Raw genomic sequence first — 57,671 nt, 5'->3', positions numbered from 1 at the left:
TCATCATCAAGATTGCACGTTCCATATGCAGCCTTCTTTATGTCTAGATTTTATCATCCAACAGTATGTCCGGTTTCTCATGGATTGCTAATGTGCACAGTTCTGGCCTGACTGAATACTAATTTAATTTAACGAAGGATGGTAAATTAAACAATAATGCCCGTTAGTTTAATCAAAGGACGTCTACCACCGTCGATGATATTCTTTTCGGAATGTAACCATGTTCTTGTCATCAGTCGGGAATGTTATCAAGTTCTTGTCATTGTGTTTTGACAAGAACTTGATAACATCAATTCAAACAAGCCGCATAATTAGCGGCTTCTAATAGATGTTAAAAATACGTTTCTCTGTTTGGTTAATATGATGCAGTTGCACGTTGATTGTTTGTTGTTATATCAGGTGAGGTGGAAAAGGAAAATACCCATCAACTACTGCGATAGCAATGTTTTCTCCTGTAAGATGCGATGGGACATCGAGGAAATCGCTTATGGATGGCCATTCCATGTTCTTAGCTTCCTTCTAAAAATACAATCGATCAGCAAGTTGTACCTTATTTAATTTGTCCCGTCCTTTTCAGTTCATATAAATCTTTTATTATGATTTTAATATTTCAACACTGCTTGACATGTGAATTAAATACCGTTATAGTGTGAATCAATTCACGCCTCACATAAAGGAGTAATCTATGCCAAAAAGTACTTTCTTTCGTTTAGATGAAGCAAGGCGCGAGGAAATATCTAAAAGCGCTATGCATCTTTTTGTTGATCATCTTTACGAGGATATAACTATGAAGATGGTTTTGGATAGTTTGTCCATGCACCCCGGAACATTTTATCGGTATTTTGAAGACAAAGATGACTTATATTGTCTCTTAATACGTAATGTGACCCAGAAAAGAGCTGCGTATTTTAATAACAGTAATGAAGATTCCCTCCTCCAGTTTTTCCTTACTGGCTTATTTGGTAGCGTTAATGGCATTGTGACCGAGCCGCTGAATGAGTTGGAAATCAAACTCACTGAAACACTTTTAAACATTCCTGAGAACATTTTGCTTAAAATATATCTGAATGTGCTGAAGGGCGAGTCATTCCCCTTAATCAAGGACATTTTACGCCGAATGAGAGTTGATGGATATCTCCGACCTGATATTGACGACGACCTTATTTCTTTTATGTTTGAGTCGATGCAGTTTAATTTAGTCATGTTTTTTAGGGAATTCAATATTAAGGACTCTACGCTGCAACATAAGATTAGCAAGTATTTTACTGACTTTATGAGTCATGGGCTGCTTGAAGATCATAAATATGCTGAAATGGTTCGCGATCTCAAGAAAGCCAAGGAGTAGATATGATTCACCGAGGATTGGATGTAATCGTTTCACAGTTTTGAAAAGCGCTTATAGCGCAATGTATGTATTTCACATTCGCCACTTTTAGTATTAGGGGGGAACAAGAAAATGAAAACTTTTGACGCATTTCCAGAACCAATCGGCAGCTATGCTGTCGGTCGAACCCAGATGGATTTTGAGTATACGGCATCAGATCATTCAATAAGAGAACTGACTGCGTTTGTGTACTATCCGTCCGACAGTAGCGAAGGTAAGACTACATCAACGTACATGTTTCCTGAAGTCTACGAAATGCTTGATGAGCAGCCACTTCTCGCTCCGTTGAAGGATGCTTACTCTATAGATATCAAGACCCAGTGTTACGACGATCTTGCTCTCTCCTGGAAGGAAAAGCGCTATCCGGTATTATTCTATGTCTGCGGCGGGGGCGGTTCTCCAGAATGGGGTACCGTGATCTGTACTGACTTGGCAAGCATGGGATATGTTGTGGTAAGCATCGGGCATCAGAATAGCACGATGTATAAGCGTAAAGATGGGCGCCTGTTTAATGTATCAAAGGATTTTTCGGATGTCATTATGGCGTTTTCTGAAGATCCGGAGATGGTGGCGTTGGCTGGTAAGATGGAGATGCGGCCTGACGATGAAACAGCCATTGAGATGTGCCAAAACGTGCTTACACTGCCGATACTTGCCAAGTTAACAGAGTATAGCGAATTACAGGCAGAAGATGTAAGGTATGTAGCCGATTATCTTTATAAACTGGACTCTGGAGAGCTGAATTCCATCTTTAAGGGAAGATTGTTGCTTGACTTCGGCATGGGCATAGTCGGACATTCTTATGGAGGGCCTACGACGGCGATGGTTTGCCGGGACGACGACCGGTTCGCCTGCGGGATTGGCTTGGATAGCGGCGCGTTCGGCCTTCAGGGCAGCGACCTAAAGAAACCCTTCTTGCTACTGTTTTGCGAACCTAACTATAACATGAATGCGATAATTGGCGCTAACAATAGCATGGAAACCTATTATTTCTCTGTTGATCGTGTTGCGCATTTAGATTACTGCGACATCGTGTTTACCAGTGTTAATGAGGAACTCAGAGGCGAACGGGATGCTGTGGAGATGCGAAATCTTGTTACAGACTATACCAAGAACTTTTTTGATCATTACATACTGCAGAAGGCCGCAAGTGTGGAAAGTCTGGCATACGATGGCGTGGACTTGATCAAGAAGACCAGCAACAAGTGACATAACCAAGCGGTTGCTGATAAACGCATGTCAAAGAGCTAGTTGTACAGACAGAGAGCCGATAACCCTATTACGCGGTTATCGGCTCTCTCATATTTCAGGGATTGTTTTCAACTTGAGATGGTAAGCGGTGTTTTCAGCGTTGAAGAACACACTTGAAGATGTTAGTAATAGGCTGAACTCTAACAGACATTGAGATTACAAGCCAAAGCTTCTCCTTTGCATTATATTTATTTTTGTGTATCCATGACAACTAAAACATTTACCTTTCTTCCGGTGGACTGGATTGGTTCAGGTTCACACCGGTGACAGGAATCGATTGATTAAAAGCCATAATAGTGAACTCCACATAAGGACTTGCTTTATGTGTATCCGTTTCGCGGTATCCAACCCAGTACGTTCCGGGCGGCAGATTGGCAAGTGTATCACCTTCTACATTTAATCAGGCGACCCTATGATCTGAAGACCATTCCACGGAATCATTCACCCCGGTGATGCGTCCATCATTGGCGCCAGCCGCTGTTTCATCGACTTTCCCAAGACCCTCTGGCGCAGCCTATGGTCCTCCTATGACCATAGCTTTGAAATCATCAAAATCGATGGAGGCATTGGCGTATCCGTCAATCCCAAACAGTTGTCCGATCAGCTTGTCACCGCCTGTATGGCGGAAATTGTAATCCGTAGCTACCGGAACATCGTCGAGGTAGACGGTGTAGGTCTTGTTATCCCAGTTGGACACCATTTTGATTTTGTACCATGTATTGTAGGACACGTTTTGGACTGCTTTCTTGGATCCGCCGTTCTGTACAATAAACTTACCGGTATCAAAAGCAGTGACCATCGAATAATTGCCGGTACCGCTGTCGTTTCTCATCATGGCGCCATTCGCGTATGGGAAGCTGCTGTTTAATCTGGCGCGGTATTCGATGACGATGCGCTGATCCGCCCCAGCCTTTACCTCGCCTGTATATGGCAGGAACAGGTTTGCCTTGCCCGAGGTAGCGGTCGTGGTCAGTCGAAGAAATTTATTCCCGTCCTCTTCCTTTACCGTTGCGGTAGCTCCATTGGTCAGATCTTCGGTGGTGATACCGTAAGGGTATTTGCCTACCGTATCGCCGGAGAAATCCCGGTAAGCTTTATAGACAACGCCATCCTGTACGAGGTTAAGTGAAGCTAACAGAGCCTCTTCCGCTTGAGCGAGATTATCCAGCTGCCCGTCAAACTGCTCTTTGCTCAGATCCGGGTTGGAGGCCATCTCTTCTGCTTTATCCACCTCGGCCACAAAAGCGTCATACTTGGATTGGCTATAGTTGCCTAACCCCGTGCCCAACGGATAAGAGAAATTCGCCAGTCTATTGCGGAGCTGATTCACAATGTCATCAAGGCCCCATCCTGCAACAACTTCTACGGGTACAGTGGAAGGAATATCTCGGCCATCCACCTTCAGAATGACTGGCACCTGAACCGTACCAAGAGAGCTGAAGTCCATCCCCTCTGGCTTCCAGCTGACAACTTCCACCGTCATCGACTCGCTATTGTATACAACATCCACAACGCTTGGCGGATCAGGAGTCACTCCGGAAGGAGTCTTCACTTCGGAAACCACCTGAACTGCATCAGAAGCCTCGATTACCGTCAATTGGATTGCCGTTTTGCTGCCGTTGTATTCGGCTGTAATAAGAGCTGTACCCGGTTTATCTGCGTATACCGATGGGGTGACCGAGACAGTATCAATCCGGGCCACCCCAGGATCGCTGCTGGTATACTGAGTATCCGCTGTCACATTCTTCATTTCATAGTTGTTATAGAGAGCAGTTACCTGCAATGGACGGCTTCGCTGTCCGCTGGTCAGGACGCTGTCCAATCCGCTCATGTCAAGAGACTGCACCGATCTGGGCTCTGCGACTACGGTTACCGCGGCCGTTGTTGTTTTCCCATGATATGTCGCGGTAATTGTCGTACTGCCCGCCCCGACAGCTTTAATCTGATTCCCTTCATCAATAATGGCTACCTTTGTGTCGGAAGAACTGAAGATAGCTCCTGTATCGATTGCGGTATAGGTAGCGCCCGTAACCGTATACAGGGGCAAACTGCGGGTTTCGTTCAACCCCAGGGTGAATCCCGGGAATTCAAATAAAATTTCCGATGTATCCAGCTTAAATAGATCCATACTGTCGATTTCGGCCAGATTGCTCCCTTTCGAGAAGCGGATGATGTTGTCGCCTCCCTTAAGGAAGACTTTCGCCGTGGAGGCTCCCCAACGATTCGGGCCAGAATAGACGATGTTCAATTTGGCACCGGAGCTGCCGTTGACCGACAATATATGGGAGGCATCCGCCGCATTGGGGGAGCCGTTGGCATTGCGCACGGACAGGTTATAGAATCCCGCCTCCGGCACATTTACTGTAAACTGTGCATAATCATTGGCGTTCTTGATACCCGCGATTTTCATCCCGTCTGATGCGGTGCTTTCCCGCAGGACAGCCGGAAAAGTTTCTCCATTCGGATCCTTCACCAGCAACGCATGTTCCGCTTCATAGCGCTTCCGCATCGGCTCACCGGAAGGTATGGCAATCGGTATGTTCGGATCTACCGGCGCTCCCAGGTTCGGCGTATTGTCGTCATTCCAAGTGAATTTCTGTGCGTAGACTTTGCGGGTCCAGCCTGACCCCGGCCAGCGGGCAGCATGGTAAATGATCCAGTTCTCCGCACCATCAGGAGATGAGACGATACTATGGTGGCCAGGGCCATAAACACCATTGGCGCTAGAAAAGATCGGCTTATCCCGCTTTACCCAGGAGCCAGGGTTCATTAAATTGTCGCTAATCTTGGCCGTGATCAACCCGAGGGAGTAACTGTCTGTCCAGCTTCCGTTGGCCGAATAGATCAGATTGATGGTGTCGCCCTTTATAGTGACCTCGGGGCCTTCATTGATCCTCCCCGGGGAAGTTTCCCAGTCATATTCAGGCGTTGAAATCAGGACCCGTTCTGAACTGATGGTCCGCGGATCGCTCATTTTTGCAATATATAAATTTTGAAAGCTTCCGTCAGTTTCCTCCCAGCCGGACCAAATAAAATAGCGATCCTCATTTACAGTCAGCACAGTGCCGTCAATTGCCCAACGATCGGTGGAATCGGTAATCTTCCCTTTGAACTTCCAGGTTCCCGTCATCGGATTATCACTGGTGTTCTCCAGCACGTACATACGGTGGTTTGCGTTGGTTCCGTTGTCGGCTGCGAAGTAAATATACCATTTGAATTGGCCGTCGTTATCTTTGAGATAGTGCATTTCAGGCGCCCAAACATTGGAACTGTACATGGTACCCTTAACCGGTGTCCAGGCAAGGCTTCTCTCGCCCGCCTCAATGCCGGTAATGGTCTTCGTTCTGCGGATCATGATTCCGCTGGCATTGACAAAGACATTGTAGTAGTAGCCGTCCGTATGCTTGTAAACCCAAGGATCGGCCCCTGTTTGCATGATAACATTGTAGAAATCAGACACATCCTTTCCCTCCTGCCGGGATGCTAAATTCGCCCTATCTGGCGGTTGCTCTGCCGCCATAGCCGCTCCGTTCCATTGTGGCAGTATCAGCAGCACTGCGAGACAAAACAGCAAATACCTGAATCTTTTCCGATCCCATAAAACCGCTTTCAACCTCATCCATCCCCCTGTCATTGATTTTTTCAGCCATGTCTTCATTCTACTTTCAGAGAAAATTTAAAAAATGTACTATCTTAAATGGTTTTGGTAACCGTTTTAGAAAAAGTGTCTTGACCTTCGGATTATACTTAACCATCTCAACGTCTGATTATTATCGCCGGGAATTCGAAGAAAAAAAGGACACAATCCCCAATGGAAGGGATGTGTCCTGAAGAAAAACAATACATTGTTGGGAGTGTGTCCGGCTATCGACATAACCTTACTCTTCCGAAGGTTTGCGGTTGTTTAGCAGCTTTGGAATCCTCACGGTCACGGTCGTCCCATGGCCGAGTTGGCTTTGTATGGCGATCCCGTAATCCTCTCCAAACAATAGCCGGAGCCTGTTATGGATATTGGAAAGTCCGATGCTTGTAGCAGGTTGGCCATCTGGTGCAGGTTCAGGGGATGCCATGCCCAGCTTAGCCTGAAGGGAAGCCAATTGCTCCGGCTCCATTCCCTTCCCGGTATCCGTGATTTGGAAGCACAAGTCCCCATGCGCATCTATGCTCCCGGTAACTTGAAGCCGGCCCCCTAGATCCATCCGCTCCAGCCCATGATAGACCGCATTCTCCACAATGGGTTGGAGAATCATCTTGGGGGTTTGCATCTCCAGGAGTCCCTCGTCCACATCGATCTCGATGATAAATTTATTCTCGTACCGGATGGCGATAATGTTCATATAAGCCTGAATACAGTCCAGTTCATCCTCTACCCGTACAAGATTATCTTTTTTTATACTGTACCGGAATATTTTGGACATGCAAGACGCGATTTGCGCGATCTCCCTGCTTCCGTATTCCAATCCGATGCTGCTGATGCAATTGAGCGTATTATAGAGAAAGTGGGGGTTGATCTGGCTTTGCAGGGCAGCAAACTCCGCCTGTTTCTGACTCAGCTCAGATTCATATAATCTGGCTTGGGTATTGATCATATCGCTTGCCATCTCTTCCCTTTCATTGATGACCCGGTTAATGTCGCATGCCAGCATGCCTACTTCATTGGTAGACCGGACTTTAATGCGGAAGCCCATGTCCCGGCTCCCCACTCTCTTCATATCCAGCACAAGTCCCATCACCGGACGCATCAGATTGTTCATAAAGAAACTGCCCATGATAAGCATGCTTAGAATCATCCCCATCCCCACGATAATGCTGACTTTCCGTATAGGGTTCATGTCTGCAGTAAGCTCTTGCACTGGAATCATACTCACAACCCGCCACCCGTTTGCCTGCTCCAAATCCTTAACCTGGACAAGAATATCTTCCCCATCGATCGTTGTTTTGACCCCGTTAAGCAGGATGCCCTTATCCATAGACAGAACTTCCCTGAATAACGCACCTCGGGCATTGGAATTGGTGGAGGCAATCACCTCATCCCGGCTATTCAGAATGTACAAGGTAGAGTTGGGCGTTAATTCCGTATTTTCTACAAGCCCCTGCATTTTGTCCATATTGACCAAAACGGTACAGTAACCCGTAATTTGGGAGAAATAGATTCCCCCGATGGCCTCCACAATCGGCGCTATATAAAAAAACTGTTCCGTTCCTGTTCTGTCGTCTTTTAGAATCGAGGTGAACATCCCCTTGTCCCGCAGCGAAGGATCTTCCTTATACTTCTGGATAAAGGTATCGTAACGATTAAGAAAAAAAATATCTCCGCTTGCTGATGCCGAACTGTAAAGCCGTCTTCCCCGAATATCATTAATTACGATTCCGTCTACATACGAATTAAAGGATCTCATATATTCCATGAGATCCAATGCATTTGGACCGCTGTTAAACGCCCTTTGGTAATCATCATCCACTACAGAAAATTCCTGAACCCGTCTGCTATTGACCGCAATGTTGGTGCTAACCCTGATATCACTAAATGCAGAATCAATTTTGCGGCGTGTTTGTTCTATCATCTGGTTACTGTAATGGGCGGCTCTCTTTTGGGTCAAATTAGAGAAACTATAATAATAATAAAATTCCATGACAGTAAAAATGATGATGGAGAAAAAAAAGATAAGCCATATCTGATGCTTCAATTTCAGTTTACTGATCTTCATGGCCCGCCGCTCCGTTCATATCAACTTTTTCTGAATTTGGCGGGGGTCATCCCGCAATGCTTCTTGAACACTTTATTGAAATAATAATAATCGACATACCCGGCCTGAATGGCCACTTCTTCAATGGATAGATCCGTCCGCTTCAGGAGCTCACGGGCTTTCTTGATTCTCAGCTCCGACACATATTCTGAGAAGGTTTTGCCCAGATTTTTTCTGAATAATTGACAGCAATACACCTGGTTAATAAAGAATTGGGCTGATAAATCCTTCAAATACAATTTCTGCTCAAAATGATGGTTGATATAATGGATCATCCTGTTGAAGCAGGACTGGATGTCCCCTTCCTGCATAGAGCGGCTGTTTCCTATCCTGATCGAGTCGAGAACCTCATGTAAAAAGCTGCATAGCGACTCAAAGTGTTCAAATCGTTCCTTGATCTCGGAATAATTCAGGAATTCCAGTTCCATATCCTTCAATTCCTCAGAATATGCTTTGATAAGGATCCCGACGGCTTGATTCCAAAGGTAGACAACCTCAGACATGCCAAGACGATGATCCCTGAAATATGCCTGCAGCCCTTTAATGTACGCTTCCACATCGTCAAATTGATTTCCCTGAAGGATGTGGTGGATTTCATCGATACATGGCTTCACCAGATGAAGCTTCGGCTCGTAGTGAACGACGCCCCCAGCTTCTTCAAGAAAAACCTGGGAAGCGGACAGGTCAGCTTCTTTAATGAGCTTGCTCATGTGCTTTAGTTGATTCGAGATGCTGCTGACGCCCATAACATGGATGCCCGTCTTATTCAAAACCCGCTTATCCGAATGTCCTTCCAGACAAGCCCTATGCTCCGTCATCAGGACAACTAGCATTTTTCGGGCTCCGGCTTCAACTTCCACAACATGAACAGGCTTTCCCTCCAAAGAAAGCAGGTTCCTCATATTTTTATTTTCTCCCTCGAAATAGATGGTCAACACCTGATAATAGTACACAGCTGCATCATCGGGAAGCGGTAGGAAGCTCTTGATCGCGTCCTCATTCGCCGAGGTCAGCGCATCCAGAAGAAGTTGGTTGCGCACTGTGCTTCTTCGGGAGAAGTGCACGGCCAGCTTCGCAATGAAGGGGTCAGCCTTATCGATATCCAAAGGTTTCAGGAAATAATCCAGCGCGCCATAGCGCAGCGCTTCCTGGGCATATTCAAATTCCGCATATCCGCTTACGATGACAAACTCAATGTCCAGCCCTTCTACTTTGGCCCTCTTCATCAGATCCAGTCCGGATATCTCGGGCATACGGATATCCGTAAATACCAAATCGGGTTCATTCGCTTTTATGGCATCCCATGCGGTGTAAGCGCTTTTAAATTGTCCGATAATTTCAAATCCATATTTATCCCAATCGAAGGCGTTGCGGATTCCTTTAATTGCCCACGGCTCATCATCTACAATCATGACCTTGTACATGGGTATCCTCCTGAACATATGGATTCCCCCGAATAATTGCAAAATTATTCGGGAACAGCAACGAAATAAGGATAAACCACAGACTGGTTTATCCTTATGCCATGGATTACTTGCTCTGTGCTTTGATATCTCTATAATTCTTTATATTCTCATCCTGAACAGCCTGACCGCCGGCGTCCATATATTCTTTCACCAGCTTGTCGTACAAGGCGTCGAACTCTGCCGGCTTGGCAACGACCAGCCTGTCACTCATCTGTTTGTTCATGTCACCCAACGTTTTGCCGTACTTGATACTAGCTTCGTTCGAGACGCCGTAATAAAAGCCTGTATAACCATCCGTCGTATTGATCTTGTATGAATCGACAGCCAGTTTTTCATAGCTCTGATCTCCGGCTGCTAATGCTGCTGCGTACGTTCGGACATTCTTTTCGGTATCGCCCAGCTCTGCACCGTTTACAATTAGAGTATAATCCATATTCAGATTGCTCGTTTGCATATTTTCGCCGGTTTGCGCAATCCCTTGCGGGATCCCGTTTACAAGCTTATGGTTGACGCCTTCTTCGCCAAACTGAAGGAAGAACATCACCTCCGGATCAGCCATCCAGTTCAGATACTTTATGGCCAGCTCCGCATTCTTGCTGCTTTTCGGGATGAAGGAGAAAATCCCGTTTTCGTTGTACATCTCTTTCAGGTATTTCCCCTCATCGTTTTTGAAGGTATCTACAGCAACATAGTTGGCATCAGGTGCATTTTGCTTCAGTGGTTCACGAATTTTTTGTGATAGTGGATAATCCCAGTTGGCAGCGTAGAAGCCTACCTTCCCATTGGTCACATCGGCATCCGCTTGTTTGGTTGTTTTATCCAGCGCAAAGTCGGGGCTGATCAGCTTTTCATTGTACAGTTTGTTCAGCCATTTATACGCATCCTTGGTGCCGGGCTTCAGCCAATTGGTGGTGGTAACGAATTCCTCCTCCGACATCGGACCCCAGAACGAAGGAATCAGGTTGCCAAAGGTGTAGTTCATGCCGGAAGCCGCAGTTGCCCACGGAATGACACCATCCACATTACCCGGGTTCTTGTCACGGAAAGCAACGAGGGTATTATATAATTCATCCCGATTCGTAGGAACAGGCATTCCCAGCTTATCCAGCCAATCCTTGCGGATAAACATGCCGTTCCAAGCGATCAGAGTCCGCTTGCCTGGTATCGAGATTTGTTTGCCCTCATATTTCCCGTAGGAAAGAACGTTCTCGCCCAGATAAGACTTTAATTGCTGGCCATGCTTCTCCAACAATTCATCCAGTGTATAGAGGCCACCGCTTTTTGCGAAACGGGTTACGGTATTCCCGTCGTAGGTGAAGGAAATATCAGGAGCCTCGTTGGCAGCCATCAAAACATTCAGCTTGTCGACTTCTTGGGAACGGGGGACAGGAACAAATTTTACAATGGCGTTATTAGGCTTCCCGAATTTTTCATTGACATATTTGGTCCACGTGTTGTTGTTCAAGTCCGGTTGTCCCTGAATACCTCTGTCAAACACTTCCACTGTCAAGGTTACTGGGGAACCGGAGCCCGTTTCCGATGCGTTGGCCCCTTTTGATACCGTCTCCCCATTGTTATTGCCTGCACCACCACAGCCTGCCACTCCTACGGCTAGAAGCACTGTGCTAAATAGAATTGTTGCTTTCTTCTTTATGCCCTTATACACTTTAACCACCCTTTCGTTCTGGTAATTGATTCTCTTAAATCATCCGCGAGGCCGGGATCCTCCCTTCATCATAATCTGTTTCCCCATCACCCCTTGATAGCCCCAGTCATCACACCATCCACGAAATACTTCTGCAGTTTAGGATAGATCAGCAAAATCGGAATCGTTGTAAACATGACACTTGCCGCTTTCAATGACTCAGGGACAATATAGGAGCCGACACTTCCTTCCCCTCCTTGTTGGCTATCCAACTGCTGATTGGCCGAAATGATCTGGTATAGCTTCATCTGCATAGGGTAGAGCTCTTTTTTCGTGATGTAGAACAGCGCATCCTGGAATCCATTCCATCTGTCCACCGCATAGAAAAGGCTTAATGTGGCGATCGATGGCAACGAAAGGGGAAGCACAATCTTGATGAGAATGCCCAGATCCGAACACCCGTCAATGGCTGCCGATTCCTCCAAGCTCTCCGGAAGGTTGCTGAAGAAGGTTTTCAGGATGATCATATTAAACACGCTCATGGCCCCCGGCAATACCAGGCTCCAAACCGAATTCATCATGCCTAGGTTTTTAACCAGAATATAGGAGGGAATTAAACCGCCGCTGAAATACATGGTGAAGACCAACGCCGTCAAAATAAAGTTTCTTCCCTTCAGCCGCTTCTTCGTTAACGGATACGCTGCACATATGGTCAGTAACATGCATACCAAAGTGTAGAATATCGTAAGCACAATACTGTATCCAAGCGTATACAGCATATCCATATCGCTCAATATGGTTTTGTACGTTTCTGCTGTGAAGTCTACTGGCCACAGTCCTACCTTTTGAGAAATAATCGCTTCGTTGGAACTGAAAGAAAGCGCAATCATGTACAGGAACGGTACGATACATGTGAAGGACAATGCCACGATAAATACAATGATGGCCATATCCGCTACAGTCATTTTTTTCATCTTGCGCTTATTGCTCGCCACCCTCACCATATCCCATCCTCGCCTAATTTTTTCGCAACAAAGTTTGCAGATAACAGCAGGATCAGGCCGACCACGGATTGGAACAATCCTACCGCCGTTGCCTGGGAGAAATCACCCGAACTAATACCAACTCTATACACGAAAGTACTGATAACATCAGAGTAATCGCTAACCAGTGAATTCCCCATCACAAAGGGACGGTCAAATCCGATAGAAACCATTCTTCCTATTTGGAGAATCAACAAAATATTGATGGTTGACTTAATGCCAGGCAGTGTAATATGCCACATTTTGCGAAGCCTGCTGCAGCCATCAATATCGGAGGCCTCATACAACTCCCTATTGATTCCGGTTATGGCCGCCAAATAAATGATGGTGCCCCATCCGATATTTTGCCATACGCCAACGGCAATATAAGTAATCAACCAAGGTGTTTTCTGCGACAGAAACTCGATCTTCTCCAAACCAAAGCTCGACAGGAAATTGTTGATCATGCCGCCGTTAGAAAACATCAGATAGACCATACCGCCAATAATAACCCAGGACAAAAAATGGGGCAGATACAACACGGTCTGGGTCATTTTCTTGAATTTTGCTTGTCTTACTTCATTGAGCAAAATCGCCAGAAGAATGGGCGCTGGAAAACCTGCGATCAAGTCCAGAACATTCAGGACCAGCGTATTCTTTAATGCACGGTAGAAGCTGTCCTGCTCAAAAATAAAACGGAACACATCCAGTCCTACCCATTCGCTCCCTCCAATTCCTTCAAAAATGTTGTAATCTTGGAATGCCATCACAAGGCCATAGATGGGAGCATACTTGAAAATCAGGATATAGGCCATAGGCAGCAGCAAAAGAAAATATAACAGACCGTCTCTTTTGATGTAGTACAGAAAGTTTTTTTTCCTTTTTGTTGCGCCATACTTTCGGGAGCTGTCTAAAACCGCTTTCATTTTTCCCATCCCTCCGACTGTAATAAAGAGCTCTCATGTTTATCATTCTACCTTCAGGATGAAATAAAAAAATGTACTCCCTTAAATCAATTTGGTAATAACTTAAAAAGGTAGTTGTATGTAAACTGTAGAGTGAGGAATTAGTCAGGTAAACAAAATAAAGAACCAGAGACCACTTGGTCCTGATTCATTTAAATAGGTATCATGCCTCCAAAAATACATTAGGTTAAACCTCGACATTGTAAAAAGAAGAGCCCTGAAGGAACGCCTCTAATTGGTCGGTCTACCGTTATTTGTGCGCATAGTGGCAGGCAGCTCGAATCGGTTGTAGCCCTCCATCCGGAACAGCCCGGTCGGCGTCGCCCAAGGAAGCGGATATTCACTGTACAGTTGCCGCTTCGCTGCCGCGTCTCTCATCTTCTCGGACAAGCTGGGCAGCAGGCGCACCGTGGAATCTCCATCCTCCCGCTCGGTCACGAATCGGCTGGGAATGGCACGAACGGCGCGAGCCGACTCATAGGCGCCGTTGGATACCAGCACGAAGCTTCGGCTTGCCTTGAGCGGCGAGAAGAGCGGTTTCCCTGGGGTTTCGATCGCTTCCATCAGGTTCAGATACATGCTGCACATCAAATCGGTCGGACCAAACGCCAAATCCTCTTCGGCGTCCTGTGCGCGAATGGTCAGCTTGTTCTGGTAATTCCAATGCGCTTCCCCTCGCGTTCCGTACACGGCAATCGAAGGCACTTCACTTACTTCGTGACAAAGCATGGCGTAAAAATGAACGCTCACACCGTTAGCCATAACGGCGCGAATACAGGAGACATCGTCCCCCTCGATGTCATTGACGTGGTAAAGCTCGGCCTGCACCGATTCCGGGTACAAGTCTGCTGCGCCTCCTCCGGCCGCCAGCAAGCTATGGTGCAGCAAATGAGCAAACGGATTGTTGAACGTCCCGTCCAGCATATACTGGCCGTCGCTGACCAGTCTGCCGGCCCAGCGGGTTCGATCGTAGTAAGAGCGAAGCCGTTTCCACATGCCAATGCCGACCACCTGCTCCACCTGCCCGAGCACACCGGAGCCGATCCTTTCCAGCAGCGTTCGGAACGCCTGGCCCGACGTATTCTGGAAGTTCACCTGGCACAAGCGCCCGGTCTCCATCTGCACCGCGATCATCTCGTCCAAGTCCTGAATCGTTACCGCCGGGGGCTTCTCCACCAGCACGTGAAAGCCCATCCGCATCACCTGGATGCACATCGGCTTGTGGGAGGAGATCGGCGTGACGATGACGACGAAATCGATATCCGAATGCAGCGTGAGCATCTGCACGTAGTCTATATAATGGACGGCCCCAAGCGCGGTCAGCTTGCCGTAAGACTCCTGATGAGCGCCGACATTCGGCTCCGCAAAAGCAGCAACCTGCAGGCTACCCTCTTCGACCAGCTTCTGCATGACTTTCACATGTTCAGCGCCGAATCCCCCGATCCCGATCAGCGCGGTGCGACAAATCTTCACATTCCTTCCCTCCAAAGCTATGCCTTGACGAGCCGGGAACGATTCTCCCGGCCCGCCAAAGCTGCAAATTTATAATTCATACATGCTGCAAATAACGTTCCTTGATGAGCGTGAGCGCCTCGTCTCCCGGCATATCCCATACCTGCCGGTTGAAGATTTCCACCTCGATCGCCCCCGCGTAACCGGCCGCTTCAACGGCATGACGCATCCGGCGCAACTCGATAACGCCGTCCCCCATCATCCCTCTGCCCATCAGCAGGTCGGGTACCGGCACGATCCAATCGGAGACGTGGAAGCCGAGTATACGCCCCCTGGCCCGCTCAATTTGCGCGTACAGCTCCGGGTCCCACCAGACGTGGAACGCATCGACGACGACGCCGACGTCTTGCGGGTCGTGCTGCTCCGCGAGCGTGTTGGCTTGCGCCAGCGTATTGATGACGGAGCGTTCAGCGGCGTACATCGGGTGCAAAGGCTCGATGCCGAGCTTGACTCCGTGCGAGCGGGCGAACGGCACTAGTTCCGCGATCGCTTCTTCGACCGTCTTGCGGGCGAAATCGATATCCCGGTCTGGCGCCGGACCGCAAACGAGCACGAGCACATCGGTGCCGAGCTCGGCCGCCTCCTCGACAGCGCGGCGATTGTCGTCCATCCGCTCTTTGCGCGCAGGCGCGGTGGCCGCCGGAAAATAACCCCCACGGCACAGGCTGGAGATGCGCAGGCCCGCGTCCCGCACAAGCCGCTTGCTCTCGGCCAGGCCGGTTTCGGCCACTTTATGCCGCCACAGCGCGATCCAAGGCACTTCGGCTCGAACGCATGCTTCCACGGCCTCACGCATATTCAGCCGATCGGTCGTAATCTGGTTCAAGCTGAGTCTGTCTATGGAACGAAGCGGTTCCATGCTGATCCCTCCTTGCTTTCAAACATTTCTATAAATGATTACGGCCGAATACCCGCCAGCGCCAAGACAGGCTTCATCCGTTCGGCGGCAAGCTCCGGATCGGCCAATAGCCCGGCCCTGTCGGCAAGCACGAACAACTGGGCCAAATGGACGATCGAGCGCGATCCCTCCGCTCCCCCGATCATGCGGAAATGCTGTTGGTGGCCGTTTAAGTAGGCCATGAACACAATTCCCGTCTTGTAGGCGTACGTCGGCTTCTGGAAAATATGACGCGACAAGGCAACTGTAGGCTCCATAATCGCCTCATAACTGACCAGATCGCCTGCGTCAAGCGCATGAAGCGCTTGGGCGGCGGCCGGCGCGATCGCGTCGAATATGCCGAGCAGCGCATGGCTGTAGCCCTGCCCATCACCCTTGATCAGTTCCGGGTAGCTGAAGTCGTCGCCGGTGTACATCTTGACGCCTTCCGGCAGCAGCCGGCGCATCTTGATTTCTTTACCGGCATCGAGCAGCGAGATTTTAATCCCGTCGACCTTGTCCGCGTTTGCCCGAATGACGCGCAAACAAACGTCCATCGCCTCGTCCAGATCGTCCTTGCATCCCCAATAGCCGGCCAGAGCGGGATCAAACATATCACCAAGCCAATGCAGGATGACCGGCTGTTTCACCTGTCCCAAAATGCGCCCATACACCCTCTCGTAGTCTTCGGGCGCTTTCGCGCAGGCGGCAAGCGCTCGGCTCGCCATCAGAATGACTTGACCGCCCTCGCCTTCGATGAAGCCGACTTGCTCTTCATAGGCGGCTTCCACGTCGGCGATCGTGACCGACGGTCCCGGAAACAGATGGTCGGTTCCCGCGCCGCAGGCGATTTTGCCACCGACTGAGCGCGCTTCCGCGATCGAAGCGCGGATAAGCTCCTTCGAGCGGTTCCAGTCGAGGCCCATGCCGCGCTGCGCGGTATCCATCGCTTCCGCCACGGCCAGACCGAGCGACCATAAATGGTGCCGGTAGGCGAGCGTCGAGTTCCAATCAATCTGCGAATGATGCAGCGGATCTGCGTCCGCAAACGGATCGCAGACGACATGGGCGGCCGAGAAGGCGATGCGGCCCGTAAACGGCTTGGCCGGCACGGAGAACGAGCCTGCTTTGCCCGGAGTATATTCATACAACGCTCCCCCTGCGCGGGGGAGGAGCAACGACTTGGCCATCTGTATTCCCCTCCTTAAGAGGTAATTAAAAAATCGGCCGGTGCTGAAAAGCCGATTTTTTTAGTATTTATTTTTCCAGGCTCAGCTTCGGCACGTCGATCCAGCGGCGTTCCAGCCACGACTGCAAGCTGAGATCGGCAAGCTGGGTGCCCTTCGCGCCTTCGAGCAAATCCCACGGAAACGGCGTGCCGATGACGACATGCTTCAAGAAGAGTTCCCATTGCACCTTGAACGCGTTGTCGTATGACGCGTTATCCGGCACCTCCACCCATTGGTCACGGAACTGGAACGGGTTCGGAATGTCCGGATTCCATACCGGCTTCGGCGTGTTGACCCGATGCTGCGTCTTGCAGTTCCGCAAACCCGCCACGGCGCTGCCTTCGGTGCCGTCGACCGTAACCGTGAGCAGATCGTCGCGGTCTACCCGCACCGCCCAGGACGAGTTGGCCTGCACGATAATGCCGCCTTCCAGCTCAAATATGGCGTACGCCGCATCGTCCGCCGTGCATTCGTACGGAACGCCCTGCTCATCCAGACGTTTCGGAATATGCGTAGCGGCAAGACAGGAGACAGCCTTCACTTCCCCGAACAAATTCTCGAGAACATATCGCCAGTGTGCAAACATGTCGACGATAATACCGCCGCCGTCTTCCTTGCGGTAGTTCCACGATGGCCGCTGACCCTGCTGCCAGTCGCCCTCGAATACCCAATAGCCGAACTCCAATCGCACGGACAGGATACGCCCGAAGAAGCCAGAGTCGTTTAAGCGTTTCAGCTTGAGCAATCCTGGCAAAAATAGCTTGTCTTGCACGACACCGTTTCTCACTCCGGCCTCAGCGGCGATGCGAGCCAGTTCAAGCGCCCCTTCCAAATCGACGGCCGTCGGCTTCTCGCAATAAATATGCTTTCCCGCGGCGATCGCCTGCTTGATGCTTTCGGCGCGGCGCACCGTCGTCTGGCTGTCGAAATAAATTTCGTAGTACGGATCGGCGAGGCAAACTTCAAGATCGGTACTCCAACGTTCGACGCTGTGGGCGGCGGCCAGCGCCTGCAGCTTGCTCTCCTGCCGGCCGATCAGAATCGGGTCGGGCATGATGACGTCTCCGCTCGGTAGCGCAACGCCCCCTTGCTTGCGAATCGCAAGAATCGAACGGATCAAATGCTGGTTGGTTCCCATCCGTCCGGTAACGCCGTTCATAATAATGCCGATGTTGCGAACTGCCACATTCATCGCTCCCTTCGCTTCGTATAACCGTATTGTAGTCGATGAGAAACCGCTTTTCTTACGATTACGGGAACACGATTCTCAATTTTGGAAGCGAATTATTCGAGCGAAAAACAAAATCCCCGCCGGCGCTTATCCGATGGGGGATGAAGGGGAAAATATGTTTCAATCAATCGGCCGGACATCCCTTGATCGTTATCTTGTTCCTTTGATCGCACATTGTGCACTCGCTGTCCATTTGACGGAAGGATCCCTGCCTACTCAGCATGCGCGGGCGCGTTCAGCTCCCGGTACGCCTTTGGCGACAGCTTGGCGACAGCTTTGAACGACCGGTAAAACGTAGACACGGAATCGTAGCCGACCTCGAAGCAGATCGAAATAATGTCCTTACCCGTTTCCACCAGCAACTTCTGGGCGACGCGGATGCGTACCTCGGTCAAATATTGCATCGGTGTCATGTTGTACCGTTCCTTGAAGATGTTGTTCACGTGCCGCGTGCTGATGTCCAGCTTGGAAGCGATGTCCCCCGCGGTCAGCGGATCAAAATACTTCGAATCGATATAGCTGCGAATTTTCTCGGCACGCAGCTTGTTGGAGCTGGAGCCCGCTCCGGCTGCCTCCGTTCCGGCCGATCGAACCAGCAAAAGCAGCAACTGGGATAGCTGGACTTTGAGCGAAAGCCGGACGAGCGGCGACAGCTCCCTGGACTGCTCGAACAGCATTTTCCTCAGCAGCTGACGCAGTTCGCTCGCAGCAAACAATCCCGGCTTCAGCAGGCAGGAGGCCGGAAAGTAGGCGTGGAGCAGCTGCGCCCTCATATCCGGATCGAGCACTGCCTCGTCAAACGCCAACACTAACAAGGTCAGCCTGAAGTCGGACATGACGGAGTGGACGGAATACGGAACGATCAGCGCCGTATCGTCGACCGTAAGCTTCCGAACTTCATCCCCTAGCCGGATCGTGCCTTCCCCTTCCAGCACAAATAGCAGCTGGTGCGTCTGGTGATAGTGCTCGGACACGAGATGCCCGCCCCTATGTTTCTGCTCGTATAAGTCTATCGCATTCCTGGACAAGTCGATCCATTTCATCGTCACGGCGAAGCCCCCGTTTTTTTGAGCGTTAATTTAAAGCCATTTTAGCGCGATCTGCGGCTTCTATACAACATTTGACAGAATCAGCGTAGCATATCCAATGATGCGTCTGATTGTAAACGGGCGCATCCGCTCAAAATTAGAAATTATCATCCGTAACGTAAACGGCTAGGCCCTAACTCCAGTAATAGTAAGTGGCGATAAGGTTACACTTTTTCAGATTAAAGGAATAAATAACGACAATACCGTCATGTTTAAAAACTTAACGTATGTTTTCGTAAAAATGTTGGAGGGCCCCTATTTGAAAGTTTATCTTGCATGGCGCTTTATAGTTGGAAACGGTGAATCGCTCCATACACTCATGTCTTGGTCAATCGAATATGAACAACGGTGCCCTCCGCCTCCGGATCAAGCCAAATTTGCCCGGCATGCCGCTCAACTGAACTTCGTGCGATGGCTAAGCCGAGCCCGCTGCCGCCGTCACTTCTCCTAGCTTGATCACCGCGCACGAAAGGTTCGAACACCGTCTCTCTCACAGGGTCCGATATTCCCGGACCGTCATCTCCAACGGTAAGCAGGATATCTTTCTCGCATGCCTCCAGCTCCAGCCATACATGAGCACCCTCCTTATTGTATTTCAGGGCATTCGTCAATAAATTCGAAAGAGCTCTATGCATGAGACCTTCGTGATAAGACAACATGACTGGCGATTCCGGAATGCGGATGTCCAGCGTAATTCCCTTCCGTTCAAACGAATCGTACAGATCGGCTGCCGCAGTGCGGCACAGCTCAGCTAAATCGCCTATCTTCCGCTCGTATGACAGTTCCGTGCTCTCCAGTTTGGTTAACTCAAACAGGTCATCAACAAGCGAAGCGATAAACCTCGCCTTGGTATGTATGCGGTTCGCATATTTCTGACGCTGCTCTTCGCTCTGTTCCATACCGAGCCGCAGCACCTCTGCATAACCCTGCATCGTTGTGATCCGTGTAGGTTGTAACAAACTATTAAAACTGTTCTGTCTTTAGGTTATTGCAATTTCCTAATTTCAGCTGATTTGGAGGATGTTCAAGTCAAGATGAATCATTGTATTTATTGTGCGGATATAGTAGTAAATCCGAAAATATGTGTTCTGACATAATCAATGTGTAATTTGATAAGTATTTTTCTTTTAAAACAGTTGTATGCTTATCTAATCGGTAATCGTACTATCTTCTTGTCCTTTTCGGCAATCGATACAAGTTCTTGTCCACAAATCGGGACAAGAACTTGTATCGATAAAACAAAAAAGCCGCTATAATAGCGACTTTCAATGGGACCATGTTCTTGTCCCTCGACAGATGTCTAATGACCTTATCACCTTTCAGCCATTATTTATTATGGATTGTTAAAGTTACTCTCATTATTGACACGATTTTGCCCTCTTCTACTCGTTTCTAACACATAAACTTTTTGTTTTGGAGCGCAAACAGTGAACAATTCCATTGCACCATATAAAGGGAATCTTTATGTCGTAACCTCCAACCAAAGGGATGACTTTGTGTCATTAACTCCGAGCAAAATGGTAACGTTGTGTCATTTTTATCCATATTATTAACAGAATTTTACATTTCTTCGTGCGCGCCCGGACGGTGGTGATCGTTGTGGAGCACCGTGTAGTGACAGGTCCCCCTCCCGTCATCTTTAGCGTCAGCCTGTGAACAACTAATAGATATAGTACGATAAACATTCCCCTGCCAGTATAACACTACATCATCTCAGCAGTTCCCGAAGGAGTTAATGTACAATGAGGACTGGGCAACTTGATAACTGAGAAACCTTGTGGCTGACACTTCCAAGCATCATTCCTTTTACTCCCCTTAGGCCACGGCTTCCGATAATAATAAGTCGCTGCTCGGTATCCCATGCATAATTTAATATTTCATGTGCAGGATCTCCCTTAAGATGAATGGTTTCCGGGTTAATTCCCGCAGATTTTAATTTAGATTTGGCTTCTTGCAGCTGTTCCAGACTCGCTTTCTCCATTTCGTTCAATACTTCTTCCAAGAAATTCACTGGTACATATGTCATTCCGTTCGACACATAATCCTGGCTGACATGAACCAAGGTAACTTGGGTTTGTTTGTTTCGGGCTATTTCAATGGTTGCATCGAGGATTTTGTTCGTTATTTCAGCTTTATCAATGGCCACCATAATTTTGTCAAACATATTTATCATCCTTTCCGTGGCAACTCGTAACGATTCCGGCTACCTACAAAACGATTACTTGCTGCTCCTATACCGACTAAAAAGAGTACGACCGAAGCCCCAAGCAGAATGAAAAGTGGCAGGTTCCAACTATTTGTCGCATCATGCAGATATCCTATAAGGGCAGGGCCGATTGCGGCAAGAAGATATCCGACCGATTGGGCCATGCCAGACAGTTCCGCTGCTTGATGCGCATTTTGAGTGCGCAACCCGAAAAACATCATGGACAAACTAAAAGCGAAGCCTCCACCAATTCCGAGCATGATGATCCACAGCAGAATGATATTGGAGCTTCCGTAAAGAAGTCCGATCGTTCCCGTCATAAGCAAAATGGTTGTGATGACCACTAATAAACGTTGGCTAGACATGCGCCCGGCAATAACGGGGACAATAAAGGTAAATGGGAGCATCGCTAACTGCATGATCGAGAGGTACCATCCTGATTGGTTGGAGTCAATTCCTTGCTGCTTTAAAATTTCAGGCAACCATGCGATCAACACATAGAATACCATGGACTGTATACCCATAAATAACGTTACTTGCCAGGCAAGCGGGGATCGCCAAACATTCACATCGTAGCTGACCATCCTTTGACTCGTCGTGGCAGTTTGTTTTGTTTGATTTCTTAATTGGGGTAGCCAACAGAGGATCGATACAAAGCTTAGAATCCCCCATATTCCCAGTGCTCCCTGCCATTTTAGACCTGCGTTCACGGCTAGCGGTACACTGATCCCCGATGCGATTGCTCCACATAAATTCATTGAAATGGAGTAAACACCTGTCATGGAGCCAATTTTATCCGGGAAATCCCTTTTGATTATACTTGGCAATAATACATTACATACGGCAATGGCGAATCCAAGAACTGCTGTCCCAATAAACAGATTAACTGCGCCAGATAATGAACGTATGACAATACCAGCAGTCAGAAAGATAAGGGCAATCCAAATGACACGCTCAACCCCATATCTTCGTCCTAATTTTGGTACTAAAGACGATAATAAAGCAAAGGCGAGCAAGGGTACCGTTGTGATCAGGCCTGCTAATGTATTTGAAATATGAACGTCATCCCTTATAAGACTCACTAAAGGACCGACTGAGGTTAAGGGAGTACGTAAATTAGCTGCGATAACAATAATGCCGAGAATAATCAGCAATATAGAGGACGGTACGTTTTTTGGTTTGTTCGGCATTCTTCACTTCTCCTTCCTGAATTCTTACGTATGATTTGCTACCTGTTGATTGAAAAAAACTTTGCTATAACATCCGCGCGAACAACAAAAGTATATTATAATATATTAAAATTAACAATAAATATTTTAAGATATACCAAAACTCATCTGACAATAAAAAAACAACTCTGAATTCCCGCCATGAATTCGGAGTTGTTTTTAATAAGTAGAATTTATCGACTTTTAGAAACCATATTTTAAGGATATATGGAGCACTGTTTCGCTATTCGTATGATTGGTATAAGAGTGAGGACAATCTGCACGAAAACTGATCGTATCATATTGATTCAATGTATAAATCTCTTCATTGACTTGAATTTCAATGGAGCCAGTCATTACTGTCGCGATTTCAGTTGTATTCACATGATGACCTTCAGGGTAATACGAGCTATTTGGCTGTAGGTATGCCCGACACATTTCCATATCGCTGCTTTTAAAGACTGGTTCAATGATCCAATTTTTTTCATCATTAGAAAACCGTAATCCTTCGCCTGCTCGATACAAACTAACAGGGTTCTCTGATTTGAACAAAGCAAATAGCGGTAAAGATATGCCTTTTGAAATTTTCCATATAATCGCTAAAGTTGGATTTGTTTCGCCACGTTCGATATTCCCCAGAGTAAGTTTGCTTACGCCCGTTAATTCCGCTAAATCGTCTAAGCTCATATTTTTTTCTTTTCTGTACTTTTTCAAGGCACCGCCCATTTGTAATACAATTTGTTTTGATTCGTTGACTTCATCCATTTAATATTCTCCTCAACAATAAACTGTTATAGCTAGTATATTGTTAATCTAGATTCTTTTCCATACGATACCACTTGTAAGTCCAGTGGATTTCCATACCTCCCTTACGTACTTAAATTGTTCACAAGTTCAATATCAGATAAAATCTCGATGAAAGTTGAAGGTTGACCCCGGTTCGAGCTTGAGCTTTACCAAAACTAACTTTAACTCCATACAAATTACAGCTGCAGGGGCCACAGCCGACACCGGCGACAGGCGAGATCTGTATCACCTCACGCTATCGGATAAGTTATTAAAACCATAACATGCTCAAGCGGCACCCAAAGGGTGCCATTTTCTTTTTAATGTCCTTTTGTATCGCCTATTACATAATTACGTACGTATATTTTGTTCTCGTAAAGACCTTACCTTGGAAATGGACTGCATCTCTTATCCTTTGTACAGTGAAATATGACAGGAGATGGTAGTTCGTCTATGGGGAAAAACTAATTTCATCAACTTCTCCTTCTTCATTAAAAATTGTAAAACTTGTACCGATAAAACAAAAAAGCCGCTATTATAGCGACTTTCTATGGGACCCTGTTCTTGTCCCTCGACACCGTTAGCTTAATTATTTGGGAGTGTTATGAGCTATGGCATATGCGGTAAAGTTTTCCCCGATCAGCAAGCCGTTTTAATGCCCTTCGACTTAAACGTCAGACAATTAGATAAACACCAGCTGCTTATTTCATGTCCTGCCAGCTTTTAAAATCGTGAACGGCAAAGCCGGCATAGCTTGCGTAGCGAGCCAATTGATTATGGGCAGATTGAAGCTCCTTTTCCATCACTTCATTGCTCATGGAAAAGAATGAGACCCGCGGACCCTCTGTGCTTTTGACCGTTTCTACAGCAACAACAACTTTCTTCTTCAGAGTGGATGCTTCTCTCAGCATGGCCTGCGCATTTTCCACAATTCCATTGCTGCCTAATGCATGATTCCGATAATTCATTATGACGAGGCAATCGAACTTCTCGAGCAGCCATGCGCTCATACTGTAATCCTTCCCCGGAACATTAATCGTATTCAGCCAATACGGAACATCGATAGCAATTTTCAAGCCGCTTCCTCTGGTTTCTTTCTCGATCAGTCTCAAATTGTCCATCCAGCTTTCAATAATCGCCTTGTTGTCCTTTTTCCATTCGCTTAGCGCATAAGGTTCAATATCGAAATGCAGTCCTGTAAAGCTTGCCTCCGGGCCAACAAAGGAATTGTAGGTTTTAACCCACGTGATGAATTTTCGAATATCCTCCTGCTTAGACTTATAGACCCATTCGGGGCGCCCCTCAAGGGCTTCCACTTGAATTCCTTCGCTTTTGGCTTTTCGTATAAAACCTTCATATATCGCTGGATCGATATCTCTATTCACCTGAAGGTAAACAGATGTCACACCCTTCATTTTTGCAAAGCTTATAATTTTCTCTTGATCCTGTTTGATGATCTGACTGTCCCATATCCATGTTCCTTTCGGAACATTGGCCACGGAGGTCATAATGCTCACCAGATTGCGCGTGGGCTGCCACTCCACATTAGCATGCAGGGCTTCACTTATAAAACGCAACGGAACCATCGTGCGGCCGTTTTTGAGCACTGCCGACCCTTCAAAGTCTACTCTTTTACCGTTCACCAGTGCATGATGATCGCCAATCACCAAAATAACAGTGTCACGGTTAAGCGAGATCGTGATTTGTTTTAATTTTGAGTCCCATTTCGTAGCAGCTCCAAGCTTGTCGGATATAAAAGCAAGTGGAACCATCGTAAGGTTGGATCTCTGATCGACATATGGGTGCTCATCCGGGAATTGTACATCACGCCCATCCACGGATACTTGGACTTCAGAAGCGTAAATAGCGGGGGTAAACGCAGCTAAACTTAGCATGATAGCTAACGTGCATACTAGCAATTTTCTCATGGTTGATTTCCTATCTTTTTGAATTTGTTCTTTTTCTTACTGTGCACGCATTTGCACATAATGAGATTATAAGGTATGTAATAATTGGTAACAAGATCAACAGGCTCGATCGATTGCAGAATTTGAAATAAAGGATGGCTTATACATAAATCTCGTTTATCGTAATTGATAATATCAATTTTCCCGGACCCAAAAGCGTAAGCCCGCGCCCATTACCAACGAAATACTTGTGATTGGCGACACGGTTACTGGGTAGACGGATCAGCTTGGGACACATCGGCACATGTTCTTGTCCTTTTCTTTTTTAGTCATGAAAAAATCCCCTTCATTCGTTAGGCAAGATTAAGTCCATCTTAACAGATGTCTTTTTTCTCTTGTCTACTGAAAGGGGATTTTTCCCAATAAAGTGATCAAAGTCCGGCAAATTGTATATATTGGGCTACACTGCTTAATCATATCCGGTTTCGATAATTTTTTTTGAAAATGTCTGAGACAGCTCAAAAAACAAAAAGCTTCGTCAAAAGCCGAAGCCTTTTGACGGAAACTCACCGTGTCTAAGGCAAATACGTTCCTTGAGCAGCTACGCAGGTCATTTGCCCATGCGGAAAAAGTATCGGCGTAAGTTCGGAAACATCATCGGGATATACTCGATATAGACAGACAACCATACCTCGACATTAGTAAGCCTGACTCTACTGTATCCGAAAAAGAAGAATCTATGTCAAGCCTATCTGTGCCAAAACCGTCTTATCGTTGATCAGGCAGACGTAATGCATTTGCTGAAGTTTGCGCTTGATCTAAAAATTCCTCAGCTTGGGTCAATTGCTGCCGGGCCCTCTCTAAAGCTTGTGAATTTGTTGCCGCATTAGATTCACTTATCGAGCTTATCGCCTGATTTAATGCAGTTTGTGCCTCAGAAGCAGCGTTAGATGCATGCTGCTCCAGCGTATTACCGCTGGAATTAAGTGTACCTTCTGCCGGTTCTCTTGTAGTTTCGGTGCCTAGATCAATTTTGTTTTTATTGGGCACAGTGAGTACTCCTCCCTTTTGAGCAAGATCATTCAGTTAAGTTAAACAGAATTAAGTATGAGGTTAAGAATTTGTTTATATTCCTGTGAACGGTATGGGAATATACGGATCTTACATCTCCGGCAATCCATTTTAGTATAAGATCCGATGCGTTGGAAAATCTAACGTTGATGAAAAGGGAGGTGATCATTTCTGAATGAAAAATCCAACGCTAGCACCGCACGAATCGATGGAACTGCATGAAGCGTTAAACTTTAAAACGCTCTGCCTCGCTAAGTCAAAACTTATGCAAGGCCTGGTCTTTGATCAAGAGCTAAAGGCCTTAATGCAGAAAGACGTAATCCAATCCATACAACAGCTCGCCGAGCTGCAAGCAATCTACGCAAGAGCTCCTTTCCAAGCGCCTGTTCCGAATAGTCCGACACCTATAACACATTAAGGGGAATTCAAATGAATACCGATTATCTAGACCCGATTAATTCATTAAATATGCCGGAAATGGCAGATATGACTTTTGCCATGGACTTCCTTCTTCGTGCCAAGGAGGGTGTGCGTAATTTGTCCATCGCCCTGACGGAAACGGCTTCACCGGATGTAAGAGCCCTGCTGCACAATCATCTTAAGCAGGGTATTGCAATGCACCAAGAAATCACGGAGCTCATGATTCGCAAAAAATGGTTCCATCCCTACGAGCTGAACGAACAGTACCAACTCGACCAGCTTTCGGCAAACAATACGGTGATGATCGGGCAGATGAATTTGTTCCCGGATGATACGTCGCGTAAAGGGATGTTTGATCGGACCCCAGATGAACATATTGGAGGACACAAAGCATGAAGGCGGTAACGTATCAAGGGATTAAAAATGTCGTGGTCAAAGAGGTGCCGGATCCGAAGATTGAAAAACCGGACGATATGATCGTAAGAGTCACAAGTTCCGCCATTTGCGGTTCGGACCTTCACCTGATTCACGGAATGATCCCTAACCTTCAGGAAAACTATGTCATCGGGCATGAACCGATGGGGATTGTAGAAGAAGTAGGTCCTGGAGTGACCAAGGTAAAGAAAGGCGACCGGGTGATCATCCCTTTCAACATCGCATGCGGAGAATGCTTTTATTGTAAGAATCAGTTGGAAAGCCAATGCGACAATTCAAACGAACACGGGGATATGGGCGCCTATTTCGGTTACTCCGGAACGACCGGTGGTTACCCTGGTGGGCAAGCTGAGTATTTACGAGTTCCGTTTGCTAATTTCACCCACTTCAAGATTCCTGAAAACTGCGAGCAACCGGACGAAAAGCTAAGCTTGATCGCCGATGCCATGACGACGGCATTCTGGAGCGTAGATAACGCCGGCGTCAAGAATGGAGATACTGTCATTGTGCTCGGCTGCGGTCCGGTCGGACTTCTGGCCCAGAAATTCTGTTGGCTAAAGGGAGCAAAGAGGGTTATCGCCGTTGACTATGTCGATTACCGCTTACAGCATGCGAAGCGAACGAACCATGTGGAAATCGTGAACTTCGAACAAGATAAGAATATCGGCAACAATCTCAAGGAAATGACCAAAGGCGGCGCCGATGTCGTCATTGATGCGGTAGGCATGGACGGCAAGATGAGCGATCTTGAGTTTCTAGCCAGTGGTTTGAAACTGCAAGGCGGCACCATGAGCGCATTTATCATTGCGTCACAGGCTGTCCGCAAAGGCGGGACTATCCAAGTCACTGGGGTATACGGCGGACGCTATAACGGATTCCCGCTCGGCGACATCATGCAGCGAAACGTGAATATCCGCTCCGGGCAAGCTCCGGTCATTCACTACATGCCGTATATGTACGAGTTGGTTACGTCTGGCAAAGTGGACCCTGGAGACATTGTTACGCATGTCATTCCGCTCAGCGAAGCAAAACGGGGCTATGAAGTGTTCGATACCAAAACGGACGATTGCATTAAAGTCATCTTAAAGCCTTAAATTATGGATAGATACACGGGAGGACAATCCGAATGAATTCCAATCACGCTTTGCATGAGATGCTGGAGGTTCATGAAATGGCTGCGTTCAAGACGGTTTGCATGACCAAATCCAAGACCATGCAAGCTCTGGTAACCGACCCTGAGCTCATGCAGATTTTGCAACAAGACGTACAATTATCACAACAGCAGCTTCAGGAACTCGGTGGAGTGCTGTCTAAAGCGACCCTATAGGAGATAAAACATGAACCCAATATTAGAACACATGACAGGGCTTCATATGCTGACCGATGAAGTGATCGCAATGGATTTTTTGATGAACGCCAAGAGCGGAGTCAGGAACTACGCCATGGCCGTGACGGAATGTGCCACCCCCGAAATCAAGCAAATTATGATGAAACAGCTCGAAGAAGCCATAGAGTCCCATGAAAAGATAACAAACTACATGATGCAGAGGGGCTTATACCATCCCTACCATATTCCAGAGCAAATTCAGCTTGATCTGAAAAACATTCAGACCGCTATGAACATTCTGTCCTGACACCGTATTTCGTCCAGGCAAAATGCATAAAACCACAATGGTTCACGGCCCTTTCCGCAAAACTGTGGAGGGGCTTTTGCTTCTAGGAAGCAACATTTTCCCGCCAAGTACACCATTGTCATCCGACCTCAAAAAGCCCTTAAATATTTGCTGCGCAAACGTTTTTCAGGGTCAGGTGCCATTTGCGGGAATATATCATAATTTCAACTGACAAAAAAGGCAGCTCCCTGATGAGGGATAGCTACCTTCGTTTAAGATTATTATGAAAAGGTAGGAGCAGGGAATTCATCAATTCTCATACGAAGTAAACTATATGGTTTTTCCCGCAGGTCTCTTCCATAATGAAATCTCGCCTGCCGATGTAATTGATTCACAATGACATATAAGTATTGATCGGGGCCAATCGAAAAAGTATCCGGCCATAAAATTCTCGGGTCATGCGCGATGGTTTCCATTGCGCCATTCGGCAATATTTTCCGGATACTGTTGTTTTCATAGTCTCCCGCATAAATCGTTCCTTTTGCGCCGGTGATCATTCCATCAGACGCACCTTTTTCTCCCCAATACTGCACATATTGGGATAAATTCATGTCCTGTATTCTTCTGTCTCTAAGGGCTTCTGTTGAGATGGAGAACAGTTGACGGCTGGTTAGCGGAGCATAAAATAAAACCTTTCCATCAGGAGAAATCGCTAAACTATCGGAAGCCAATCTAAATGGGAAAGTCGAGCCGTCCGGGTTTCGATTCATCAAAATTTCACCTTCTACTTTCGGTAAAAAATAGGGATCAGGTGAAGTTGATTCTGCCCCATTTAATCGTCTAAACGCGTTCCCATTGTCTAAATCTACGACGATAACAGCCCCTGGCCCTCTGGAAGAAGAATCCGTTATATATGCATATCCCGCGCTTCCAACCCGAAAATCCAAACGGACATCATTCAGATAAGTGGTTGGCAAGACAACATCTTCTGTAAAGGTATATACTCTCCTTATTGTATTCGTGCTTAAATCAACAGCAACTAATTTTGCTCCCCCTTGAATAGGTTCAGAAAAATTTGGTGCCCCTGTATCTAGTACCCAAAGCGTTCCTCTTCCATCGGCAACGATACTTTGGACACTGACGAAAGACATTGTGATATTACCAGTACTAACCATATTGTTTTCTAAACTGGGATAAGGCTGCAATTCACCCTCAACAATTTCCGCCACAGTAAATGGAACGTCGTCTCCCCATTTCGGAAAGCAAACAAAAATACGACCGGTTTCGGAAACGCTGACACCTGTAGGCATTGCCCCATAAAAAGCATGGACCAGTTCAAACCGTCCAAAATATTTTTCCATAGGTAACATAGGTTGCATAATATCCTCCTCATCAAATCCGAACGGATATCAATTATATATGATGAAATTTTTTTGTAGTGCCTGGTTCTTGATAAATTTTCTATCTTATCATTAACGAGGAACAATTGTATCGTTTGGACCGCCAGTAAGGTAATGATCGTCGAAAAGGATACCATCAACACATCTGCATATTTGACTATCCTGCCTATTAGTTGAACAAAAGTTGCTTATGGTACGGAAGCACAAAAAAGCGCATTCTCATTGTAATAGAGAATACGCTTGAACATGATGTCGGCTGATCGTTACTCTTTAAAGGATTCGTGTGCAATTTCAGCAGCGATATATTGTCTCATCCAGTCGCACACCTCCCATAAATTCGCCACAGGTTCATTGCTGAAATGCATTGTGTGCAAATAATTTGGCGGGCCGAAATCGGTCGTAACCGACAAGCACTCTGCTCCCTCTTTACTACGATGTTGATAAATCTCGCGCCACCAACGGGTATGAGTTAAGAGTTCCTGCTGGTATTCGGGAGCTGCGGGATGCGGAACTTGCGGTCCTTGAGCATAGCCGACACGGGCATGAATTTGGACGGATCTCGAGATCGTGAGCTTTACGCTGTTGATCCTGCAGGCCGGGAAGGCCAGCTTCAACCCCATCGTATTCCGCCCCAGCGATTGGCTTGAAGCTTTCTTCCCAACTGCCGGTCATGCCCCACAAAGCCTTATATATCGCTACTTTCATTAGATCTTGGCCTCATAAAGCACAGGCCAGGCTTCACCTGCGAATAGCTCTCCATCTTTACCTGCCATCATTTGCGCATTAAAATGGCCATCTCCTCTTGGATTGTAGGTGTATCTCGTCTCCCCCGTCATCAAATGCACAGCCATCGAGCGTCGAGCGCCTTCGGTTATGTTAGGGCCGCTGCCGTGAATGGTCAGTGCGTGGTGGAAGCTTACCTGACCGGCTTTCATCACCATCGGAACTGTAGTGAAGCTTTCATTTTCCGGAATATCCATCGTTTCCTGCTGCTTCTCCATGTTTTGCTCGAAGAAATCACTCACGTTCAGAAGCCCCCATTTATGACTTCGCGGCACCATTTGCATACACCCATTGGACAAGTCCACATCGGTAAATGCCACCCACGCAGTAATGAGCGACGGCTCCTTACAGCATTGCCAATACGAATAATCTTGGTGCCAGCCCACATTAGCCGTTTCTTTACCATTACCTCTGCCCGGTTTATAAAGCAGTTGGTCGTGAAACAGCCGAATCGCATCGGCATGCATCAGTTTGGCGGCAATGGCTCCGATGGTAGGGTCGGTCGCAACCTGACGAAGCGTCCTGTCGGACCAATGAGAGTTATCCGTTTTTCGCAACGCTTTCGGGTTATTCTGACCTTCCAACCAATTGCATACCGGTTCTCTCCCCGTCTCGTATTCACCTGTGTACATCTTGTCTTGATGTTCCTTAATCTGAGCAAGCTCTTCCGCCGAGAAGATGACCGGAGACATCCAATAACCATTCTCGTCAAAAAAAGCAACATCCCGCTCCGATGGAAGACAATTCACACGTACATCATGATGATTTACCATCTGTCAACACCTCATCCTAACTTTTTTTGAATCTGCTGTAATTATACTTGTGATACTGCGGGATGTATTTTTAAATAATTGCTTTAAATTTAAACATTTTCACCAATTAAACTCTTTTCTGCGTCTTGCACTGCGCAGGATGGACCGGTCAACGAGAGGTATTGTGATTCCGAAACTCGAGGGGGGATTTTCCACTGTGCCGCTTAAAGAATATGCTGAACGTATGGATCGATGTGAAATGCAGCTTCACGGCGATGGAACTTACCGATTCGCCGGTTTCAAGCAGCAAGTGCTTCGCCTTGTCCAAACAGAGTGAACGAATATACTCCCCGATGGTTACCCCCAAATGCTCTTTAAATTCTCGGGCCAGATGAGAACGACTGATATGGAACTGATGCGCAAGGTCATTGATTGTAAGGTCGGCACGAATTTCGGCATGCAAGTAATTTAAAATTTCGATAATGTCCGAAGGCAGTTTTTTCGCTCCATGATTTCTTTCTTGCGATGAGGCCTTATAGATTCGTGCTATGGAGACAAGCAATTGGATAAACAATCCTTGTACCATCGGTTTACTTAAAAAGATTTTCATGCGCAGTTCTTCAAAAATGTTATCGAATATGCTTTTTATGAGACCATTTTCGTCCTTCTCCACCCGATTAAAACCGATTTTGTAATATTCCACTTCCAAGCTTCTCATCTGCTCGAGATTAAAGCCAAGGTAATACAACCTAAACGGCAAGTCTCCAGCGGCAGCTCCCTGATGACTTTCGCCTGGTTTCGTTATAAAAAGATCTCCCTGACTAACGGTGTAGTAAGATCCGTCTATCGTAAACCACCCTTGCCCACTTTCCACATAACACAGTTCAAAATGTTCATGATGGTGACCGGGCACATGCCATGTTTCGTATAAAACGACTCCAATATAAGATAAATTTTCAAATTCGGTCTCGTAAGGAAGCTCGAAACGAATTTCTTTGTCTGATTCAAGCAAACGTGAATCCTTTGGTGTGTTATATTTGGCGGAACGTTTCTTCTCCATCTGGCCACCTCCCTTCTTCAAGAATATACTTAAGATTCAAGTACAACAAGGGTTATCAAGACTCCAAAGCGAATGGTCGTCACACCTTGAGCCCGGTCAATACTACCCCATCGAGAAGAGTCATAGGCGATTATCGCAGGCCGATTCCATCCATCAGACTTCTTATTTGCCCTGTCTTCTCTCCACATCCTTGGCATTAATCATACCCCCTAACCAGTTTCTCCTGCGCGGCAGCCACTTTGCAGGGCCATTCCAACTGGTCGTCCGTAGGCTTCCGGGCTCCGGGCGATGGGATCACTGGGAGAATCGCCGCTGATCCGAAACATTTCATGCACTTCCTCCAACTTATTTGGGGTGGCTTAAACTGATTGTTCCCAGCAGCTCTGTGATAATGTGCGACAACGATATCAAAAAACACGTATAATACAAAATCATGGTTAGAATAACAAGCTGATTAGATATTTATCATATCGGTAATCGGACCAAGTTCATGTCCATTACGGTAATAGGTACAAGTTCTTGTCCTCGACTCGGGACAAGAACTTGTACCTATAAAACAAAAAAGTCGCTAAATAAGCGACTTTCTTTGGGACCTTGTTCTTGTCTCTCGACAGAACTTGATAACATTCTCCCACCCATACAATACTTGAGAGAGATCTCGAATGGTAACAATTAACCCCCGTCTGGCATTTCATGTTGAACGTCCTCTTTTGTCGGTGGAAACAATGAAGCTTTAGGCGGAGTTTCAATACTTTCGACAGCGTTTTACGTTCAGGAGTCATAACGATCGAGTTTCCAAATAACCTAGGTACCTTTAATGCGATTCCGTCTATCCCGCTTAGGATTCTCCGAATCGCTTAGCGGCTCGTTCCCGGGCCCGAGCGATCTCGACCTCTCGATTGCGGGGTTCGGCTTGAGTCACCAGAGAATCCAGCAGCTGCCGTGCAACGGCGGTAAACTCTTGCACCGCTTGGTTAAACGCCGCTTCGTTCGCTTTGGAAGGACGGTTAAACCCCGAGAGCTTCCTTGCGAATTGCAGCGCTGCAGCCTGAATTTCTTCATCCGTCGCAGGCGGGTCGAAATTGAATAAGGTCTTGATATTTCGGCACATGGCATTTTAAACCCCTTTCTTGAAATGAACGCACTTTGTTGTATCTAGCATAACATAGTTTGTTCATTCAAGTAGTTCTTCAACTTCTCATCCCTCCGTTTACGAAGTTCTATTCTGTATCGTCGAAAAAGCACACCCCGGGCGCGTTACCGCGCTAATCGGAATGTGCTTAAATCAATTGTTCCCGCTTCTACTGCTGCTGCCCCTCGATTAATTGAAGAACGCGATACAAGAACATCGCCGCTTCAGCCCTGCTGGTCGTACTCTTCGGCTTCATGTAGCCGTTAGAGCCAGTAACCAGCCCATACTCGAACATCGTTGCCACGCTGTCCGCAGCATATGGCGCAATCTGGCTCGCATCACGGAAGCCCTCAAGCGTTGAACCGGATGCGGATGGCTTTATTGCCCCCGTCGTTTGCAGCGCTCGGGTCAGCATAACCATAGCATCCTGGCGGCTGATTGAATCACGAGGAGCGAAGTTAACTTCGTTCACTCCCGAAGCGATTCCCAATTGCTTGGCGATGGAGACCGCATCATAGTAATAATCATTCGGTTTCACATCGGCGAACGTCGAGGCGATTTCGGCACGCAGGTCAAGCATGTTCACCAGCATCAAAATAAAATCAGCTCGCGTTACCTGATTTGCGGGGCTGAACGTGCCCTTTTCGATCGAGGTGCCTTTGACGATGCCTCTTTCCGCCAGCTTCTCGATCGCCTCGCGCGCCCATTCATGCTTGCCAAGGTCGCTAAATGCAGCCGGATTCTTGCCGCCGATAGCATAGACGCCGACATGGTCGATGGAGAATCGCAGCATATTCTTGTCTTTGTCATAAGACGCGCCATTAATTGCCGCCGCGCTGTCGCCCATCAGCTCGAAAGCTTGCAGATCAACAGCTTGCTCTCCTGCTTGAAGCGAATACGGAATGGCAATCGAAATCGATGCCTTCGTATTTTTCCAAGACAGAGCTTCACCGTCCAGTTGCAATGCAATTTCTACGATTGGCCTGTTGCCGATCCGCCCGGCCGCTTCGTTACTGCGATACTCGCCCGCATAATCGCTTACGATTACGAGCAGCTTTACAGCATTCTCCTTGACTCCTGCCAGCATGTCACCAGTCAAAACAAGCTGAGCGTACGGCGTGGAGATATGCAGAATCAGATTAGGCTGGTTCGTCAAATTAGCCGCCGGAAGCTCCAAAGCATAGCTCCCAGCCGCGTTCGACGACTTCAATTCAACATGAACATGTTTATTGCCTTTGCTGTCGGCCACTGCCCTCTGAATGGCGGCATTCAGATCCGACGCCCCGACCGCAGCGGCAGCCTGCTGGCCGTTCATCGTTGGGACAAGCACGGCTTTGACTGAACCGTCCGCTTGCAAGGTATACGGATTCTGCGCCTGACCGCCTCCGCCGCTGCCTCCACTGCTGCCACCACCATTGCTTCCACCGCCGCCTCCATTGCCTCCACCACTCGTAGGCGTCTTGCGGTATTCGAAGGTTACCAGCTCGGGAATCGTCATGTCATCCGTTTCAAGCTCGACCGTATACTTCCCTTGCTCTTCTCCGGTCAACGTAAAGGCGATGCGGAAGCTTCCGTCATCCTCAGTGCCCGTCTGACCGGTATATTGAATGTTGCCTTTTGGGTCAAGCACTTTCACATACAAATGTTCTTTCTTGCCGTTCATGACCAGACCGTCAATCGTGACTTTCTTCGTGGAAGCGTCCACAGCGGCTTGTATGCCGTCCAACGTCTTTAGTTCTTGCTGCGGAGCAAGATCGTACACGCCGAATTCATAAAAGGAATAACCGTAAAACGTTGCCCGATTCAATCCCTCGAACTTGATGTATCTTGCCGTCGTTGCCGGGAAAACCAGGGTGTTCTTGCCGTCGGCAGCTTTAACCACGCCATTGTTGCCGACTTTCAAGGGCTCCCACGTTTGCTTATCATCCGAGACGCTCAGACGGTATTGGTCCGCGCGCGCATATTCCCAATCGATGCGGATCGTGTCGAAGGTTTGCTGGCTGTCCAGATCAACCTGGAACCAAGACGTATCGCGAACTTCGCTTGCCCAACGCGTGGCCGGTGCGCCGTCGAGCGCCTTCGCAGGCTCCAGACCTGCGGCTTCCGTTGAGGATGCCTCTGCTTCTTTATCTTGTGCGATGCTGCCAGCCTCGTAATACACGCCTTCCTTCAGCGCCGTATAAGCGCCTTCCGTTACAAACTCAAGGCCTTTAGCTTCTTCCAGCTTCGCATTGAATGCCAGCAAATAGTCCCTGGCTTGCTCAGGGTTGCTCTCTTGCGTACGCTCCATCATGATCAAGGCGTTGCGCATAGCGCGTACCGTATCGGCATTGCTAAGCTGCTTGTTGTCCGCGTACTTATCAACAAGAGCCAATAGGCCATCAGCGCCCAAACGAGCTTCTATTACGAATTTAACCGTTTTGGATTTGGCAGCCGCCACCGTCAGCTCCAGCACATGTTTGCCCGGCTTACCCGTCAGATCTACAACAGTTCCTTCCGTATAAGGCTTGCCGTCATACTTGGCCGTAACTTTAACGATCCCGCTCCCGTCGTCTCCCGGAATGGTCCAGGTGAATGCGGCCTGTGTCGTATCAGGCACGATCGTATGCTCCGAGATCGGCTGCCCGTTCATGAGCGCTACAACATCAGGCGGAGCAGCGTCTTGCTTCTGATAAGTGCCTTTAGAGAATTGGTATAGCCAATCGTAAAGCACTCGGGTAGCAGGGTCTGTGCTTTTCGCCGCGTTGTATACAGCGTTGTTGCCTTGATAGTAAGCTTTATATCCATGCTGCATCAGACCGGTATCCACGCCGCTGTTCAAGTACTCGATGAACCGCTCGCGGAAGACGGCGTCGTTAATCATCCGGTCGTCGAATTCCAGCTCCAGCGACATGCCGTACCGCTTCGCCATATCCGCTGTATCCTCCAGACGCGAAGGGTCCAGTTTCTCGAAGAAATAGTTCGGCTGCAGAGATACGGCATCAATGCCGACATCCTTCCACATGAATGCCTTATAGGCCATAAAATGAGGAATCCAGAACAGCTTCAGGCCTGCGTTATGAACGATGTCGCTCGCTCTCTTGACCATCTCCGGCCCGGTCGCATGCGTGCTGATTTGTTCCTCCAGCCAATACATGCCGACGAGCTCCAGGTTCGAGTAACCCGCAGCCGTCCATCTGGCTTGCACTTCATCGACCCACCACTGAATCGCTTTGGCCCTGTTATCCAGCGATGCGGCATCGCCGACCGCTCCTACATCGAAGTTCAGATCCTCGCCGTCAATGCTGCCGAAGTCGGACTGATACTCGCCCGGTTCTGGAATCATCAGAACAACCTTCGTCTTATGGTCGGGCTCGCCAAGCTTCACGCCTGCCTCGACCGTCGCCTCGTTCAACGCGCTCATATCGCCGCCAGCGTTAAACGTTTTATCCAAATACCATTCCCATTCCTGTTTTCTGGCTTTTCCGGCCGCTTCTGCCGCTCCGAAGCCTCTGCCGTTATCCGATGTCAAGCCCAGATACAGCACGCCGTCGAACAGCCAATCGACAGGCTCTCCCTGCTCGTTCACATAACTGATATTAGGGATAGCCCGTTCCTTCGTCCAATTTCCTGTGCCGTCCGCGTAGTGTCCGTTATACAGCAAGCCCAGGTTTTGAATCCCGCCAGTAGCATCTCCAGGCTGCAGGAGGGCGTACGGCTCAGGCTGTACCGGCTGCGCTCCGGCGATCAAGCCATCCGCACCGGTAATCGTCACCTCGTCGATCATGCTCCATGCCCTCGGATGCATGGAGAACACCACTTTCACATACCGAGCGTATACGAGTCCTTCGGTATAATCGCCACGCTTGACTGCTCCAGTTTCAGGGCTGCCGTCCCATGCAAATGTCTCGATGTTGGTCTGGTCGCCCCATAACAACTGAGTTGCATTATGAGACAATACGCCCCAGCTCGCCCCATCGTCCGACGCGTAGAACGAAACGGTGAGCGGCACAAGCGTTTCGTTGTTCGGCCAATCGTGCAGGAAACGCGCGCTCACCTCCTGAACCGTCTTTTGCTCGCCTAGATCAAATACAACCGAACGGGATTTCTTGTTGCGGTGGCCCACCCAGTTGCCGCTGTCACGCGAGGGGTCGGCGGCATTGCCGTCCGTCAGCTTCGTCCCGTCATCCGGGAAAGCACCCTCCGGCTGTTCCGACCATGTGTACGGTTTCCCTTGGGCCAGATTATAAAAGCCGGCGCTTTCTATGCCCGCCTCCTCCGCATACACGGAGGAGATTAATGATAACAGCATGACCGGGACAAGCAGCAAAGCAGTCAAACTTCGTCTAGTTTTCACCTAATCTCACGCTCTCTTTCTATGCATAATTAGTTCTGCTCCTGTTCCTTCAACTCCCCAAGCGCATCAAGCATATTTAGAATAACGGTTACTGCTTCAGCTCTCGTCGCCGAGGCGGCCGGTGCGAAACGGTTGTCCCCGCGACCGTTCATCACTCCCGCCTCCTGGGCTGCTGCCACGTACGGCTTCGCCCAAGCCGGGATTTGATCCGCGTCCGCGTAAGAGAGCTCATGCCCTTCCGAAGTCTTCAGACCCAAGCCGCGAACAATCATTGCTGCCAGTTCTGCTCGACGAATCGAAACCTTTGGTCGGAATGTCCCGTCCGCATAGCCGCTGATCAGGCCGGATTCCAAGGCCTGTGCAATATAAGGCTTCGCCACGGTTTGAATCGAACCTGCGTCCGCGAAGTCCAGCGAACTGTTCGCACCCTGCAGCTTCAACGCTTTGACCAGCATGACGACGAATTCGTCTCTGCTGACCGTCTTATTCGGCTTGAACGTCTTGTCGGTGTAGCCCGTTACGAATCCAAGCTCAACCGCCCGTTTGATGGACGCTTCTGCCCAATGGCTCGCAATATCGTTCAGCCGAAGCGTTGTCGATCCGCCGGACTCCCCGCCATTGCCATTGCCATTGCCGTTCTCATTGCCATTGCCTGGATCTTCACCTCCCGGATTCGAACCGCCGTTTTGACCTTCTTCCGGATCAGGAGTTACTGGAGTCGGAACCCATCCTCCGCCCCCGGAGCCAGGCAGCGCTTTGATTTTGATCTTGAACGTTTTTTCCGCGGATGCAGCTCCCTTGCTGATCGTCGCGGTCAGCACGACCTCCATGTCGCCCGACCCGCTTGACGGACGTTTCAACAACTGTCCATTCGCATTCAGGTAGTCTGGTTTTGAGCTGTTCCAGACGATGCGCGTACCGAGCTGCCCTTTCTGCGGCAGGTAAAGGTTGGATGCGATACTTCCGTTCACATTAAGCTCGATCAGGTCCATTACGTCTTCGATCGTGAGACGATCGCGAGCAACGCTCAGCTCGGCATACGCCTGCTCGGCCTCAGGACGAGACAGTTGGGCGGATTGAATAGCCGCAGTCGCTTGCCCAATCGCTTGCTGAAGCTGTGCCCAGCCCTCAGGAGAGTAATCGTCCTCCACAAGCTTGTCGGCCTCGATAGCCGTCAACAGGTCGATAATCGGCCGTAGATTGCCGAGTTTATATTCCTCGCCGTACACTTCAAATTCCTCAAAGGAATAGCCGAACATAGTAGCTCTGGACACCCCTTCGAACTTCACGTATCTGGCTTGCGTGCTCTGGAAGGTAGTCACGACACGTCCCGGCTTTCCGTTAATCTCCCCGTTGTTGTCTTTCACAACGTTCGTCCAGTTCTCCTTGTCCTCGGACACGAGAATGCGGTACTTCGAACCATATGCCGTTTGCCACAAAATAGATACAGCATCAATGTTCTTCACTTCACCTAGATCCACCATGAACCAGGTATCGTCCACCCAATCGCTGGACCATCTGGTATCCCCTCTGCCGTCCACCGCTTTATCCGCCGTGTAGGACGAGGATTCCGGCTGCGAGGATTCAGCTTGCTTATGCAAAGCCAGATTTCCATGCAGGTCCAAGTAGGTGTTCCTTACGATGAGCTCGTCAATCAAGCCTTTAAACGCATTCGTCTCGCTGCCGATTTTGGCTACCGGCAGAACGAATGTTTCCAGCTTGGAGCCGTCTTTGAGAGTAGCCGTATATTCACTGCCGTTAATGAAGATGGAGGTCCCCGTGTCGTCGCCGATCATACTGACATGGGTCCAGCGATCGGTCGGCAGCTTATAATTGAATTCGCTGACGTAATTTTCTTTTGTGATGGCGATTTTGCCGCTGCCCCCAATGTTGTATTTCAGCTGTCCGTCCGGAGATTCCAGCAGCACAACTCCTTGCGGGTTGTCAGTGTCCGGTTTGATCCACATGGACATCGTCCAGCCGAAACCAAGCGTGCGAAGCGGCGTTTCCACGTAGCTGGCCCCGCCGTTTAGCCTCACGGCTTGACCGAAGATTCCCTTCTCTGTGCCTGCATTCACCGCGTTGCCGTCAAAGCCGTTCCCCGAACGGTCCGCGAAGCCTTCGTCGAAGGTATAATCCAGCACGAGATGCCGCTCATTGTCGATTTGAAGCTTGTGTGACTGATGAACACCCGGCGGGTCCACGTACTTTGCGGCATCCGCCTGGAAGCTTGCGAAGTTCCGATCGATTCGGTTGCCTCTCCACAGCTTTTCCGCCAGCACTTGCATGGAAGGCAAGATCCGCTGATGCGAGTCCGCCATGGATACGCCTTTCTCTACGGACACATCGTTCCAGAGCGCGAACATGCCGCCTTTGACCTGCGGATGCGCATAAGGAAGCTTCGTCTCCAGCCAATCGTTGGGCTCCCACTCGTTGTAAATAAAATCGTAATTCAAATAACTGCGGTACAGCTGCGGAACGATGTAGAGCAAATTCGTATTGGTATTGATAATATCGTAGCCGAGCTCCACGGCCTGCTGAGCGCTTCCGTACGGTTCATACCAGATGTCCATCGTCGCATTGTTGCTGACCGGCGTCGTGCCGTCGTATGCGGACAGACTGCCCCATAGACGGGCGCGTTTGCCTTTGCTGTTAATGTGGTTAAGGAGCATATCCGCGTACCTGCGGAACGCCTCCTTGTCGTCGCCGAAATATTCATCCGTGCCGACGTGCACATCCGGGCCGACGAAGGTCGGATTGCTGCCGTCGAGATACTCGTCAAACAGCGCTTTAATGAAGTCGAGCGTCTCTGGACGATGGATATCCAGTTGATTGTTGCTGCCCAATCGAGAATCGTAGGCGATGAACGCGCCGGAGTGGCCCGGCGTATCAATTTCCGGCACGACGTTTACGCCGTATTCCATCCCAAGCAGCTGCAGGTCTCTGAATTGCTGCTTCGTATAATAGCCGTCCTTGCTCGTCACTCCCGGAAATTTCTCGCTCTCCAGACGGAAGTAACCGACATCGTCGACATCATCGTTCAGGTGAATCTGGAACCGGTTCATCTTATAGTAGGACATCAGCTTGACATAGTCCTGCAAAAACTCGATCGTATAAAACTTGCGGCCCACATCGAGCATAAAGCCCCGATCTGGGTATTTCGGATAATCGCGCGATTGCCCCTTAGGCATCGCTTTATGATCGGCAGCGTGGCCGAGCAGCTGCAAGATCGTTCTCGTGCCGAACATGACACCCGTCTGCTCGGACGCAGCAACAGAAGCATATTCGCCGATATTCAGCTCATATCCCTCTTTCCCCAATCCCGTATGGGCGGCATCCAGCATCAAATAGATATCTCCCTCTTGAGGAGAACCAACCTCAACGGTCAGTGACAACTTCGATAAATCCAATAAGTCCTGCTGCAAAATGTCAGCCGTCCCCCGCAGAGCCGCCTCATCATCTGCGCGAATGACGATTTTGGATTTGTCCGACAAGCGGAACTCGCCGGTTGCGCCCAGCCACTCACGCAAAGAAGGAATGACGCGCGGCTCCGGGTTCCGATCGCTCGTCTGCTCGTAGAGACCGGGTACGGTGACTAGCGCATTATCCGTTAAAAGATAAGTCGGATCGCTGTCGCTCTGGATTTGCAGCAGCAGCTGAACCTGAGTATCGACAAGCGGCGCATGAATATTGCCCTGCACGTCGATCACCGGCAAGCTGTCCGTGTTCACCAGCGTCAGCGTATAACCTTCCGGTACAGCGGGCAGATTCAGCAGGGTATCCCCTTCCGAGACGACGATGCTGTTTTTCACCGCGTCCATAATTGGCTGCAGTTGAGGTCTGCCTTTGTATACCTCGAATTCCCAGAAGGAGTATCCGTAATAAACGCCTTCAATAGGACGTCGCGTCTCCCCTTGAAACTTGACGTATTGCGCCACAGTCGGCTCGAAATCGATCGTATCTTCACCCGGCCCGGACGCGACGAGCACGCGGTTGTCCGCGAATACGTTCCGCCAGGATACCGCATCGTCGGATACGAGAATCTGATATTGCTCCGCCGGAGTCTGCCAGTTGATGATTACTCTTCCGATTTCTACAGGCACACCCAGATCAACGTAAAACCACTGATCGTCCGTTCTTTCCGAAGACCAGCGGCTTGCATGTTCGGTGCCCCCATCGACCGCTTTCTCAGGTCCGAGAAAATCCACTTCGTTCGACGACGAATAAGCCGTCTTCCCTAGAGCCATATTCCCTGTTGCGGCATTGGACCTCTCCGAAAGGGTGGTCACCATTATGAAAGCGGTAACAAATATAACTAAAAAAATAACCCTCTGCCGTAAACCCACGAATATCCCTCCCTTTGTCATTTGCACGAATTACCACAAGCAACCCGCATGACCTTCCATGCTATTTGCTGCGGCAACTTCATTATAAGTAGAGGGCAATGAAGCATCGATATACATGTGTTTACATTCCATATACAAATGTGGACATTTGGCCTTCTACGGTTAATCAAGGCTATGGGTGCCAGCATTTGGCTTTTCTTCATGTTATCGAATATCGAATCCTTCTATAGGTTCGGTCAGTTTGAAATATTCCTTTATATAATTCGGGTTATCAGAAGCATTTTGATGGTTGGGACTAAGTTCGTCCCCAATAGTTATCCAGCAGCCGTCGGACGACATAATAAGTCGGATTAGAATGGTGTCTCATGGCATATAGACGGCTGATATGCACTTCAATTTCTCCAAAATCAATTAACGGATTGTAATGTCAGATGCGACAACTCTTCTGAAAAGGATTCGTGTTCCTCTTCAACTTTTACGATCCTCCAATAATGTCTTGCAGCGACCAAAATGGTTTCATCCGCAACATTTTCTTTATGCATCGCTACGCCTGCGAAATAGCGCGGTCTGCTTAACGCAACATAAGCCAGTTTTAATGTATCTTTCACAAGCGATTCTTCAATCAATCCAGATTGGTGAGTGATCCTGCCCGTTACCTTAATGAAATTGAATGGAAATATAGTTAGACGCTTATCTAATTGTAATCGGCTCATGTTCTTATCCTTTACGGAAATCGGTACAAGTTCTTGTCTTCGAATTGGGACAATAACTTGTACCGATAAAACAAAAAAGCCGCTAAATTAGCGACTCTCAAATGGGCTATGTTCTTGTCCTCGGACATATGGTAAACCTTTTTCCCCCATATGCCCCGCCGGGAAATTTGCACTAACGGTACCTTGTTCCGAACCACTCCCGCTACAGCCTCCGGGCTCCAGCAAGGGACGTAATTGCAATGCGTTACGGGAAGAGTCTAGGTACAGGGTCTGACGCGCTATGCGTACTAGCGAGCGATTCAAGTCGGGGTTACTATAAATTTTACTGGGTTATTGATCGATACTGCTTCTTGGATTTGCTCTTTGTTCAGCTTACTCACTGTTATAGCTCCTATCTTCTATAACCATATTAAATAGTGTCAACGGAATCTCCGAAAAAAAGACTGAATGTCAGGGATTAGAAGATCCGGTGCATCCATTGCGGCAAAGTGGGTTCCGCGCTCAAATTCTGACCATTGCACAATATTCGTGTTGTCACGTTCAGCAAAGCGTCTTATAGATTTGAAATCATCTCCGAACACGGCCACTGCTGTCGGTGTCGTATTCGGTCCCTGCGGCTCCTGACTGTGGCTGTGCGCGTTCTCATAATACAAGCGAGAAGATGATTCCGCCGTATTGGTCAACCAATATAAGGTGACGTTCGTCAGAAATGCGTCCCGGTCGATAAAATCCACATGGTCACCAAAGCCACAAAATAAATCGGCAATCCAAGCAAGCTGACCTGACGGCGAGTCTGTTAGCCCATAGGAGAGTGTTTGCGGGCGTGTGGATTGAATCGAATTAAAGCCTGCCCGTTCATGGAAATTGGCAAGGAATTGAAGTTTTCGCTGATCTTCTTCCGTTAAGTCAGCCATCTCTGCCGGATCTCCGGAAGGGAACGAAAACAGCTGCAGTACATGAATGCCGCGGAGACCCTCCGGCTTCAGAATGCCGAGTTCTCTGGATACAAGTGCACCGCAATCGCTGCCGTGGGTACCGTATTCCTTATATCCCAAACGCTTCATTAAGACATCCCATGCTTTTGAAATACGAGCGATATCCCATCCCGATTCAAGAATTGGCCCTGAAAACCCAAATCCAGGAACGGAAGGAATGACTAGGTGAAACGCTTGAGCCGGATCACCACCGTGATTGCGCGGATCGCTGAGCGGACCGATGAGTTCCAAGAACTCGACAATCGAGCTAGGCCATGCATGGGTAAGCAGTAGTGGAAATGCGTCTGGTTCTGGCGAACGAACATGTAAAAAATGAATGTTGGCACCATTGATATTCGTAGTGAATTGAGGATACTCATTCAGGCGAGCTTCGAATTTACGCCAATCGTATTCTTTCTCCCAATAGAGTGCTAATTCTTTCACATAATCCAGCGATACCCCATATTTCCAGCCCGCTTCACCTAACTTTTCCGGCCAACGAGTCCGAGATAAACGATACCGAAGGTCCTCTAGATCGTCTTGCGCTACGGAGATACGGAACGGCTGAATTTCTGTGCTTTCCTCGGAAATAATAGGTCTTGTATTTGTCATGTGAACTTCCTCCTTTAAATGTTTGTTTTGCTGATATACTCATAATAATCCATGAACTCTGACTACATTATGTCAGGGTTCATGGGTTAATAACCCTTATACAAAGCGAATTCATTTCAATTACATCTGCTCCTCATGCTAACGCGTTAAACTATGGGGCACCTATGGGCATTAAATCATATACACCACATATTGGAAAAAACCTGTCCGTTAGTTGAGAAAAAGCAGCCGACCCAAAAGCCGACTGCCTCTTTATGTCTTCAATGAGCTAACGTTTCCCGTTATTCAGCGCTATCCATTTATTTGAATACTATAGAAAATCGTGGATCAACGAAAATCCATTGATGATCCGCATCTGACTATCTTTCAGAACATCGCGAGTCCAATTATCCGGCTGACGCAAATCCCAGCTCCGGTACATACCAACGAAGCAAATAATAGAGTTGAAAGGCAATACCCTCTGCATACCAACTGTATTGGCATTCGTCAAAGCGTGTGATTTCACCTGTTTCGTCGACCATAAAATTGCCTACATTGATATCCCCGTGAATTAGACCGAAATTATCCGGAGTAACAGGCAGACTAGCAAAACGCTCTTTAAGTTTAACAAGGACACGAAGGATTGGTGCATGCTCGGGCAGTAAATACCTCCGGGCGCGTAAAAGGTAATCGTTACGCTCCCACAAGTGTCTTCTGGTCAAAGGATCATAACGTTTGGCCAGATCATGAAGATGGCCGGTCATGCGTCCGCACTGCTCATAGAGCTGGGATTATTTAGACATTCCGGATATCCGATTTTACTTCCGGGAGCGTGTCTGAAGGAGGTCGCGTAGAAACCGATTATCTTTCCAGAGACACGTTCAACGTCTATCCCTAGAGCCGAAGGGATCGGTTTTAAGACTGACATTCCATTCTCCGCCAGATAACGGACCATTTTATTTTGACAAGAAGTTGATAAGCCGGATAATCAGCGGCTTCTAATGTCACTATGTTTTTGTCGCCCGACATCGTTCTTTTCTTTGTATTAGATATGTGTTAAATCGGTAATCGGACATAACAGCAAATGTCTCATATCAGTTAGGTTTTCTACACTAAAGTACGTTTATACTTAACTAACCTGCCCGTCAGCTGGATAAAGCCAGCCGGTCAAAGTAATCGGCTGGCTTCTTGTTCATTATTGAACTATCGTTGGTCGGCCGGCGACCGCTCTACCCCATGCACAACCGGAAGGAGTCCAGCCTCAAGGCGTACCGAGCCACGGTGCTCAGCTCTGTTTACTGGCCGGTTCGGCCGCGTCAGCCGACAGCCCGCCGCCGAACACCTCCTCGACGAGCCTCTGCGTCGCCTTCTGGAACGGCACTGCCAGGGACATTGCGACGTCGTCCACATAGTTCACGGAGGCAGTCAGGGTCTTGCGGCCGTCGGGCGTGCTGTACATCAGTGCCGCGTAGCCCGAAATGCCGCCGTTGTGGGTGATGATGGTACCGTCGCCGTTCGGGCCGGCGTCCTGCACGAACACCCCCAAGCCATAGCCTATTTTGGGATGCGGCTTGCACATCTCGGCCAGCAGCGGGGCCGGGAGGAGCTTGCCGCCCATCAGCGCGGAGATGAACGTGTGGAGATCCTGAGTGGTCGAGATCATGTCACCGCCGGTGGAGATCCAAGAGGGGTTCTGGCGGGTGACGTCGACCGTCTTCTGCTCACCGGCGTCCTCGTACCGGTAGTAGGCGTGGGCGTGCGGCCCGGGGATCTCAGGTTGGGTTTCTGGTACCACGGTACCCGACAGCCCAAGCGGTCCCAAAATCAGCCTCTGCATCTCCTCGGCGAGCGAGCTGCCGGTGACCTTCTCGATCAGCAGCCTGGCCAGCACGTAGTTGGTGTTGGAATAGCTCCAGTCCGTTCCCGGCTCGAATCGCATCGGCTTGGACAATGCCAGCCGTACCAGCTCCTCTGGCCGGTAGGTCTTGAACCGGTTGTCTACCCACTCTTGGCCTTGCCAAGGGATCCCCGGCACGACCGTCCCGTCTTCGTAGTACTCGCCGGTAAAGTTGAACACACCGCTGGTGTGTTGCAGCAGCATCCGCACCGTGATCCGCCGGTCCAGCCCGAACTCGGGCAGGTAGTCTACCACCGGGTCGTCCAGCCCGATCCTGCCCTCGGCAACCAATTGCAGCACCACGGTCGCGGTGAAGGTCTTGGTGTTGCTGCCGATCCGGAAGTGCCCGTTTGTAGGCGGCTTCGCCTCCTCGCCCAACCTGCTCACCCCGGCGCTGCCGACCCACTCGCCCTGCTCATCGTGCACGCGCAGCTGCACTCCGAGGAAACCGGAATCGACGATCTCCTGGATGGCCTTCTGCAGCTCCGGGCGATCCTCCCCGGCAGCGAATCTTTTTTCCTTCACAATTTCTGACGAACTAAAATTTTCTGTTGTTTTCTTTTCCATTTCGTTTCCCTCACTTTACTTTTTTATCAGTCCTATTGTTTTAAACTATAAATTCCCTGGCTTAGCGTTTTCCTTTATCCAAGAATCGGCTTGTGTTCTTTCACTATAGAAGGCTCCGAAACGTCACCTTTCAGCACTTGGTGCTGCTTGTTGGATTATTGCAGTCCTTTTGCTTGAATGGTCTTGGTTTGCATCGGATTCGCTCCCTTAAATGGCTGTGACTTTTGACAAATTGGCATCCATGCCTTTGAGAGCAGCAAATGTCTCGCGTACGTCGCTTCTCTTAAATGTACTGCCGGTTAAATCCGCGCCCGAAAAGTCGGAACCGGAGAGCGCGCTGCCCTTAAACAGTCCTTTAGGGCCGTTACGCCCGCCTAAGTCACTCTTCGCCAGGTTGCTTCCGCTAAAGTTGGTCACGACTTGTTGTTCCAGCGAGCGGGTCATTGTCAATTTCTGATTCATTACATTCATATCTTCTTATAGTAAGTTTCTAACAAGCACTTTGAATCCGGATCACCTATTCATACCAACCGATGGTATGTATAGGCTTAAAAATAAGCTGCCTCTCGGCAGTTTAGTTTTCTTTGCTGACTTCTCTAGCTGACATACGCAACAGTTCCTCGTACCGTTGTATCATTTGCTCATCGAACAGGTCAAGCCCCAGGCCTTTCAATATTTCATCGAAAAGCTTTACCTTGCGCAACACAACCTCGGGCGAAGCTGGAATGATCGCCGGGTTTAGCCAAATGTTGGTGAGTACCATCAGCACTTCGCTAAGCTCCCTAGGATAGTCGGTTCGAATCGATCCGTCTCGCATACCCTGTTCGATAATGGGCTGGATATAGACGGGTACGGCTTTATCGATGATGTTCTCGATCAGTGCCGCCAGCATCTTCGGATTGCGCAAGAGGTTCGGTGCCACCGATGCCAATTCGTCTTGGGCGGGATTGTCGAGAGAGACGAGGGAAATCTTGCGAAGCTTTTCCCGTCCGTTCAGCTCCTTGTCGTCCCGGACACTGGACAGCATATCATCAACACCTTGGAACAAATGATCGGTGACAGCCTGCAGGATCTCCTCCTTCGACTTGAAGTGATGGTAAATTGCCCCTTTTGTCAGCCCGCCCAACTCGTTGATGATATCCTGAATGGAAGTCTGCTCGTATCCTTTTTGCATGAACAGGTTAAGAGCCACGGTTAGGATTTGGTTGATTGTTTCTTCAGGATATTTATTCCTTGCCATTCGCCTCCTCCTTTCATACATTCGGTTGGTATGTAACAAATATATCCGCTCATCCTTTTATTGTCAACACCAAAAAACAAAATCATTTGTTATGGGTGTTCCTCGTTTTACTTTTCAAAAAAACTTATCAGATTTAAGCAAGAGGTTCCATCTGAAAAAGAAACGGTAGGACCTGCATCTAAAGTGCCTAAGTGCCAGACATACCACGTTCACGCGTTGAACCCCCGTGCAATTAATTAGTTTGTTCACCATGAACATTCAATATCATGATATACACTCAAAGATATTTCATATCTAAATTACGAGACAAAACATAATTCAAACCAAAAAAAATCCGCGTAAAACGCGGACTTAAATGGATATGTATGTTCTTTCCTCTTAAATGAATACTATGCAAGTGGCAATAAACTTTCCTATCTATTATTGAGCCCGCTATCGTCCTTAGTCGTGCGATTGTAGACGACGGTTTCTTTGGTGCCGTCCGCGTATTCCAGGTCAACTTCGTCGATACGGATTGAATCCAAAGCACCTTGATACGTGAAGAGCTCAAACACACCGAGTTCTAACCCCGGTATGACCGGACCGACATATTGAAGATTGAAAGAGTTCTTTCCGGAGTGCTCGTCATACGAAGGGTCCCCTACGGGATTAAATGTGCTGACCTTCACGGTATAGTAGTTGATCGTTTTGCCGGTCAAATTATCGACGAGCCACGTCAGCGTGATACCGTTCGCTGAATTGACACTATATCTGAACTCTCTTGGGTCGCTGAAACGATTCTCCGCTGTCACTCGGGTAGCTTCGGGTTCGTCGTTGGCCGTTTCGTTACCTCCTTGATTCTTAGCCGTGGAAATCGTTGCGCCTTTTTCGCCATCTCCGTTGGAAGGTTCGTTTTCGGCATCCACTGTTTGCCCAGCTTTAACTATAGTTGGTTCACTCCGACTATAACCCAAGTCTTCCGAGAAATACACACCGCAGCTGAACGCGATGATAATAGATATTAGAAAAGATAAAAAGATATTCAATTTTTTAGCCATGCTGATTTCCTCGCCTTTTCCGTTATTTGTTTTATAATAACAGATCTAGGTCCAATAGGACAGACAGAAAGTAGTAATATCGAACTATGATTATATAGTAAGTCCTAACTCGGAACTCCTTGTTCCTTCTTCTTACATGCATTCTTTATTATGAATTCCTGCGAATCGTAAATCTTCCTCTTCCATATCTCCATATTCAAATCTGAAGTTATCAAAATCCATATCGAGATCCTTTCACGATAAGCTGCCCGTTACTTCAATAAGAAAAGAGGAGCCACATCGCTGCAAGCTCCTCTGCTATCGTATCCCGTTAGTTTAAGGCGCCTCATCGACTTCAAACTTTCACCTTGGAGTGAGTCAACCGAGGTTTGATCGTTCCACTATTGAGCTGGGCATGATTTGGTTAGATATCACTACTGAAGATCGGGTTCCAGGCTCATATTAGGGATCTGTCTCAAATGATCGCTTACCTTGTCCACCTTCCATGCTCCATTAGCATAAATAATGTGCGCTTCCCGATCAAAAACATAATGCAGCTCGCCCGTTAATATATTTCCTGGAATGTAGGATTGAATAAGGATCGCGCTAGTATTGCTTGCATAGTTTACCGTTGCCGTATTCATATCAAAATTCATTTCTTTAAAGTGAAGTCCTTCCTGCTCTATGATTTGCTGAATTAGACGATCCGTAAAATAAGGTTTGAAGTAAGTGCGAACCTGTTTCACTTTCGATAGATCAGATGCCTCGTTCAATTTCTCCGATAACCGCGCAATACGAGTATCACTTAGTCGTTGGTTGGTAGGTACTTGATACTTCGGCTTCATCAACTTAACGACGACTTGCTTTCCATCAAGGATAACGGTAGCTTCTTTGGTTTTCTGATCCCACTTCACATCTGCTCCCATGGTTTGGCTAACGAACCTTAAAGGTACATAAGTTGTGTTTTGGATGAGCTCAACCGGAGCATCAAAATCAACGCGGTCCTGGTTTACTAAGGCCCTTTTGAATTGAACCGCAAGTGTGATTACAGTTTCGCCTTTGGTCAATTGAGCCGTTTTTTGAAATTGGTTCCATTTCACATCGATACCCATGTTCTGAGATACTGCCCGTATAGGGATCAACACTCGATTGTTCTTTAGAATACCATGCTCGATTACTTCATTGCCTGATGCTTGTGTTGGAATGACGTTCGCAAGAAAAAAAATCATGAACGTCGATATGCTAATCAATATCTTTTTCAAATGCGCTCCCCCTCAAATCAGCCCTATTTTCTTCCAGTCCTATTTATTTAGACGTCCTATTCCATGAAAAAGTTGCCCAAAATGAACGGAATACCTATTTCCGCTTCTCCCTTTCGAGATAGAGATTCCGTCTTGTGTTAGAGCAATGCCAAGTTTACGCAATGCTTCTTCCGGAGAATGGACAGCTTTGCTGCTTGCCGTCTCCCCGCATACCGCCGACAGAAGCAGATGGCTTCCCGGCTCAAGGTCTGCCTGCTGAGTCGGCAAAACTGTTCGGGGATAAAGTACATTTGTATTGGCATTCGGATATACCATCTCTACCCTCTCGTACCCTTTCAAGCCATAAATGGCGCTTCGGCCAAGCGCATGGTCGACCGACAATCCCAGGCTGCCTGTTCTCTCGATGTGTTGATCTTGTCCCGTGACGAACTTTTCATATTTGGCCGAGGTATGCGTATGTGCGTTGCTTGATAAATGTCCGCTGTTGAATGCAGCCACATGGCCCGTCTCCTTGTTCCGGCAAACCACTAAATGTGGCTCGGGCTGTACCGAGATGGCGGGGCCTGCCCGAAGGTCCTCCTCCACCGCGGTCCAGAACGGGAAATCTTCAGCAAGTGCCAGCACAAGAAAGGTTTTAAGCGCCCAATACGCGAACCCGGCGCATTATAATTTTCCGCCATCACCAGATTCGGATAGGCATAACCGAGGGTAAGCACGCCGGTCCTGTCAAAAAGGTATCTCACGCCTAACGAGCAGAGCGCGAGTAAAACACGTCCCCGTGCATATGCTGAATTCTGCCCCAGTGGGCGGGATTCATCGTGTCTGGTGAGCGGTTCTCCAGAATGGCCTGGTACAGTGCCGTCTTCTCTTCCAAATGGGCAACGTGCTGTTTGGCTTCTTCGAGCTTAGCGAGCGCAGCTTCTTTATGCTCCATCATGAGTCTGTAGCGTTGTGGAATGGTAGAATCCCCCTCGAGACATAAATCGATATACATTTTTATGACATCGATCGGCATCCCGGATTGCTTGAGGCATTTGATGCCATGCAGCCAGTTGATCGATTCTTCGTCGAATAATCGAATATTATTCTCATTGCGTTGTACGCTTGGCACTAGAGCTTTATCCGTATAAAAGCGCACGGCGTGCTCAGTGAGCCCCGTGATTTGAGCGGCTTCTTTGACCGTATACATGTGGAATCCCCCTTGAAAAAAAAGAATAAGAGCCTCTTGCCTTCGTGTAACACGAAGGCACTATGCTTATTGTAACGCAACTTTGTCGTAATCGGAATTCCCGCTTCAGTCCACGATGTTGGGGATACGCGCCGGTTGCTGTTATACATTTGATCAATAGGAGGAATCGCAATGCAAACTGTAACTTTGAACAACGGTGTGAAAATGCCAATCCTAGGCTTCGGTGTCTACCAGATTCCCGATGCTGATGAGTGCGAAAACGCGGTGTACGAAGCGCTGTCGGCCGGTTACCGCTTGATCGACACCGCCGCCGGTTATCTTAACGAGGAAGCGGTCGGACGCGCGATCAAGCGCAGCGGTGTACCGCGTGAGGAGCTGTTCATTACGACCAAGATTTGGGTTCAGGATGCCGGCTACGAGAGTGCCAAGCTTGCATTTGCAAAATCCCTGAAGAAGCTGCAGCTTGACTATCTCGATCTGTACCTGATTCACCAGCCATTTGGCGATTACTACGGCACTTGGCGTGCGATGGAAGAACTGTACCGTGACGGCAAAATCAAGGCCATCGGGGTCAGCAACTTCATGCCCGATCGTCTGATGGACCTCATTGTGCATAACGAAATTGTGCCCGCCGTCAACCAGATTGAAACGCACCCGTTCTACCAGCAGACAGAGAGCGCTGCTTTCGTAAAAGAGCAGGGCGTGCAACACCAGTCGTGGGCGCCGTTCGCTGAAGGACGAAACAATATGTTCGGCAACGAAGTGCTGACCTCGATCGCGGGAAAACACAACAAATCCGTCGCCCAGATCGTATTGCGATGGCTTGTTCAACGAGAAGTTGTTGTCATTCCAAAGTCAGTACGAAAAGAGCGAATCGTCGAAAATATCAACATTTTTGATTTTGAGTTGGGCGCGGACGATATGGAACACATTTCCACCCTTGATACTCGGGAGAGTCTATTCTTATCGTACCGCGATCCGGGAGTCGCCAAGATGATGGGCAACTGGAGAGTCGAACTGTAAACCTTGGTCCGGTTTCTCCATTTAGAAAGGACAGGCCGGAACTCCTGTCCTTTCGTGTTGTAAACTCGCTTGTCCTTTAAACTCATTCACTTATTGTCCTCGACTCGGGACAAGAACTTGTACCGATAAAACAAAAAAGCCGCTAAATTAGCAACTTTCAATGGGACCATGCTGTCCCCCGACAGGTAATAATTGAGTCGCATATGCGGCTCTTTTTTTCTGTCTATAAGCCATGCACTGCTAAGGGTTCGCTCTCGATCTATCGGTTTCCGATTAACGATATATCTACGAACTTCGTTCACACCTTTTCTTAGAGACGCACTCAATTTCCAACGTTTCCTGATTAAACGTTATGGTGTTATGAAAAATCTCGCTGTAACTAGTATTTATCCCAACCCTAGTTCCGTAGAAATCACATTATCGTCATATAAGGTTCTAATTACTTCCTCTCTATTGTTTATCAAAACCTTTAACCACTCATTGAAATTATCCATGATTCCATACAATCTGGGGTTGTGACTATCGAAATAAGCAACTTTGTATTCTTCATTCTTCATCTGGCTCGCAATGAAACACCATGCAATTCCATTATGATCTAGAGAAAACGGGATTAAATGGCCTATTTCCACTGAACCACCCTCTCTAATATTGATCATTTTATGAGTCTCAACGCTCGTCATTCTTTGTAAAGAAAGTCTCTGAATCGATAAGATTTGTTTGTTTCCATCTCCTACTGCGCTTACTTCTTGAATCATGTACAGAAATGCACCATTGCTAAACTGTGATACAAAATCACAATAGGATTTTGGTAGTTTGTAATTCAAATCATTTTCAGTTTTTTCTATATCTTCTTTCGATGCTACTTCATATGTTTCATGGATCTCTTTTTCTTTAACAAGGGATTTTAATGAGGTATTGTCCATACATTCTAGAACTCTCCTTATTGCACTTTTGACTTCGCACTATCATTCTATATACCTTCGTGAATCATTCCATATGTAGAGTATTCACGAAATTATTGAACTACCCTGCCCGTTAGCTTAAAAAAAGGAACAGCTGCCTACAGGCGAACTGCTCCATGCTATTTTAAATTAACGTGTCCCGTTAGTGTAAAACAACTTCATTTCCTTACCATTAGAGAATGACCTAGAAACCAGCTGTATAATTCCGGATTATCGTATGTTTCTGTCCAAGAGTTGTGATTCGACTCAGGATAAATTGTGAAAGAGACTTTTCCGCCGTTTTCGCGAAGTGCGTCTACCATTTTTTTTGATTCAGCAATGGGCACTATATCATCCTTCGCGCCATGGAATGCCCAGGTGGGTGTTCCTATTAGTTCATGTACCCGGTTGGGGTTACCTCCACCACATATTGGAGCGATAGCTGCGAACCTTCCTGGATATTCTGCTGCTAAGTGCCACGTCCCATAACCACCCATGCTTAGCCCCGTCAAGTATATCCGATCTGGATCTACGTTATAGTTTGCAATGATCTCATCTACTAATGCCATCAATCCGTCTTGTTCAGCATTCCAAAAAGAATCCTCCGGGCATTGAGGGGAGATCGTAATGAATGGAAAAGAAGGATCGCGTTCTGCTATCATAGGAATTCCATGTGCTTTAACCAACTCCAGATCATCTCCACGTTCACCTGCCCCATGAAGAAATAAGATTAAAGGCCACTTAATTGCGGATTCTTTTTCATGTTGATCTGGCAAATGTAAGAGGTATTTCATCCGCACTCTTTTAGTTATTTCTTTTTCAAATTTATTTGCGGTTTGACTCATCGTATCTCCCTCACTTTACTGATATCTCCCATATGGGGTAAAAATAGAATTCCCCATATTTCCTGGAATTCCTTCAGTTGCATTAAACTGCCCGTTAGTTGAACAAAAGAAGCCGATCTCGATAACGGCTGCCTTCTTGTCTTCTATTGAACTAACGTTTCCCGTTAGTGCAATGGAGTGTCATCTAAATATAATTCTGAATTGTATAGATTGTTTTCTAACGAAAAAAGGAGCAGCTGCCACCCGGTAACTGTTCGATGTTTAAATGAATAGACGAGAAACTAGTGAGTCAGCCTCGTGGTTATACCCTAATAAACGAAGATCATTGGCAATTCGGTCAATTAAAGTTTTATCACCAGAGCAAGTATGTTGAAGATGGCGAACGAGTGCTAACATTTCTATAGTTTCATTAGACACTGCTGGCATAAATTGTTTGGTACCAATTGAATCTAGAGTATTTACAGTTACTTGGAATGATCTTTCTATACGAAGATTGTTTATATAGGAAAAAGGCTGTTCTATAGGCAAAATGTTGAACCTATTCTTTACTTCATTTAACACCTTTCCTTTTTCGAACTTCCACCGATCATGATCAAACCATTCTGAATTACTTTCCCTACTTTGTTCTTCTTGGAGATGACTTAAGTATCGATCTTCATTTTGGAATTCGTTCCATGCTAACGATTCATTGTAAAAGTGAAGTGAAAAAAAATCATTTATATTCTTCGCAACTATACGAACACGTTCATGATCCATAGGAGACACTCTAATAACTAAAGCCTCTTCTAAATCTTTAACTACTCCAAAATCTGTTAGGAGCGCAAAGTGTACACCGTCTCCACCAGTGCTGGCAAATGGAATGCTGTCTACGGGAGTACAGAAGTAACCATCTTGACTATAATCTAATCCGAGGAAAAGTCCTGAAGGGTTTTCTAGATATGCAACCTCATGTGCAAAAGAACCTTCCCATTCCACAAGTTGTTGCAGCAATTTAGGTGCCTTGCAATTGGAGTTCATATTACACCTCACTATGTAATTGATAATTAACTATTTATCAGTAAAATCTTTGTAGTACTAATATTCAGGAAAAATATTTTATACATTCGCCAATTGGCCTATAATTTCCCTTTTACCAGACAGCAAAATTATTATTTTTAAACTAAACTGCCCGTTAGCTTAATGAAATTCCATGGAACCATCGTTAGAGACTTATCAAACCGGTAATCGGACTATGTTCTTGTCCCTCGACAGATGAACATATTAGCTTTCCATTTATATTCACAAGGTATGTATCTTTTAAAGTTGAAACCTTAAGTATCCTTTTTGAAAATCCGGTTTCCGAGTGTTTTGATAAACTTGATAACATAAATATTTAAAGCCGCATAATCAGCGGCTTCTAATGTTACTATGTTTTTGTCACCCGACAACACAGCCGGCCCCTATAAGCGGATGTGTTGAGTCAGCCCCTCCCCCTACTTTAGGTAAAATACGATGCTCTCAGATTAATGAATACTATTATAAATGCTTTTAAATTCATGAACAAAGTCAATCGGCAGCATAGGCTCATCAGAAGCGGCTATTTGTTGAAGCTCTTTTAACCTGTTCATTGATTCTTCATCCAAATTTGACACATCGTTTGCTTGATGAAAATAAATATACTGCAATACATAACGAAGTTTAATAGACTCTTGTAAATATTCTATTTCTTCTTCTTGGATTGTATTTTCCTTCAGATATCCTTTCATAAAATGGCGGAAAAACAATCTATAATATCCCGTTTTATTTTCAAATTCCTTATACGGAAAAAAAAGTGCATAACACAATGTAATCCCAATATCGTTTACGAAATACGTATAACCACAATCATCGAAATCGAACAAATAAATGTCTCCGTTATGCAGATGAAAATTACTTTGATGAAAATCAGTATGAGTCAAACCGTATGTATCTTTGGACTTCGGCAGAGAAGTAAGTTTTGTTAATCTTTCTTTTACAATTGATATCATTACATCATCAGGTCGCAGGTACTTCTCCGCCTTTAATTGAACTTCTTGGTCCCAGGCTTGTCGTTTAAACGCCGGATTACTCCATTCGTAACTCTTTGTGGCATGATGAATTTTCCCCATAAATTCGCCCCATTTTTCGTAAAGCGATTCATTCCAATCTTCATCCGACACTTCTTTTCCAAGAGCCATTTCGTATGAAATGGCTAGGAACGAACCAATTTCTGCAGCAATTTCTTCAACCATATTACCCCTGGTCGATGGAACAGCATTTGAAACTGTCAGTCCTTTATTCGACAAAAAATTTAAAAATTCAATTTCACCCCGTATATTATTTCTCGATCTTCTAATTGTATGTGAGATTTTTAATATGAAAAATGCGTTGTTTTTCTGGTATTCATAAACAAAGCTTTCATAACCGCCCAATGAACGAACAGTGTCTTTATTAATGTCATATCGCTTTATTGCTTCGGTAAGGATCTCTTCAGTGAATTGCTCTTCAATTTCACGTATCATTTTCTATACCTTCTTTCATTCA

The 57,671-nt window shown here is 47.5% G+C and carries 49 protein-coding genes and 1 pseudogene; 9 read left to right on the top strand and 41 right to left on the bottom strand.

Annotated features, from left to right (window positions below; genetic code table 11):
• Positions 1 to 685: 685 nt before the first annotated feature.
• Both JNUCC32_RS10120 and JNUCC32_RS10115 read left to right on the top strand, forming a co-directional pair.
• Positions 686 to 1,345, top strand: coding sequence for a TetR/AcrR family transcriptional regulator (locus JNUCC32_RS10120; protein WP_192571891.1), 660 nt, complete (start codon positions 686 to 688; stop codon positions 1,343 to 1,345).
• Positions 1,346 to 1,456: 111 nt separating this feature from the next.
• Positions 1,457 to 2,593, top strand: coding sequence for an alpha/beta hydrolase (locus JNUCC32_RS10115; protein WP_192571890.1), 1,137 nt, complete (start codon positions 1,457 to 1,459; stop codon positions 2,591 to 2,593).
• 556 nt (positions 2,594 to 3,149) lie between these two features.
• On the opposite strand, the gene JNUCC32_RS10110 is transcribed toward JNUCC32_RS10115, so the two are convergent.
• From JNUCC32_RS10110 to JNUCC32_RS10040, 16 genes are all read right to left on the bottom strand, one after another.
• Complete coding sequence (locus JNUCC32_RS10110; RefSeq protein WP_228468924.1) at positions 3,150 to 6,095, bottom strand: family 43 glycosylhydrolase; 2,946 nt, start codon at positions 6,093 to 6,095, stop codon at positions 3,150 to 3,152.
• A 34-nt stretch (positions 6,096 to 6,129) separates the two neighbouring features.
• Positions 6,130 to 6,285 (bottom strand): hypothetical protein, encoded by a 156-nt coding sequence (locus JNUCC32_RS31570; protein WP_228468923.1) that lies wholly within the window; start codon positions 6,283 to 6,285, stop codon positions 6,130 to 6,132.
• A 228-nt stretch (positions 6,286 to 6,513) separates the two neighbouring features.
• Positions 6,514 to 8,097 carry a sensor histidine kinase gene (locus JNUCC32_RS10105; RefSeq protein WP_228468922.1) on the bottom strand — a complete coding sequence of 528 codons (1,584 nt, stop codon included), beginning with the start codon at positions 8,095 to 8,097 and terminating at the stop codon, positions 6,514 to 6,516.
• A 266-nt stretch (positions 8,098 to 8,363) separates the two neighbouring features.
• Positions 8,364 to 9,806, bottom strand: a complete 1,443-nt coding sequence (locus JNUCC32_RS10100) for a response regulator (RefSeq protein ID WP_192571888.1) — start codon at positions 9,804 to 9,806, stop codon at positions 8,364 to 8,366.
• Between the two features lie 106 nt (positions 9,807 to 9,912).
• Positions 9,913 to 11,514, bottom strand: a complete 1,602-nt coding sequence (locus JNUCC32_RS10095; protein ID WP_192571887.1) for an extracellular solute-binding protein — start codon at positions 11,512 to 11,514, stop codon at positions 9,913 to 9,915.
• 86 nt (positions 11,515 to 11,600) lie between these two features.
• Positions 11,601 to 12,497, bottom strand: coding sequence for a carbohydrate ABC transporter permease (locus JNUCC32_RS10090; RefSeq protein WP_192571886.1), 897 nt, complete (start codon positions 12,495 to 12,497; stop codon positions 11,601 to 11,603).
• Positions 12,491 to 13,441 (bottom strand): ABC transporter permease, encoded by a 951-nt coding sequence (locus tag JNUCC32_RS10085; RefSeq protein WP_192571885.1) that lies wholly within the window; start codon positions 13,439 to 13,441, stop codon positions 12,491 to 12,493. Before JNUCC32_RS10085 ends, JNUCC32_RS10090 begins: the two co-directional genes overlap by 7 nt.
• Before the next feature lie 270 nt (positions 13,442 to 13,711).
• On the bottom strand, positions 13,712 to 14,953 hold the full coding sequence (locus tag JNUCC32_RS10080) for a Gfo/Idh/MocA family protein (RefSeq protein ID WP_192571884.1): 1,242 nt from the start codon (positions 14,951 to 14,953) through the stop codon (positions 13,712 to 13,714).
• Positions 14,954 to 15,029: 76 nt separating this feature from the next.
• On the bottom strand, positions 15,030 to 15,851 hold the full coding sequence (locus JNUCC32_RS10075; RefSeq protein ID WP_192571883.1) for a sugar phosphate isomerase/epimerase family protein: 822 nt from the start codon (positions 15,849 to 15,851) through the stop codon (positions 15,030 to 15,032).
• 38 nt (positions 15,852 to 15,889) lie between these two features.
• Complete coding sequence (locus JNUCC32_RS10070; protein WP_192571882.1) at positions 15,890 to 17,059, bottom strand: dihydrodipicolinate synthase family protein; 1,170 nt, start codon at positions 17,057 to 17,059, stop codon at positions 15,890 to 15,892.
• A gap of 67 nt (positions 17,060 to 17,126) precedes the next feature.
• Positions 17,127 to 18,284, bottom strand: coding sequence for a Gfo/Idh/MocA family protein (locus tag JNUCC32_RS10065; RefSeq protein WP_192571881.1), 1,158 nt, complete (start codon positions 18,282 to 18,284; stop codon positions 17,127 to 17,129).
• Between the two features lie 257 nt (positions 18,285 to 18,541).
• Entirely contained in the window at positions 18,542 to 19,372 is an 831-nt protein-coding gene (locus JNUCC32_RS10060) for an AraC family transcriptional regulator (protein ID WP_228468990.1), read from the bottom strand.
• 362 nt (positions 19,373 to 19,734) lie between these two features.
• Positions 19,735 to 20,349: a sensor histidine kinase gene (locus JNUCC32_RS10055; RefSeq protein WP_228468921.1), complete on the bottom strand. Its 615-nt coding sequence runs from the start codon at positions 20,347 to 20,349 to the stop codon at positions 19,735 to 19,737.
• Positions 20,350 to 21,149: 800 nt separating this feature from the next.
• On the bottom strand, positions 21,150 to 21,581 hold the full coding sequence (locus JNUCC32_RS10050) for a universal stress protein (RefSeq protein ID WP_192571879.1): 432 nt from the start codon (positions 21,579 to 21,581) through the stop codon (positions 21,150 to 21,152).
• Positions 21,582 to 21,586: 5 nt separating this feature from the next.
• On the bottom strand, positions 21,587 to 22,813 hold the full coding sequence (locus JNUCC32_RS10045) for a CynX/NimT family MFS transporter (RefSeq protein WP_192571878.1): 1,227 nt from the start codon (positions 22,811 to 22,813) through the stop codon (positions 21,587 to 21,589).
• Between the two features lie 222 nt (positions 22,814 to 23,035).
• The gene (locus JNUCC32_RS10040) at positions 23,036 to 23,596 is read right to left on the bottom strand and encodes a helix-turn-helix domain-containing protein (protein WP_192571877.1); all 561 of its coding nucleotides are present in this window, start codon (positions 23,594 to 23,596) and stop codon (positions 23,036 to 23,038) included.
• A 157-nt stretch (positions 23,597 to 23,753) separates the two neighbouring features.
• On the opposite strand from JNUCC32_RS10040, the gene JNUCC32_RS31850 reads away from it, so the two are divergent.
• On the top strand, positions 23,754 to 23,900 hold the full coding sequence (locus tag JNUCC32_RS31850; protein ID WP_374705858.1) for an S-Ena type endospore appendage: 147 nt from the start codon (positions 23,754 to 23,756) through the stop codon (positions 23,898 to 23,900).
• 418 nt (positions 23,901 to 24,318) lie between these two features.
• Here the strand turns inward: JNUCC32_RS31850 and JNUCC32_RS10035 are convergent, their stop codons facing one another.
• Both JNUCC32_RS10035 and JNUCC32_RS10030 read right to left on the bottom strand, forming a co-directional pair.
• A complete protein-coding gene (locus JNUCC32_RS10035) occupies positions 24,319 to 25,545 on the bottom strand; it encodes a copper amine oxidase N-terminal domain-containing protein (protein WP_192571876.1) in 1,227 nt (408 codons plus the stop codon).
• A 747-nt stretch (positions 25,546 to 26,292) separates the two neighbouring features.
• Positions 26,293 to 26,574: a hypothetical protein gene (locus JNUCC32_RS10030; protein WP_192571875.1), complete on the bottom strand. Its 282-nt coding sequence runs from the start codon at positions 26,572 to 26,574 to the stop codon at positions 26,293 to 26,295.
• Between the two features lie 196 nt (positions 26,575 to 26,770).
• Between JNUCC32_RS10030 and JNUCC32_RS10025 the strand changes: the two genes are divergently transcribed.
• Genes JNUCC32_RS10025 through JNUCC32_RS10005 form a run of 5 tightly spaced genes read left to right on the top strand, consistent with a single transcriptional unit; the run spans position 26,771 to position 29,084 of the window.
• Positions 26,771 to 27,013 (top strand): spore gernimation protein GerQ, encoded by a 243-nt coding sequence (locus JNUCC32_RS10025; RefSeq protein ID WP_192571874.1) that lies wholly within the window; start codon positions 26,771 to 26,773, stop codon positions 27,011 to 27,013.
• A gap of 11 nt (positions 27,014 to 27,024) precedes the next feature.
• Entirely contained in the window at positions 27,025 to 27,411 is a 387-nt protein-coding gene (locus JNUCC32_RS10020) for a spore coat protein (RefSeq protein ID WP_145036499.1), read from the top strand.
• Entirely contained in the window at positions 27,408 to 28,544 is a 1,137-nt protein-coding gene (locus JNUCC32_RS10015) for a zinc-dependent alcohol dehydrogenase (RefSeq protein WP_192571873.1), read from the top strand. Before JNUCC32_RS10020 ends, JNUCC32_RS10015 begins: the two co-directional genes overlap by 4 nt.
• Before the next feature lie 32 nt (positions 28,545 to 28,576).
• Complete coding sequence (locus JNUCC32_RS10010) at positions 28,577 to 28,777, top strand: hypothetical protein (RefSeq protein ID WP_145036501.1); 201 nt, start codon at positions 28,577 to 28,579, stop codon at positions 28,775 to 28,777.
• 10 nt (positions 28,778 to 28,787) lie between these two features.
• Positions 28,788 to 29,084, top strand: coding sequence for a spore coat protein (locus JNUCC32_RS10005; RefSeq protein ID WP_192571872.1), 297 nt, complete (start codon positions 28,788 to 28,790; stop codon positions 29,082 to 29,084).
• A 260-nt stretch (positions 29,085 to 29,344) separates the two neighbouring features.
• Here JNUCC32_RS10005 and JNUCC32_RS10000 read toward each other — a convergent pair whose 3' ends face one another.
• The 19 genes and pseudogenes from JNUCC32_RS10000 to JNUCC32_RS09920 all read right to left on the bottom strand — a co-directional run bounded on the left by JNUCC32_RS10000 (position 29,345) and on the right by JNUCC32_RS09920 (position 52,321).
• Positions 29,345 to 30,442: an L-dopachrome tautomerase-related protein gene (locus JNUCC32_RS10000; protein WP_192571871.1), complete on the bottom strand. Its 1,098-nt coding sequence runs from the start codon at positions 30,440 to 30,442 to the stop codon at positions 29,345 to 29,347.
• A 284-nt stretch (positions 30,443 to 30,726) separates the two neighbouring features.
• Positions 30,727 to 31,083, bottom strand: a complete 357-nt coding sequence (locus JNUCC32_RS09995; protein WP_192571870.1) for a hypothetical protein — start codon at positions 31,081 to 31,083, stop codon at positions 30,727 to 30,729.
• An 84-nt stretch (positions 31,084 to 31,167) separates the two neighbouring features.
• A complete protein-coding gene (locus JNUCC32_RS09990; protein ID WP_192571869.1) occupies positions 31,168 to 32,019 on the bottom strand; it encodes a phytanoyl-CoA dioxygenase family protein in 852 nt (283 codons plus the stop codon).
• A gap of 148 nt (positions 32,020 to 32,167) precedes the next feature.
• Positions 32,168 to 33,058 carry an AraC family transcriptional regulator gene (locus JNUCC32_RS09985; RefSeq protein WP_192571868.1) on the bottom strand — a complete coding sequence of 297 codons (891 nt, stop codon included), beginning with the start codon at positions 33,056 to 33,058 and terminating at the stop codon, positions 32,168 to 32,170.
• Between the two features lie 196 nt (positions 33,059 to 33,254).
• Positions 33,255 to 33,389, bottom strand: a complete 135-nt coding sequence (locus JNUCC32_RS31700; protein ID WP_267132968.1) for a hypothetical protein — start codon at positions 33,387 to 33,389, stop codon at positions 33,255 to 33,257.
• Between the two features lie 507 nt (positions 33,390 to 33,896).
• On the bottom strand, positions 33,897 to 34,169 hold the full coding sequence (locus tag JNUCC32_RS09980; protein WP_192571867.1) for a DUF2277 domain-containing protein: 273 nt from the start codon (positions 34,167 to 34,169) through the stop codon (positions 33,897 to 33,899).
• A gap of 190 nt (positions 34,170 to 34,359) precedes the next feature.
• The gene (locus JNUCC32_RS09975; protein ID WP_192571866.1) at positions 34,360 to 38,526 is read right to left on the bottom strand and encodes a DUF4855 domain-containing protein; all 4,167 of its coding nucleotides are present in this window, start codon (positions 38,524 to 38,526) and stop codon (positions 34,360 to 34,362) included.
• Positions 38,527 to 38,555: 29 nt separating this feature from the next.
• Entirely contained in the window at positions 38,556 to 42,872 is a 4,317-nt protein-coding gene (locus JNUCC32_RS09970; protein WP_192571865.1) for a discoidin domain-containing protein, read from the bottom strand.
• Positions 42,873 to 43,279: 407 nt separating this feature from the next.
• Positions 43,280 to 43,585, bottom strand: a complete 306-nt coding sequence (locus JNUCC32_RS09965) for a hypothetical protein (protein ID WP_192571864.1) — start codon at positions 43,583 to 43,585, stop codon at positions 43,280 to 43,282.
• 419 nt (positions 43,586 to 44,004) lie between these two features.
• Positions 44,005 to 45,171, bottom strand: coding sequence for an epoxide hydrolase family protein (locus JNUCC32_RS09960; RefSeq protein ID WP_192571863.1), 1,167 nt, complete (start codon positions 45,169 to 45,171; stop codon positions 44,005 to 44,007).
• Positions 45,172 to 45,557: 386 nt separating this feature from the next.
• Positions 45,558 to 45,914, bottom strand: a complete 357-nt coding sequence (locus JNUCC32_RS09955; protein ID WP_192571862.1) for a phosphotransferase — start codon at positions 45,912 to 45,914, stop codon at positions 45,558 to 45,560.
• A 521-nt stretch (positions 45,915 to 46,435) separates the two neighbouring features.
• On the bottom strand, positions 46,436 to 47,614 hold the full coding sequence (locus tag JNUCC32_RS09950; protein WP_192571861.1) for a serine hydrolase domain-containing protein: 1,179 nt from the start codon (positions 47,612 to 47,614) through the stop codon (positions 46,436 to 46,438).
• A 225-nt stretch (positions 47,615 to 47,839) separates the two neighbouring features.
• Positions 47,840 to 48,058 (bottom strand): annotated as a pseudogene (locus JNUCC32_RS09945) (pentapeptide repeat-containing protein); the annotation flags it as partial.
• Between the two features lie 130 nt (positions 48,059 to 48,188).
• Positions 48,189 to 48,854 carry a TetR/AcrR family transcriptional regulator gene (locus tag JNUCC32_RS09940; RefSeq protein WP_192571859.1) on the bottom strand — a complete coding sequence of 222 codons (666 nt, stop codon included), beginning with the start codon at positions 48,852 to 48,854 and terminating at the stop codon, positions 48,189 to 48,191.
• Positions 48,855 to 49,267: 413 nt separating this feature from the next.
• Complete coding sequence (locus tag JNUCC32_RS09935) at positions 49,268 to 49,891, bottom strand: hypothetical protein (RefSeq protein ID WP_192571858.1); 624 nt, start codon at positions 49,889 to 49,891, stop codon at positions 49,268 to 49,270.
• 413 nt (positions 49,892 to 50,304) lie between these two features.
• On the bottom strand, positions 50,305 to 51,132 hold the full coding sequence (locus tag JNUCC32_RS09930) for a copper amine oxidase N-terminal domain-containing protein (protein WP_192571857.1): 828 nt from the start codon (positions 51,130 to 51,132) through the stop codon (positions 50,305 to 50,307).
• Between the two features lie 39 nt (positions 51,133 to 51,171).
• On the bottom strand, positions 51,172 to 51,630 hold the full coding sequence (locus tag JNUCC32_RS31565) for a hypothetical protein (RefSeq protein WP_228468920.1): 459 nt from the start codon (positions 51,628 to 51,630) through the stop codon (positions 51,172 to 51,174).
• 29 nt (positions 51,631 to 51,659) lie between these two features.
• Positions 51,660 to 51,812, bottom strand: coding sequence for a hypothetical protein (locus JNUCC32_RS31560; RefSeq protein WP_267132979.1), 153 nt, complete (start codon positions 51,810 to 51,812; stop codon positions 51,660 to 51,662).
• 65 nt (positions 51,813 to 51,877) lie between these two features.
• Positions 51,878 to 52,321, bottom strand: coding sequence for a MerR family transcriptional regulator (locus tag JNUCC32_RS09920; protein WP_192571856.1), 444 nt, complete (start codon positions 52,319 to 52,321; stop codon positions 51,878 to 51,880).
• A gap of 171 nt (positions 52,322 to 52,492) precedes the next feature.
• On the opposite strand from JNUCC32_RS09920, the gene JNUCC32_RS09915 reads away from it, so the two are divergent.
• Positions 52,493 to 53,344 carry an aldo/keto reductase gene (locus tag JNUCC32_RS09915; RefSeq protein WP_096773775.1) on the top strand — a complete coding sequence of 284 codons (852 nt, stop codon included), beginning with the start codon at positions 52,493 to 52,495 and terminating at the stop codon, positions 53,342 to 53,344.
• Between the two features lie 386 nt (positions 53,345 to 53,730).
• Here JNUCC32_RS09915 and JNUCC32_RS09910 read toward each other — a convergent pair whose 3' ends face one another.
• The 4 genes from JNUCC32_RS09910 to JNUCC32_RS09895 form a co-directional block, all read right to left on the bottom strand.
• On the bottom strand, positions 53,731 to 54,267 hold the full coding sequence (locus JNUCC32_RS09910) for an SMI1/KNR4 family protein (protein WP_192571855.1): 537 nt from the start codon (positions 54,265 to 54,267) through the stop codon (positions 53,731 to 53,733).
• 197 nt (positions 54,268 to 54,464) lie between these two features.
• Positions 54,465 to 55,130, bottom strand: a complete 666-nt coding sequence (locus JNUCC32_RS09905) for a carboxylesterase family protein (protein WP_192571854.1) — start codon at positions 55,128 to 55,130, stop codon at positions 54,465 to 54,467.
• A 261-nt stretch (positions 55,131 to 55,391) separates the two neighbouring features.
• On the bottom strand, positions 55,392 to 56,147 hold the full coding sequence (locus tag JNUCC32_RS09900) for a hypothetical protein (RefSeq protein ID WP_192571853.1): 756 nt from the start codon (positions 56,145 to 56,147) through the stop codon (positions 55,392 to 55,394).
• Between the two features lie 485 nt (positions 56,148 to 56,632).
• On the bottom strand, positions 56,633 to 57,649 hold the full coding sequence (locus JNUCC32_RS09895; RefSeq protein WP_192571852.1) for a phosphotransferase enzyme family protein: 1,017 nt from the start codon (positions 57,647 to 57,649) through the stop codon (positions 56,633 to 56,635).
• Positions 57,650 to 57,671 lie beyond the last annotated feature (22 nt).

This window comes from Paenibacillus sp. JNUCC32, assembly GCF_014863545.1.
Classification (GTDB): domain Bacteria; phylum Bacillota; class Bacilli; order Paenibacillales; family Paenibacillaceae; genus Paenibacillus_AQ; species Paenibacillus_AQ lautus_A.
Note: the sequence above shows the minus strand (reverse complement) of the source record. Positions and strands in the feature narration are given on the sequence as shown.

Excerpts from the sequence above, each read along its gene's own strand:
- JNUCC32_RS10120 (WP_192571891.1), top strand. The coding sequence starts at position 686 with ATGCCAAAAAGTACTTTCTTTCGTTTAGATGAAGCAAGGCGCGAGGAA.
- JNUCC32_RS10115 (WP_192571890.1), top strand. The coding sequence starts at position 1,457 with ATGAAAACTTTTGACGCATTTCCAGAACCAATCGGCAGCTATGCTGTC.
- JNUCC32_RS10045 (WP_192571878.1), bottom strand. The coding sequence starts at position 22,813 with ATGCCGAACAAACCAAAAAACGTACCGTCCTCTATATTGCTGATTATT.
- JNUCC32_RS31570 (WP_228468923.1), bottom strand. The coding sequence starts at position 6,285 with ATGGCTGAAAAAATCAATGACAGGGGGATGGATGAGGTTGAAAGCGGT.
- JNUCC32_RS10000 (WP_192571871.1), bottom strand. The coding sequence starts at position 30,442 with ATGCAACCTATGTTACCTATGGAAAAATATTTTGGACGGTTTGAACTG.
- JNUCC32_RS10085 (WP_192571885.1), bottom strand. The coding sequence starts at position 13,441 with ATGAAAGCGGTTTTAGACAGCTCCCGAAAGTATGGCGCAACAAAAAGG.
- JNUCC32_RS10005 (WP_192571872.1), top strand. The coding sequence starts at position 28,788 with ATGAACCCAATATTAGAACACATGACAGGGCTTCATATGCTGACCGAT.
- JNUCC32_RS31700 (WP_267132968.1), bottom strand. The coding sequence starts at position 33,389 with ATGAAATGTTTCGGATCAGCGGCGATTCTCCCAGTGATCCCATCGCCC.
- JNUCC32_RS09995 (WP_192571870.1), bottom strand. The coding sequence starts at position 31,083 with ATGGGGTTGAAGCTGGCCTTCCCGGCCTGCAGGATCAACAGCGTAAAG.
- JNUCC32_RS10010 (WP_145036501.1), top strand. The coding sequence starts at position 28,577 with ATGAATTCCAATCACGCTTTGCATGAGATGCTGGAGGTTCATGAAATG.
- JNUCC32_RS09965 (WP_192571864.1), bottom strand. The coding sequence starts at position 43,585 with ATGAGCCGATTACAATTAGATAAGCGTCTAACTATATTTCCATTCAAT.
- JNUCC32_RS09920 (WP_192571856.1), bottom strand. The coding sequence starts at position 52,321 with ATGTATACGGTCAAAGAAGCCGCTCAAATCACGGGGCTCACTGAGCAC.
- JNUCC32_RS10070 (WP_192571882.1), bottom strand. The coding sequence starts at position 17,059 with ATGGCCAAGTCGTTGCTCCTCCCCCGCGCAGGGGGAGCGTTGTATGAA.
- JNUCC32_RS10020 (WP_145036499.1), top strand. The coding sequence starts at position 27,025 with ATGAATACCGATTATCTAGACCCGATTAATTCATTAAATATGCCGGAA.
- JNUCC32_RS10090 (WP_192571886.1), bottom strand. The coding sequence starts at position 12,497 with ATGGTGAGGGTGGCGAGCAATAAGCGCAAGATGAAAAAAATGACTGTA.
- JNUCC32_RS09915 (WP_096773775.1), top strand. The coding sequence starts at position 52,493 with ATGCAAACTGTAACTTTGAACAACGGTGTGAAAATGCCAATCCTAGGC.
- JNUCC32_RS10025 (WP_192571874.1), top strand. The coding sequence starts at position 26,771 with ATGAAAAATCCAACGCTAGCACCGCACGAATCGATGGAACTGCATGAA.
- JNUCC32_RS10040 (WP_192571877.1), bottom strand. The coding sequence starts at position 23,596 with ATGGATGAAGTCAACGAATCAAAACAAATTGTATTACAAATGGGCGGT.
- JNUCC32_RS10060 (WP_228468990.1), bottom strand. The coding sequence starts at position 19,372 with ATGAAATGGATCGACTTGTCCAGGAATGCGATAGACTTATACGAGCAG.
- JNUCC32_RS09960 (WP_192571863.1), bottom strand. The coding sequence starts at position 45,171 with ATGACAAATACAAGACCTATTATTTCCGAGGAAAGCACAGAAATTCAG.
- JNUCC32_RS10015 (WP_192571873.1), top strand. The coding sequence starts at position 27,408 with ATGAAGGCGGTAACGTATCAAGGGATTAAAAATGTCGTGGTCAAAGAG.
- JNUCC32_RS10100 (WP_192571888.1), bottom strand. The coding sequence starts at position 9,806 with ATGTACAAGGTCATGATTGTAGATGATGAGCCGTGGGCAATTAAAGGA.
- JNUCC32_RS10055 (WP_228468921.1), bottom strand. The coding sequence starts at position 20,349 with ATGCAGGGTTATGCAGAGGTGCTGCGGCTCGGTATGGAACAGAGCGAA.
- JNUCC32_RS10075 (WP_192571883.1), bottom strand. The coding sequence starts at position 15,851 with ATGGAACCGCTTCGTTCCATAGACAGACTCAGCTTGAACCAGATTACG.
- JNUCC32_RS09980 (WP_192571867.1), bottom strand. The coding sequence starts at position 34,169 with ATGTGCCGAAATATCAAGACCTTATTCAATTTCGACCCGCCTGCGACG.
- JNUCC32_RS09985 (WP_192571868.1), bottom strand. The coding sequence starts at position 33,058 with ATGGAGAAGAAACGTTCCGCCAAATATAACACACCAAAGGATTCACGT.
- JNUCC32_RS09900 (WP_192571853.1), bottom strand. The coding sequence starts at position 56,147 with ATGAACTCCAATTGCAAGGCACCTAAATTGCTGCAACAACTTGTGGAA.
- JNUCC32_RS31560 (WP_267132979.1), bottom strand. The coding sequence starts at position 51,812 with ATGGCGGAAAATTATAATGCGCCGGGTTCGCGTATTGGGCGCTTAAAA.
- JNUCC32_RS10035 (WP_192571876.1), bottom strand. The coding sequence starts at position 25,545 with ATGAGAAAATTGCTAGTATGCACGTTAGCTATCATGCTAAGTTTAGCT.
- JNUCC32_RS09940 (WP_192571859.1), bottom strand. The coding sequence starts at position 48,854 with ATGGCAAGGAATAAATATCCTGAAGAAACAATCAACCAAATCCTAACC.
- JNUCC32_RS09950 (WP_192571861.1), bottom strand. The coding sequence starts at position 47,614 with ATGGAAAAGAAAACAACAGAAAATTTTAGTTCGTCAGAAATTGTGAAG.
- JNUCC32_RS09905 (WP_192571854.1), bottom strand. The coding sequence starts at position 55,130 with ATGAGTCAAACCGCAAATAAATTTGAAAAAGAAATAACTAAAAGAGTG.
- JNUCC32_RS09910 (WP_192571855.1), bottom strand. The coding sequence starts at position 54,267 with ATGGACAATACCTCATTAAAATCCCTTGTTAAAGAAAAAGAGATCCAT.
- JNUCC32_RS09895 (WP_192571852.1), bottom strand. The coding sequence starts at position 57,649 with ATGATACGTGAAATTGAAGAGCAATTCACTGAAGAGATCCTTACCGAA.
- JNUCC32_RS09935 (WP_192571858.1), bottom strand. The coding sequence starts at position 49,891 with ATGGCTAAAAAATTGAATATCTTTTTATCTTTTCTAATATCTATTATC.
- JNUCC32_RS10050 (WP_192571879.1), bottom strand. The coding sequence starts at position 21,581 with ATGTTTGACAAAATTATGGTGGCCATTGATAAAGCTGAAATAACGAAC.
- JNUCC32_RS09990 (WP_192571869.1), bottom strand. The coding sequence starts at position 32,019 with ATGGTAAATCATCATGATGTACGTGTGAATTGTCTTCCATCGGAGCGG.
- JNUCC32_RS09955 (WP_192571862.1), bottom strand. The coding sequence starts at position 45,914 with ATGACCGGCCATCTTCATGATCTGGCCAAACGTTATGATCCTTTGACC.